This window comes from Fulvimarina pelagi HTCC2506 (assembly GCF_000153705.1).
Taxonomy (GTDB): domain Bacteria; phylum Pseudomonadota; class Alphaproteobacteria; order Rhizobiales; family Rhizobiaceae; genus Fulvimarina; species Fulvimarina pelagi.
Genome location: NZ_DS022272.1, coordinates 2265270 through 2311873 on the forward strand (window position 1 = coordinate 2265270; position 46604 = coordinate 2311873).

General features: G+C 61.3%; 43 protein-coding genes and 1 tRNA gene (1 of these 44 only partly in view). 19 read left to right on the plus strand and 25 right to left on the minus strand.

What is annotated here, in order from left to right; all coding sequences use genetic code 11:
* Together pufC and FP2506_RS10660 are read left to right on the plus strand one after the other, a co-directional pair.
* Positions 1 to 139: the final stretch of a photosynthetic reaction center cytochrome PufC gene (gene pufC, locus FP2506_RS18005; protein WP_007067486.1), read on the plus strand. 1625 nt of this gene lie to the left of the window's left edge; 139 of the gene's 1764 nt are visible here — the last part of the coding sequence; the start codon falls outside the window, past its left edge; it ends in the stop codon at positions 137 to 139.
* Between the two features lie 211 nt (positions 140 to 350).
* Complete coding sequence (locus tag FP2506_RS10660) at positions 351 to 1739, plus strand: TrkH family potassium uptake protein (protein WP_007067487.1); 1389 nt, start codon at positions 351 to 353, stop codon at positions 1737 to 1739.
* Between the two features lie 201 nt (positions 1740 to 1940).
* Here FP2506_RS10660 and puhE read toward each other — a convergent pair whose 3' ends face one another.
* The 13 genes from puhE to bchF are packed head-to-tail and all read right to left on the minus strand — an operon-like array spanning position 1941 to position 17471.
* Positions 1941 to 3809: a putative photosynthetic complex assembly protein PuhE gene (gene puhE, locus FP2506_RS18010; protein ID WP_007067488.1), complete on the minus strand. Its 1869-nt coding sequence runs from the start codon at positions 3807 to 3809 to the stop codon at positions 1941 to 1943.
* A gap of 54 nt (positions 3810 to 3863) precedes the next feature.
* Positions 3864 to 4952: a magnesium-protoporphyrin IX monomethyl ester (oxidative) cyclase gene (gene acsF / locus FP2506_RS10670; RefSeq protein WP_007067489.1), complete on the minus strand. Its 1089-nt coding sequence runs from the start codon at positions 4950 to 4952 to the stop codon at positions 3864 to 3866.
* Entirely contained in the window at positions 4949 to 5251 is a 303-nt protein-coding gene (locus FP2506_RS10675) for a hypothetical protein (RefSeq protein WP_007067490.1), read from the minus strand. The genes acsF and FP2506_RS10675 overlap by 4 nt, the downstream gene beginning before the upstream one ends.
* Entirely contained in the window at positions 5251 to 5748 is a 498-nt protein-coding gene (gene puhC, locus FP2506_RS18015) for a photosynthetic complex assembly protein PuhC (protein ID WP_007067491.1), read from the minus strand. The genes FP2506_RS10675 and puhC overlap by 1 nt, the downstream gene beginning before the upstream one ends.
* Positions 5745 to 6407: a photosynthetic complex putative assembly protein PuhB gene (puhB, locus tag FP2506_RS10685; protein ID WP_007067492.1), complete on the minus strand. Its 663-nt coding sequence runs from the start codon at positions 6405 to 6407 to the stop codon at positions 5745 to 5747. Before puhB ends, puhC begins: the two co-directional genes overlap by 4 nt.
* On the minus strand, positions 6404 to 7177 hold the full coding sequence (gene puhA / locus FP2506_RS10690) for a photosynthetic reaction center subunit H (RefSeq protein WP_007067493.1): 774 nt from the start codon (positions 7175 to 7177) through the stop codon (positions 6404 to 6406). Before puhA ends, puhB begins: the two co-directional genes overlap by 4 nt.
* An 18-nt stretch (positions 7178 to 7195) precedes the next feature.
* The gene (locus tag FP2506_RS10695) at positions 7196 to 8662 is read right to left on the minus strand and encodes a BCD family MFS transporter (protein WP_007067494.1); all 1467 of its coding nucleotides are present in this window, start codon (positions 8660 to 8662) and stop codon (positions 7196 to 7198) included.
* Positions 8659 to 9363: a magnesium protoporphyrin IX methyltransferase gene (gene bchM, locus FP2506_RS10700; protein ID WP_007067495.1), complete on the minus strand. Its 705-nt coding sequence runs from the start codon at positions 9361 to 9363 to the stop codon at positions 8659 to 8661. Before bchM ends, FP2506_RS10695 begins: the two co-directional genes overlap by 4 nt.
* Positions 9364 to 9371: 8 nt before the next feature.
* A complete protein-coding gene (gene bchL / locus FP2506_RS10705; RefSeq protein WP_007067496.1) occupies positions 9372 to 10283 on the minus strand; it encodes a ferredoxin:protochlorophyllide reductase (ATP-dependent) iron-sulfur ATP-binding protein in 912 nt (303 codons plus the stop codon).
* On the minus strand, positions 10283 to 14047 hold the full coding sequence (locus tag FP2506_RS10710; protein WP_007067497.1) for a magnesium chelatase subunit H: 3765 nt from the start codon (positions 14045 to 14047) through the stop codon (positions 10283 to 10285). Before FP2506_RS10710 ends, bchL begins: the two co-directional genes overlap by 1 nt.
* Positions 14019 to 15590 carry a ferredoxin:protochlorophyllide reductase (ATP-dependent) subunit B gene (gene bchB / locus FP2506_RS10715; protein WP_007067498.1) on the minus strand — a complete coding sequence of 524 codons (1572 nt, stop codon included), beginning with the start codon at positions 15588 to 15590 and terminating at the stop codon, positions 14019 to 14021. The genes FP2506_RS10710 and bchB overlap by 29 nt, the downstream gene beginning before the upstream one ends.
* A gap of 19 nt (positions 15591 to 15609) precedes the next feature.
* Positions 15610 to 16911 (minus strand): ferredoxin:protochlorophyllide reductase (ATP-dependent) subunit N, encoded by a 1302-nt coding sequence (locus FP2506_RS10720; RefSeq protein ID WP_007067499.1) that lies wholly within the window; start codon positions 16909 to 16911, stop codon positions 15610 to 15612.
* Positions 16908 to 17471 (minus strand): 2-vinyl bacteriochlorophyllide hydratase, encoded by a 564-nt coding sequence (bchF, locus tag FP2506_RS10725; protein WP_007067500.1) that lies wholly within the window; start codon positions 17469 to 17471, stop codon positions 16908 to 16910. Before bchF ends, FP2506_RS10720 begins: the two co-directional genes overlap by 4 nt.
* Positions 17472 to 18048: 577 nt before the next feature.
* Here bchF and FP2506_RS10730 point away from each other — a divergent pair.
* From FP2506_RS10730 to FP2506_RS10760, 7 genes are all read left to right on the plus strand, one after another.
* On the plus strand, positions 18049 to 18762 hold the full coding sequence (locus tag FP2506_RS10730) for a cobalamin B12-binding domain-containing protein (protein WP_007067501.1): 714 nt from the start codon (positions 18049 to 18051) through the stop codon (positions 18760 to 18762).
* Between the two features lie 42 nt (positions 18763 to 18804).
* Positions 18805 to 20229: a transcriptional regulator PpsR gene (gene ppsR / locus FP2506_RS10735; protein WP_007067502.1), complete on the plus strand. Its 1425-nt coding sequence runs from the start codon at positions 18805 to 18807 to the stop codon at positions 20227 to 20229.
* Between the two features lie 102 nt (positions 20230 to 20331).
* Positions 20332 to 21249 (plus strand): chlorophyll synthase ChlG, encoded by a 918-nt coding sequence (gene chlG / locus FP2506_RS10740; protein ID WP_007067503.1) that lies wholly within the window; start codon positions 20332 to 20334, stop codon positions 21247 to 21249.
* On the plus strand, positions 21249 to 22619 hold the full coding sequence (locus FP2506_RS10745) for a BCD family MFS transporter (protein ID WP_007067504.1): 1371 nt from the start codon (positions 21249 to 21251) through the stop codon (positions 22617 to 22619). The genes chlG and FP2506_RS10745 overlap by 1 nt, the downstream gene beginning before the upstream one ends.
* 26 nt (positions 22620 to 22645) lie before the next feature.
* Positions 22646 to 23857, plus strand: a complete 1212-nt coding sequence (locus tag FP2506_RS10750) for a geranylgeranyl diphosphate reductase (RefSeq protein WP_040489763.1) — start codon at positions 22646 to 22648, stop codon at positions 23855 to 23857.
* Positions 23857 to 25203 (plus strand): 5-aminolevulinate synthase, encoded by a 1347-nt coding sequence (hemA, locus tag FP2506_RS10755; protein ID WP_007067506.1) that lies wholly within the window; start codon positions 23857 to 23859, stop codon positions 25201 to 25203. Before FP2506_RS10750 ends, hemA begins: the two co-directional genes overlap by 1 nt.
* Positions 25204 to 25501: 298 nt before the next feature.
* Positions 25502 to 25810 (plus strand): hypothetical protein, encoded by a 309-nt coding sequence (locus tag FP2506_RS10760; RefSeq protein WP_007067507.1) that lies wholly within the window; start codon positions 25502 to 25504, stop codon positions 25808 to 25810.
* Positions 25811 to 25870: 60 nt separating this feature from the next.
* Here FP2506_RS10760 and FP2506_RS10765 read toward each other — a convergent pair whose 3' ends face one another.
* A complete protein-coding gene (locus tag FP2506_RS10765) occupies positions 25871 to 26827 on the minus strand; it encodes a DMT family transporter (protein WP_050765069.1) in 957 nt (318 codons plus the stop codon).
* A gap of 130 nt (positions 26828 to 26957) precedes the next feature.
* Between FP2506_RS10765 and FP2506_RS10770 the strand changes: the two genes are divergently transcribed.
* Positions 26958 to 27416, plus strand: coding sequence for a YaiI/YqxD family protein (locus tag FP2506_RS10770; protein ID WP_007067509.1), 459 nt, complete (start codon positions 26958 to 26960; stop codon positions 27414 to 27416).
* Between the two features lie 281 nt (positions 27417 to 27697).
* Here the strand turns inward: FP2506_RS10770 and FP2506_RS10775 are convergent, their stop codons facing one another.
* Positions 27698 to 28579, minus strand: coding sequence for an N-formylglutamate amidohydrolase (locus tag FP2506_RS10775; RefSeq protein WP_040489767.1), 882 nt, complete (start codon positions 28577 to 28579; stop codon positions 27698 to 27700).
* A gap of 241 nt (positions 28580 to 28820) precedes the next feature.
* Between FP2506_RS10775 and cpdR the strand changes: the two genes are divergently transcribed.
* Entirely contained in the window at positions 28821 to 29186 is a 366-nt protein-coding gene (cpdR, locus tag FP2506_RS10780) for a cell cycle two-component system response regulator CpdR (RefSeq protein WP_007067511.1), read from the plus strand.
* Positions 29187 to 29297: 111 nt separating this feature from the next.
* Positions 29298 to 29372: transfer RNA gene (locus FP2506_RS10785), tRNA-Val, on the plus strand.
* A 1065-nt stretch (positions 29373 to 30437) separates the two neighbouring features.
* Here the strand turns inward: FP2506_RS10785 and FP2506_RS10795 are convergent.
* The 6 genes from FP2506_RS10795 to FP2506_RS10820 all read right to left on the minus strand — a co-directional run bounded on the left by FP2506_RS10795 (position 30438) and on the right by FP2506_RS10820 (position 36125).
* Complete coding sequence (locus FP2506_RS10795; RefSeq protein WP_007067512.1) at positions 30438 to 31505, minus strand: ABC transporter ATP-binding protein; 1068 nt, start codon at positions 31503 to 31505, stop codon at positions 30438 to 30440.
* Positions 31506 to 31519: 14 nt separating this feature from the next.
* Positions 31520 to 32569, minus strand: coding sequence for an NAD(P)-dependent alcohol dehydrogenase (locus tag FP2506_RS10800; protein WP_007067513.1), 1050 nt, complete (start codon positions 32567 to 32569; stop codon positions 31520 to 31522).
* A 3-nt stretch (positions 32570 to 32572) separates the two neighbouring features.
* Positions 32573 to 32842: a DUF2160 family membrane protein gene (locus FP2506_RS10805; RefSeq protein ID WP_007067514.1), complete on the minus strand. Its 270-nt coding sequence runs from the start codon at positions 32840 to 32842 to the stop codon at positions 32573 to 32575.
* 4 nt (positions 32843 to 32846) lie between these two features.
* Complete coding sequence (locus FP2506_RS10810; protein ID WP_007067515.1) at positions 32847 to 33683, minus strand: carbohydrate ABC transporter permease; 837 nt, start codon at positions 33681 to 33683, stop codon at positions 32847 to 32849.
* A gap of 5 nt (positions 33684 to 33688) precedes the next feature.
* Positions 33689 to 34564: a carbohydrate ABC transporter permease gene (locus FP2506_RS10815; RefSeq protein ID WP_007067516.1), complete on the minus strand. Its 876-nt coding sequence runs from the start codon at positions 34562 to 34564 to the stop codon at positions 33689 to 33691.
* A 157-nt stretch (positions 34565 to 34721) separates the two neighbouring features.
* A complete protein-coding gene (locus tag FP2506_RS10820) occupies positions 34722 to 36125 on the minus strand; it encodes an extracellular solute-binding protein (RefSeq protein ID WP_425277089.1) in 1404 nt (467 codons plus the stop codon).
* A gap of 232 nt (positions 36126 to 36357) precedes the next feature.
* Between FP2506_RS10820 and FP2506_RS10825 the strand changes: the two genes are divergently transcribed.
* The 7 genes from FP2506_RS10825 to FP2506_RS10855 all read left to right on the plus strand — a co-directional run bounded on the left by FP2506_RS10825 (position 36358) and on the right by FP2506_RS10855 (position 42944).
* Positions 36358 to 37356 (plus strand): sugar-binding transcriptional regulator, encoded by a 999-nt coding sequence (locus FP2506_RS10825; RefSeq protein WP_007067518.1) that lies wholly within the window; start codon positions 36358 to 36360, stop codon positions 37354 to 37356.
* A 56-nt stretch (positions 37357 to 37412) separates the two neighbouring features.
* A complete protein-coding gene (locus FP2506_RS10830; RefSeq protein WP_040489769.1) occupies positions 37413 to 38297 on the plus strand; it encodes a sugar phosphate isomerase/epimerase family protein in 885 nt (294 codons plus the stop codon).
* 11 nt (positions 38298 to 38308) lie between these two features.
* On the plus strand, positions 38309 to 39289 hold the full coding sequence (locus FP2506_RS10835) for a tagatose kinase (protein WP_040489095.1): 981 nt from the start codon (positions 38309 to 38311) through the stop codon (positions 39287 to 39289).
* Positions 39286 to 40578 (plus strand): D-tagatose-bisphosphate aldolase, class II, non-catalytic subunit, encoded by a 1293-nt coding sequence (locus FP2506_RS10840; protein ID WP_007067521.1) that lies wholly within the window; start codon positions 39286 to 39288, stop codon positions 40576 to 40578. Before FP2506_RS10835 ends, FP2506_RS10840 begins: the two co-directional genes overlap by 4 nt.
* A 14-nt stretch (positions 40579 to 40592) precedes the next feature.
* Positions 40593 to 41357, plus strand: coding sequence for an SDR family NAD(P)-dependent oxidoreductase (locus tag FP2506_RS10845; protein WP_007067522.1), 765 nt, complete (start codon positions 40593 to 40595; stop codon positions 41355 to 41357).
* A 95-nt stretch (positions 41358 to 41452) separates the two neighbouring features.
* On the plus strand, positions 41453 to 42181 hold the full coding sequence (locus FP2506_RS10850; RefSeq protein ID WP_007067523.1) for an SDR family oxidoreductase: 729 nt from the start codon (positions 41453 to 41455) through the stop codon (positions 42179 to 42181).
* 31 nt (positions 42182 to 42212) lie between these two features.
* Positions 42213 to 42944 (plus strand): SDR family oxidoreductase, encoded by a 732-nt coding sequence (locus FP2506_RS10855; RefSeq protein WP_007067524.1) that lies wholly within the window; start codon positions 42213 to 42215, stop codon positions 42942 to 42944.
* A gap of 97 nt (positions 42945 to 43041) precedes the next feature.
* Here the strand turns inward: FP2506_RS10855 and FP2506_RS10860 are convergent, their stop codons facing one another.
* From FP2506_RS10860 to FP2506_RS10875, 4 genes are all read right to left on the minus strand, one after another.
* The gene (locus FP2506_RS10860) at positions 43042 to 44145 is read right to left on the minus strand and encodes an autoinducer 2 ABC transporter substrate-binding protein (protein WP_007067525.1); all 1104 of its coding nucleotides are present in this window, start codon (positions 44143 to 44145) and stop codon (positions 43042 to 43044) included.
* 50 nt (positions 44146 to 44195) lie between these two features.
* Positions 44196 to 45146 (minus strand): ABC transporter permease, encoded by a 951-nt coding sequence (locus FP2506_RS10865; RefSeq protein ID WP_007067526.1) that lies wholly within the window; start codon positions 45144 to 45146, stop codon positions 44196 to 44198.
* 5 nt (positions 45147 to 45151) lie between these two features.
* Positions 45152 to 46102: an ABC transporter permease gene (locus FP2506_RS10870; protein WP_007067527.1), complete on the minus strand. Its 951-nt coding sequence runs from the start codon at positions 46100 to 46102 to the stop codon at positions 45152 to 45154.
* Positions 46099 to 46604, minus strand: a 506-nt coding sequence (locus FP2506_RS10875; protein ID WP_148227682.1) for an ATP-binding cassette domain-containing protein, incomplete at its 5' end; no start/stop codon positions are given. The genes FP2506_RS10870 and FP2506_RS10875, both read right to left, overlap by 4 nt.

Sequence of the window (46604 nt, forward strand, 5' to 3'; positions counted from 1 at the left end):
CGGCGGTGAGCAGGCTGGTGCATCATCTTCAGGGCAGGCTTCGTCCGACAACGAAGGTGAAACCGAGTCAGACAGACAGTCGGAGGGCAGCAACAGTTCGCGTCCGTCGATTGTCATCGTCCCAAGGTCGCCCAACTGAACGGAAGCAGACCAGCGATCTCGCTAGCGCACATCAACCCCCGAGCCAAACGCTCGGGGGTTTTTCAACGCCCGCTATTAATTCTTGCCGTTCTGTGACGCATTCCCCGCGCTCCTAACTCCAAACCGCGTCAAGTTGATCCGGCAGCTCACTTTTCAGAAAGCCGGCTCCATTTAGCTCCGTGAATTACCGGGATGGGACCAAAAGTGTTATGCGTGTTCCTCTGAATGTCGAGCAGGCGATCGAGTCGCTTCGTCAGATCAAGGAAGGCCGGGAGTCGACAGCAGAGATCTCGCGCAAGCGTGCTGGCCCAGCCAAACTTCTGATGCTCGGCTACCTCTCTTACATTGTGGTCGGCTGGATCCTGCTTTGCCTGCCCTGGGCTCAGGAGGGCGAACCGATCGCGGTGCTCGACAATCTCTTCATTGCCGTCTCGGCCGTTTCAACGACCGGGCTGATCACCGTCGACCCTGGCACGAGCTACACCTTTCTGGGCGAACTCGTCATCCTGCTTCTCATCCAGTTCGGCGGCCTTGGCTACATGACGATGAGTTCATTCGCGTTCCTCGCGATACAAGCACGCCTAAGCAACACCCAGGAAGAGACCGCGCGAACCGCGTTTGCCCTGCCCGCCAACATGACGCCGGCTTTCTTCATCCGCTCCGTCGTTTATTTCACCTTCGCAACCGAGTTTGTCGGCGCCGTCTGCCTCTATCCCATCTTCCTCGCCGAAGACGTCGCCCAACCGCTCTGGAGCGCCGTCTTCCACTCGATTTCGGCATTCTGCACGGCCGGCTTTTCTCTCAACGTCAACAGTTTCGAGGCTTTCTCTGACCACGTCGGGATCAACGTCGTCATCTCTGCCTTAAGCATCTTAGGGGCGATGGGCTTCATCATCGTCGCCGACGCGGCGCGGCGAGTTATCGGTCGAGCCAGCCATTTCGGCTTCACGAGTAAAGTCATCTTTCGCATGACGGGGATCCTGATCGGGTTCGGCACCTTGCTGATCTTCTTGGCCGAACCGACCGTCCGCGCCTTACCGCCGGCCGATCGCTTGCTGGCGGCCTTTTTCCAGGCGATGAGTGCATCGACAACGGTGGGTTTCAATACCCTGCCGATCGGTAGCTTGTCGAACGCCGTCATAATGGTTCTGCTTGTCCTCATGGTCATTGGCGCCTCGCCCTCGGGCACGGGCGGGGGCATGAAGACGACGTCCTTTGCCGCTCTCGTCGCTCTCGTTCGCTCAACCCTCAAGGGCCGCGACAGCGTCCGTTTCTTCAAGCGCCGCGTGCCGGAGACGCAACTCAACCTCGCTGCCACGACCCTCTTCTGCTATCTCGCCTGCCTGTCGATCGCCCTCTTCGTCCTGTTCCTCACAGAAACCGGTGTCGCCTTCAACGTCATGGCCTTCGAGGCAATTTCGGCGCTCGGCACGGTCGGCCTTTCGATGGGCGCGACCGGCGATCTCAGCGAAATCGGAAAACTGACGATCATCGCGCTCATGATCATAGGCCGCCTCGGCGTCCTCACGTTCGGCCTTGCTCTCGCCGTACCGGATGAGACGCTGGAAGAGGAAAGGGACAATGAACTCGTGATGTAGGCGCAGCTCGATGGTGAAGAGAGGACCGGCACCTCCGGCTGGTCGCAAGCTCCAACGCATACGCTTGGCCCATTAAAGGGGCTTGCTTAAAGTTTTTGCTGACAGCTCACGAAGCTAGAGCGGCGCGAGGTGGACCGCTCTTTATGCTCCTATGGAAACTATAGCGGATAGGTCGGCACCCGTTTCCGTCGTAGGCGAAGCCTAAACGGCAAGAGCCGCCTCCGCGTCGAAGCTGCCCTTCGGCTTCGTATGGGTCTCGTCTCTCACCGCTGCGGAGCTGACATCGAACAGACGGTCGAGCGTTGAAGCGTCGAGATTTCTACCGATCGCCAGCGCCCGCGCTGCCTCATTCTTCTGCGGGATATGAACCGACATTGATACGCGGCCACCTGCGATATCGAACCTGATCCATCCATCGCCTGTTTTTGCGATGCCCTTCATGCGTTCGACCCGTCCAGCATCGCCCCGCGCCACTGCGTGAAGCCGCGTCGAAAGCTCATCTGCCCCCATACGACCTGATAGCAAGCGGCTCCAGGACGCGAGACCGAGCCCGGGCTCCGGATGATGGTGCCCGTGCTCGTGATGATGCGCATGGCTATGGCCATGGCTATGCTCGTGCCCGTGTTCACGATGCACGTTTTCGCGGTGTGAGTGGTCATCAGCCTCATGATCGCGTCCAGCGTCTATCGCTTCGGTCGCGTTCGAATGAACATAGATCGCCTGGCTCGGGATCAGTTCCTCCTCCACCGCGCCATATCGCGCCGGCAAAACCCTTGCCTTCGGATTGAGCGCGATCAAGGTTTCTCGCACGGTGGAGAGCTCGCTTTCCGAGACGAGATCGATCTTGTTCAGTATGAATACGGGCGCAATTCGGGCCTGAACATCGAAATAGTCCGGCATACGAGCATAATCGGCGAGGAATGCGCCAGCGTCGATCACCGTGAACAGCTTGGTCGCTTTCACATTTGTCGCGATCTCTGGGGCGGCCAGCACCTGCAGGAGCGAAGCAACGTCGGCGACGCCGGATGGCTCAATCAGCACACGGTCCGGTGCCATGGTGGCGACAACTTCCCGCAACTGGGCCGAGAGATCCTTGCGAAGCGAGCAGCAGATGCATCCGTTCGGCAATTCGACGACATCCGCTCCCTGTCCCGAAAGAAGAGAACCGTCGATCCCGAGTTCACCGAAATCATTGACGAGTACCACCGTCTTCTCCGCCGGATTTGCCTCGGCGAGCATTCTTCTCAGCGTCGTCGTTTTGCCGGCCCCGAGGAAGCCGACCACGATGTCGACCACGAATGGCTTGCGCTCACCGCGCGACTTTAGGCCCATATCCCAAAGGACAGTCCAATTGATCGGTAGCACCAGCATCCAATGCTCTAGGATTGCGAGTGCCATAAGCACGCCGAGGAACGTATAACCCGCCATCTCGAACTGGCTCGCGCTGTCCGAGAAGGCCCAGGCGAAGAGTAGCACGGTGATGACGGTCGAGATCGTCACCGAGAACGGGAAGAGGAGATTCATCGAGCGCTTGTTGAGGAAGCCCTTCAAGAACTCCAGATGCTCCGGCAAGAACTCTTCATTCAAGTTCCGCACGCCGAAGAACACGTTCAGCTTCGCGCTCTGGTGCATCCACCAAAGCACCATGAAGGTCCACATGCCGATTTGGTTCGGCGCACCCCGGGTCAATGAAACGACAGCGACCGCTGCGACGATGATTGCGAGTTCATGCCATAGGCTTGTCTGCACGGCATGGACGAAATGCGGCCAACCACGGCAGCTCTCCGGACACGGCTGCTTCCGCGGGCCTGTCACATAGCCCATATAGAAGCTCATCTCCTGCCAGCCCCAGGCGAGAAGACCGAACGTGAAGGCAAAGTAGGCGCCGGATACACTCGTATCATCTGCTGACCAACTGAGCCCCCACAGCGACAGCGCAAAGACCGCGGTCGCTGCAATCATCGAATACTTAAACGTCTTCTGCGGCAGACCGTCGAGATAGATGATCGCGACCGTCGAGGCCCACCATACGACAAGCGCAAACAGCGCCGGTAAGACATACTCGATCATGAATTGGTCTTTCGCTCGATATGCAAGACTCGTCCGAGCTCCTTGGGAGGCACGTCAGTAGGCCGGAACCAGCGTCCCGTCTTCGGGAATGGCATTTGGGACCGATCGCATCGCGTAAAGGCCGACAAACGTGGAGGCGGCAATCGCTCGGCCACGCAGCATCTTCATCTTACCGGCAACTCCGCCAGCCCTGCGGCCATCGTCGATGATGCGGCTCGCGACGAGCAGGCGGTCGAGCTTCGCCCTGAACTTCGGATTCTCGATGTCGAGGGAAAGTGGGAAGACCTGCTTCGAGATCTCGCTCGTAATGCGAAACACCGTCATCCCGTATTCAGAAGGGTCGATATCGAACGCCTTATGGAATTCGGGTCTTGCGTGGTCGCGGACATACATCGTCGCGAAAACTGCGAGCAGGAAGAACTTGATCCAGAGCTTGTTGTGGCCCTTCAACACGCGGTCGTCGGCCCGCATCAGCAGCGCGAAGGCCTCGCCGTGGCGGAACTCGTCATTGCACCACTTCTCGAACCATTTGAAGATCGGGTGGAAGCGCTTGTCCGGATTGCGTTCCAGATGCCGATAAATGGTGATGTAGCGGGCGTAGCCGATCTTCTCGGAAAGATAGGTCGCATAAAAGATGAACTTCGGCTGGAAGAAGGTGTACTTCTTTTCCTTGGTCAGAAAGCCGAGATTGACGCCGATCCCGAATTCCTTGAGCGCGTCGTTGATGAAACCAGCGTGGCGAGCCTCATCGCGACTCATATAGGAGAAGAGTTCGCAGATATCTGGGTTCGTCCCGCGCCGCTTCATCTCTTTGTAAAGAACGCATCCGGAAAATTCCGCGGTCAGCGAAGAGACGAGAAAATCGACGAACTCCTTGCGCAGGCCCTCGGGCAGATCGTTGAGATCGATCTTGTCCCAGTTCTCGTCTCTCTTGAAGTGCCCCCTGTTGGGGTCGGACTTCATCTCGGCGATCAGCTTATCCCACTGCGGCCTCACGCTGGAGACGTCGACCTTATCCAGCTTGTCAAAATCCGTCGTGTAGAAACGCGGGCTAAGGAGGGTGTCTTCCTGAGCCGTTCTCGTGGTTTCGTTGACGTCGCCTCTGATGGGTCGGGCACCGTCGATCTTCGCCGGAGCGTTCATAGCGTTGCCTTTTCGGAAAATGAGAATTCGCAAAGTTCCATGAATTCAAAGTCGCCGGTCGCCCTGGTCCACTGGCGTTCGAGCCAGCCGGCCCGGCGGATTGTAGCCGTGCGCCTGAATTCAGCTTCGTCGCCGTAGGGAACTGCGATCGGTTTTCCGTGAACGATGACCTCGTCGCCTGGCTCGACCGTCACGCCACCGTCAAACCGCACATGCGCGTGTAGGCTGTCGAACGTGTTCGAAATCTCGACTGTGCAGTCCACAGTCTCTTCGGCTCCACCAAGCAGGGAACGCAGCATCAGTTGATCACTTCCTCCCAATCGAGCAGTCCGGCAAAGACCTCCGTGTTCACCTTGCCGAACGCCCTCAATTCCACCTGCCGGTTCGTTTCCGGATCCTCAACCACAAGACGTCCGTCGGCCTTCAGCGCGAGCAGAAACGCACCTTCCTCCGGCACGCCTCGGATTGTGCGGTAACGCTGCAGATTGCGCAAGGACTCAAGAGCAAACCCGCCGCTTTCGGTGGGCAGGCTGAGCAAGGTCTCCCCCGTTTTCGCATCGGAGATCACCGCTGTCTCGGCCCGCGTATCGTCGAGCGCCAGTGGGCGCGACGCCACCGTCTGGACGTCCGGCGTTCCGAAGGCACCGACGCCGGTTCGGTTGCTTGCGAGCCCTAAGCCGATTGCCGTCACAGCCAGAATCCCTGCAGCGAGAAGGATCGCGAGCGGAATTGGCCGTTCCGGTGTCGGATAGAGCTTTAACGGCTTGCCGTCGGCACTTTGAAACGACTTTGTCATGCCAGTGCAGCTCCCTGACCTATCTCGTCGGCTTGGCGGTCACGAACCGTCTCTTGCAATGCGGTACCGCCGGTTGCTGCCAAAGCTCGGGAAAGGGTCTGCGCGACGCGTTCGGCATCGGGAATCGCCCGCAGCATGGGCTCGGCCGCCCGATATTTGAAGGGACGAGCAAACGGCCAGATCTGGAAGTAGAAAGGCCTGCCCTTCTTCGGCAGCACGAGCGGAATGTCGCCGGTACCGTCTTTGTAGACGCGCAGGCCAGCTGCATCGATTTCCTTCAACGGAATATTTAGCTGCGAAGGCAGCGCCACTCCGTACCGCATGACGACACGGCGGTCGGTGACGAGAAAGCCGGTGCTTCGCGAATAGAGAAGGGAAAGAAGCATCAGGATCGCGCCGACGACAAGGAACGACCCTAGAAGGGGCATCGTCTTGGCAAATGCCATTGCCCATGAAGCGGTATCGTTGTGAACCGAGCCCAGGCGCCAAGCGATCAGCACGAGAAAGTAGGCCGCGACCCATTTCACGCGAAAGGCTTTGACGGCAAGGCGCCACCAGTCGGGCCGTCCCTGCCAAAGAATGCGCTCCCCGGCAGGCAGTTCGTTTTGCGCAACTCGCGTCTTAAGGTCGTCGGTTTCGTCTAGCTCGACATGTCTCATAGCAAGGGTGCCTGTGCGCCGGTTTTGTTGTAAAGTGTGCCGCCCGCGAAATACGCGTTGAGCCGGTCTTCCTCGCGGGCCGTGATATACTCGTCATTGCCGAGCACGGGAGCGGCCAGAAGCTGCTCGCGCGACAGCGTGCCGAAGGTCATCCTTTGTTTGCGCGTGTCGGCAAAGGCGAAGGGCGCCAGCATGGTCCCGGGCCGGCCGTCGATTTCGAGCTCGACGTAACGGACGAAGTACTCGATGGAATTCACCCACAGGTCTTTAACACGGCCTACAGGGTCGCCATCGGCGGCATAAACCGGCATGCCAAGAAGCTCCGGCCCGGATCCCTCCAGATGGTAATCTGGGTTGTTGCGCAATGGCGAGAGCGTCGGATGGCCGTCCATAGTTCGGAACGGCTTGTCCTGCTTCAGCGCGTATGAAGCTGGACCGACCCCGTCGGCCAGTGGATCGCCAAGTGGCATGATCGGCGAGCCAGGAATGCTGTATGCATTCCGGACGTTGAGTTCGCGCTCATTGTCAGGATGTGGCGCGTAATGGACGTTCCCGTCCTGCAGAAGGAATGCCTTCTTCTTCGGCAGTGGCGGAAAACCAACGACCTCCATGCGGTTCGCAGTGCCGCGCGTGCGATCAGAAACCAGTGGATAGCCTTCGCGCTTGTCTTCCGATCGCAAGTAGTAGACGAGCGCAAGGAAGAACAGGAAGAAGGCGATGACGAGAAGCAGCGGCAAATCGAGCTGCTCGGTAAAGGCTCCTGTCGGCATGATATGCTTCTCCTTGGTTCAATTGGGGAGGTCGGGTAGACCGAAACGCCCCGGCTGCACGGGCCGTGGTTCCAGTATCTGCGGGCGTACGAGCGGGCCGAGGACGACAAGACCAACGAAGAGCAGCCCGATTTCGAAATGGTAGACGACGCCATAGGCAGCGGCTGGCCCCTGTAGTGCGGGACCGAGTACGCCGGTCTCTGCTAGCATCGCGACCTGATCCCTCAACGCGCCCCCAATAAAGACGGCGAACCCGAGCGCGATCGCCTGAACCGCACCCCAGATGCCGAGAACGAGACCGCTGCCTAGCTTGGCATGGCCGATCCGTTCCATCACCGCAACGAGCATTGCGACCGAGAACAGCCCTGAGCCAAGACCGATGACGAAGACGCCGGCCGAAAACATCAAGATCGAACCAAGCGCGCCAGCAAGGACGACGAGAGAGAACGCCGGAATGCCGCCCATCAAACCGATCGCGGCGACGACGTTTGGGTTCGCATTCCAACGACTGTGTAGCCGCGCAGCGAAAAAGAAGCCGATCAGGCTTCCGGCGGCGAACAACGCGGTCAATAGCGTGGTCGAGCCAACACCCATACCGAAGACGTCTCCGCCGTAGGGCTCCAACAACACGTCTTGCATCCCGAAGGCGGCTGTTCCAATCGCGAGGACAACGAGTAGCCGCTTGAGATCCGCTTGGCCGGCCAAAAGCGCGCGCACGACCGCCAGGAATCGAGGTGCATGATCCTCTACGTCCTTACAAGGCGCGAGGTCGCGCCGCCTTGGCTCCTGCTGCCAGATCGCAACCGTCGTCATCAGGATCGTCACGACGGCCGATCCTTGGAGCACTTGGACGAGGCCCAGATAGGTGAAGTCCTGTAGCAATTGCCCAATGACGATTGCCCCACCCAGCATCCCGAGGAGCAGCATCGTATAGAGCAGCGCGACGACACGCGGGCGTTTCTCCTCAGTCGCAAGATCGCAGGCCAGAGCCAGTCCAGCGGTCTGCATGATGTGCACGCCAAGGCCGACGAGGAAGAAGGCCAACAGCATGGCAGCCTGACCGATCAGCAACCCATCCGGCTTTCCTTCGGCGACGATAAAGAGCGCAAAAGGCATGATCGCGAGGCCACCGAACTGGGTCATCGCCCCAGTCCAGATATACGGAGTGCGCAGCCAGCCCATGAAGGAGCGGCGATTGTCGGACTTGAACCCGACCAGCGCCCGAGCCGGCGCAAGAAGGAGCGGCAAGGCGAGAGCGACGGCAATCAGCGAGATCGGAATGCCGAGTTCGATGGCCATCACCCGATTGAGCGTCCCGCCGAGAATGACGAGCGTGATGCCGACCGAGACTTGAAACAGGGAAAGGCGTAGCAGACGCGACAGCGGCAGTTCGTTCGTCCCAATGTCGGCGAACGGCATAACCCTGCGCCACGCCGCGATACGCTCGGCCTTCATCTGTTCGTTTCTGGTCGCAGTCTCGCTCATCTGCGCCTCAACTCCAGCGCATGGCTCTTGTAGAAGCCGGTATCGATCCGCCGTCCTCGCCCGATTTCGAACGCCGACAACGCCGGCTCGGCGCGAACCATCGCAGAAAAACGGGCTTCAGCGATCGGCACGATCGCGGGCGATCGGTCGCCGCGCGGAAAGAGCTTGCCGACCTTGTGCATGGCCGCCAGCAGCGGCGTCTTCGGCGCAAAGGTGATCGCCAGTGATCCGTCCGTTCGCTCGGCAAGCTTGCCAAGAGTCATCGCGGCGTCGGCCGGCTCGTAATGGATCAGCGAGTCCATCATCACCACATGGTCGAAGCGCCCGAAACCCTCGTCCAGCATGTCTCCAGCAACGAACCGGATGCGACTGCCCAGGCCTTGCGCATCGGCGAGGTCCTGCGCATGCGTTGTCAACGTCGGCGACAGATCGACCGCCACCACCTCCGCACCCCGCCGCGCCGCTTCCATCGCAAGCGCGCCCGTGCCGCAGCCCGCATCGAGCAGCCGCAGGCCAGTGAGGTCCGAGGGCAGATAGGAGAGCAACGTCGCCCGCATCTCGTCACGGCCCCGGCGCACGCTCGCACGCACCCGACCCACTGGCGCCGTCGACGTTAGCTTCTTCCAGGTCTCGGCGGCGGTGCGATCGAAATAGGTTTCGATCTCGGAGCGCCGGCGCTCATATGTCATGACGTCGCTCATGGGCGATCCTATTCGAAGCCGAGGAAATCGAAGATCTCCCGGTCCTTCATGCTTTTGGCCTCGTTCGGCTCCGTGCCGGCGTAGAGCGCGGCGGCAAGGCGGAGATATTCGTTCTGCACAGCCTCCAACTCGGGCGAAGGCTCCATCTCGAAGAGCGTCGACTTCTTCAGCCGCGAGCGGCGGATGGCGTCGAGATCGGGGAAGTGCGCCAGCCGATTGAGCCCGGTATGGGCCGCGAAGCGATCGATCTCGTCGGTGCCGGCGGAGCGGTTGGCGATGACCCCGCCGAGCCTCACGTCGTAATTCTTCGCCTTCGCCTGGATAGCGGCAACGATGCGGTTCATGGCGAAGATCGAGTCGAAGTCGTTGGCGGTCACCACCAACGCCCGATCGGCATGCTGGAGCGGTGCGGCGAAGCCGCCACAAACCACATCGCCCAGAACGTCGAAGATCACGACATCGGTATCCTCGAGAAGATGATGCTCTTTCAGGAGCTTCACCGTCTGACCGACCACGTATCCGCCGCAACCTGTACCGGCGGGCGGCCCGCCCGCTTCAACGCACATGACGCCGTTGTAGCCTTCAAAGACGAAATCCTCGGGCCTCAGCTCTTCGGCATGGAAATCGACGGTCTCGAGGATGTCGATCACTGTCGGCTGAAGACGCTTGGTCAGCGTGAAGGTCGAGTCGTGCTTCGGGTCGCAACCAATCTGCAGCACCCGATGGCCTAGTTTGGAGAAGGCCACCGACAGGTTCGAAGAGGTCGTGGACTTGCCGATTCCTCCCTTGCCGTAGATCGCGAACACTTTCGCGCCGTCGATCTTCGGCCCGGTGTTCATTTTGACCTGAACACTGCCCTCGCCGTCCTCACGACGATAGACGGTCTTCGGTAGCGGCAGCGTCGTCTTCAGGGAGCTCATTACGCAGCCTCCATCTCGTTCTTGGGTTTGCTTGCCGGCTGGGGCAGGATGCCCTCCAGCCGGTCTTCGAGATCGGCGCTCGCATCAAGCAGCGCCTCGCGCTCTGCGTCCGTCGGACGCCAGTATTGCCGTTCGTCCGCCTCGATCAGGCGTTCGGCCATTCGGGCGGACGCGGTCGGGTTCAGTTCGGCGAGCCGCTCGCGCATCTTCTCATCGAGCACAAAGGTCTCGGCGAAGCGCTTGTAGACCCAGGGGCTCACCTGGCCGGTCGTCGCCGACCAACCGAGCGTGTTCGTCAGATGCGCCTCGATATGGCGCACGCCCTCATAACCATGGGCGAGCATGCCCTCGATCCATTTCGGATTGAGCGCCCGCGTGCGGGTCTCCAGCGCCACCTGCTCTTCGAGCGTGCGCACCGTGCCTTTGCCCCGCGTGTCGTCGCCGATATAGACCGGCACCGACTTGCCCCGCACCTCGGCGACCGCACGGCTGACGCCGCCGAGCGTATCGAAATAATGGTCGATCGTTGTGACGCCGAGTTCGACGGATTCTAGGTTCTGATAGGTAAGATCGACGGTCTTGAAGGCCGAGGTCAGCAGCGCGCGCTGTTCGCTCGAATGACCCTTGCGGTCGATCGCGAAGCATTTGCGGCGGGTATAAGCGTTCGCGAGTTCGCCCTCCTGCTCCCAGGCTCCGCCGTCGATCATCAGGTTGACGTTCGAGCCGTAAGCGCCGTCCGCATTGGCGAAGACGCGCAGCGAAGCCGTCTCCAGATCGCAGCCCTCTTCCGCCGCATGGGCGCGAGCGTGCTTGGCGACGAAGTTCATGTCGTCCGGCTCGTTCGCCGTCGCAGCGAGATAGGCCGCCTCCGCGACGAGCTTTGACTGGAGTGGGAGAAGATCGCGGAAGATGCCCGACAGCGTCACCAGCGCGTCGATGCGCGGGCGCCCGAGTTCTTCGAGCGGCACCAACGCGGCCCCGGCGAGCCTGCCGTATCCGTCGAACCGCGGCACCGCGCCGATCAGCGCCAGCGCCTGGGCGAGCGATACGCCTTCGGTCTTCAGATTGTCCGTACCCCAGAGGACGAGCGCCACCGTCTCAGGCAGCGCACCGCCGCCGGCCGCGTGCCGTTCGAGCAGACGGTCGGCCTGCCGCCGGCCTTCCTGCACCGCAAAGAGGCTCGGAATACGGAACGGATCAAAGCCGTGGAGATTGCGACCCGTCGGCACGATCGCCGGATTGCGCAGGATGTCGCCGCCCGGAACCGGCTCGATATACCGCCCGTCGAGCGCACGCAGGAGCGCCGAGGTTTCATGGTCGACGGAGAGGTCGCGAGCGAGGTTGCTCAGCGTCTCGACCGCCTCTTCAGCCTTCGCGACATCACTTTCCAAGAGACTGCGATAGGCTTCCTCCTTGCGAAGCGCAGTCACCGTTTCGCCATCGGCGATCTGTTCGGCCGTCTCGATGGCGATCGGTGAGCCGAGTTGGGCTTCCGCCACCGCCTTCAGCCAGCCGGCGCGATCGTCTCGCGAAACCTCCCGGCCAATCACATGAAGTCCGCTCGGAATCAGCGTCGCTTCGAGCTCGCAGAGCGCCACGGAAAGGTGGGCAATCCCGGCCTGCTCGCTGGTGAACTCCAGATCGAGCATACCTGCCTGATCACTGATCAGCGCGACCAGATCTTCCCGCTCTGCAACCGCATCGGGCTCCAGCCCGCGCAACCGGTTGAGCGAGGATTTCAGATCGATCAGCCCTTTGTAGAGCCCGGCTTCGGCCAGCGGCGGCGTCAGATGCGAGACGAGAACGGCATTCGCCCGGCGCTTTGCGAGCGCGCCTTCCGACGGATTGTTCGCGGCGTAAAGATTGACGTTCGGCAGATCGCCGATAAGCCGGTCAGGCCAGCAGGTCTCGCCGAGACCCACCTGCTTGCCCGGCATGAATTCAAGCGCGCCGTGGGTTCCGAAATGCAGCACCGCATCGGCCTTCAGATCCTCGCGCAGCCAGCGATAATAGGCCGAGAAGGCGTGAGTCGGCGCGAAGCCGCGCTCGAAGAGCAGCCGCATCGGATCGCCTTCGTAGCCGAAGGCCGGCTGGACGCCGACGAAGACGTTTCCGAACTTCACGCCGTAGACGAAGAGGTGCGATCCGTCCGTCTGATGCTTGCCGGGGGCCGGACCCCACTGCGCCTCGATCTCGGCGAGATGGACCTCACGGCGAATGTGATCGTCGACGGCGATGCGTTCGTGAACGTTGACCGGCGTGCCGCTCCGCTCGGCATTGCCTTTCAGGATCGCGTCGCGAAGCGCATCGACGCTCTCGGGCACCTCGACCGAATAACCGTCCGCCTTCAGGCTCTTCAGCGTGTCGAAGAGAGATTCGAAGACCGAGAGATAAGCCGCCGTCCCGACGCTCCCGGCATTGGGCGGGAAATTGAAGATCGTTACCGCCACCGTCCGCTCGGCCTTCGCCTTGTGGCGAAGCGCGACGAGCTTGGCCGCACGGCTCGCCAGCATCTCAGCGCGGGCGGGATCGGACGACATGGCGCGATGGCCGGACGGCAGGGACAGCGAGGTCCGTCCGCCGAAGACGTTCGCACCGATCGCGCCGTCGATCTCGGGGATCGCGACCATCATGGTCGCCTCGACCGGCGAGAGCCCGGTATCGGAGGCCCGCCATTCCTCGAGCGACTGGAACTCAACCGCCTGTCCTGCGATCAGCGGCACGTCGAGTTCGCTCATCGCGGTCTTCGCCGCATTCGCATCGTTATACGCGGGTCCGCCGACCAACGAAAAACCGGTCAGCGAGACAAGGGCGTCGATGGTCGGCTTGCCTTCGGCGGTCTTGAAGTAGGCGTCGATTGCAGGCCGTGCGTCGAGCCCGCTCGCGAAAGCCGGCACCACCTTCAGGTTTCTTGCTTCAAGCGCTGCGATCACGCCGTCGTAATGGGCGGTGTCGCTGGCGAGCACATAGGAGCGCATGATCAGGATACCGACCGTGCCGTTCCGCCCGGAGGCCCGGTTCGGCAGGCTCTCGAGCCGCGTCGCGATCCGCCCCCGCATGCGCGGATGATAGAGCCCGACATCGGGATATTCGATCGGCTCGGGTGCCGTGAGCGCCCGGTCGTCCTCCTGCTTCAGCCAGTACCGGCTGACGAGGAAGCGCATCAGGTTCGTCAGGTTATCGCTCGAACCTCCGAGCCAGTATTGCAGCACTAGGAAGTAGGCGCGCAGGTCCTGAGCCGTGCCGGGAATGAAGCGCAGGATCTTCGGCAGCCGCCGCAGCATCTTCATCTGCCGCGCGCCCGACGCGGTCTTGTCTTTCTTTCCGGCCCCTTTGAGCTTTTTCAGGAGACCGAGCACGCCGCCGGCTTCCTCGCCCATGTCGAGTTTGCCGGCCCGGGTCAGCTTGACGATTTCGCCTGCCGAAAGAATGCCAAAGATCGCCGAGAACTCCTTACGGCGCTTTTCCAGCGCTGGCAGGATCGGCAGGATGTGCGGCTCCATGAAGAGCATGGACGCGAAGACGATGTCGGCCTTTTCGATATCGCGGATGCAGGCTTCGATCGCCGCCGGATCGCGATCGAAGTCGGTCGCCGCGTGAAAGCCAATGGTAAGGCCCGGGATCTCACCGCGTAGGTTCTCCCGCGCGCTGGCGACCGCCCCGCCCATATGGCCGTCGAGCGTGATGACGGCGATGTGCGGCCCTTTGCGGCCGCCCGCCGAACCCGTTCCGTCGCTAGCGCGCAAAGTGGGCTTTGGCGTCATAGAGCGTCTCCAGGGTGATTTCGCTCAGACCTCGGTCGGAGGCGAATTTCTCGGTGTTTCGCCGCGCCTTTCCACGCACGAAGAAGGGAATTTTCTTGAGTTCGGCTTCCGCATCGGAGGCCCAGACGCCGGCGGCCGGTGCCGCTTCGCCTTCGGCCACCTTGCCGGTGTCCGGCACGCGGATCGCATTGTCGTCCTGCGGCGCGACGCGGTGGCCGGGGCCGAGATGGGAGGGCAGCGCATCGTCAGAGAATTCGAAATCCTCGCGGAACATGCCGAGGAGGTGCTCTTCGAGGCCCATCACCAGTGGATGCACCCATGAGTCCCAGAGAACGTTCGCGCCCTCGAAGCCCATCTGCGGCGAATAGCGCGCCGGATAGTCCTGCACATGAACCGGCGCGGAGATCACCGCGCAGCCGATGCCGAGCCGCTTGGCGATGTGCCGCTCCATCTGCGTGCCGAGAACCAGCTCTGGCTCGGCTTCCGAGATCGCCTGCTCGACATCGAGATAATCGTCGGTGATCAGCGGCTCGACACCGTAGTTCTTCGCCGCCTCGCGGATACCCCTCGCGAACTCGCGGCTGTAGGTGCCGAGCCCGACGACTTCGAACCCGAATTCTTCGGTTGCGACCCGCGCCGCCGCGATGGCATGGGTCGCATCGCCGAAGACGAAGACCCGCTTGCCGGTGAGATAGTTGGAATCGACTGATCGCGAGAACCAGGGCAGCCGGGTCGCACCGGCCTCGCGATCCAGCACATCGAGCCCCGCGAGAGTCCGCACCTCGGCGACGAATTCCCGCGTCGCGTTGACGCCGATGGGTACGACCGTCGTAAAGGGCTGGCCGAAGTTCTTCTTCAGGAGCCGCGCCGCCTGTTCGGCGATCTCGGGATAAAGGACGACGTTGAAGTCGGCGTCCTTCAGCCGGCCGATGTCCTCAGCGCTCGCATCGAGCGGTGCGACGACGTTCACGTCGATCCCGTTCTCGCCGAGCAGCTTCCGGATTTCGGTGACGTCGTCGCGATGCCGGAAGCCAAGCGCCGTCGCCCCGAGGATATTGCAGCGTGGCCGCGCACCGTCCGGCTTCGCGGGCTCGTCCATGGGTTCGCCGGAGAGATGTCGGACGATCTGGTAGAAGGTTTCGGCCGCGCCCCAGTTCTCCTTGCGCTGATAGGAGGGAAGCTCCAGCGGGATCGTTGGACAGGAGAGGTTCGCCGCTTTGGAAAGGCCGGCCGGATCGTCCTGGATCAGCTCGCCGGTGCAGGAGGCTCCGACGAGCATCGCGGCCGGCCGGAAGCGATCGTGCGCGGCGATTAGCGTCGACTTGAAGAGTTCGGCCGTGTCCTTGCCGAGATCGCGCGCCTTGAAGGTCGTGTAGGTCACCGGCGGGCGCTTGTCGCGACGCTCGATCATCGTGAAGAGCAGGTCGGCATAGGTGTCGCCCTGAGGCGCGTGGAGAACGTAGTGCACGTCCTTCATCGCCGTCGCCACACGCATCGCACCCACATGGGGCGGCCCTTCATATGTCCAAACGGTGAGCTGCATGCCTCCCCGAGCCTCCCTCTCAGACCTGAAGCCGCGTGCGGCGATCGAAGGGCCAGGCGAAGAGGTTCGCCAGATCGCTTGCCTGATCGTAGCCCTGGATCGGGGTGAACAGCAGCTCGATCGACCACTTCGTGGTAAGCCCCTCCGCCTCCAGCGGATTGGCGAGACCGAGCCCGCAGACCGTCAGATCGGGCTTTTCCGCATGCACGCGGTCGAGCTGCCGGTCGACATCCTGGCCTTCAGAGAGGACTACTCCCTCAGGCAGAAGTGGTATCTCGCCGGCCAAATGCGCCTTGTGGATAAACGGTGTGCCGATCTCGATCGGCTCCATGCCGAGTTCGCGCGACAGCATCCGGGCCAGCGGAATTTCGAGCTGGGAGTCCGGCATGAAGAAGATGCGCTTGCCCTGAAGCGCATCGCGAAACGGCTCAAGCGCGCGTGTGGCCCGCGCCTCTGCCGCAGCCGTCGCCGAGCGGAACGTCATCGGATCGACGCCGAAGGTATCCGCCGCCGCCTTCAGCCAGGCCGTCGTACCCTCGGCACCCAGCGGGAACGGTGCCGGTATATGCTTCGCGCCGCGTTCAGCCAGCTCGCGCATGGTCTCGGTCAGGAAGGGCTGGGCGAGCAGGACCTTCGTATTCGGTCCCACCGCCGGCAATTCGCCGGATCTGCGCGGCGGCAGGAAGGCCACGTTTTCGATGCCCATCGCCCCAAACAAGCGCGCGAACTGATCTTCGACCACATCGGCAAGCGCCCCGACGACGAGAAGCTCCGGTCCATTGCTTTCGGACACCGGAAGCTCTGGAACCAGCGCGGCGAGGCAGCGATCCTCGCCTTCGGTGAAGGTCGTCTCGATACCGGAGCCGGTGTAATTCAGGATACGGACATCCGGCGCGTAGGTCTTCGAAAGACGCGACGCCGCCTTGGAGAGGTCGAGCTTGATCACCTCCGAGGGGCAGGAACCTACGAGAAAGAGCATTTTGATGTCGGGCCGGCGCACGAGAAGCCGTGCGACAACCTTGTCGAGTTCCTCGTTCGCATCCGCCATGCCAGCGAGGTCGCGCTCCTCCATCACTGCCGTACCGAAGCGCGGCTCAGCGAAGATCATCACGCCCGCTGCAGACTGCATCAGATGGGCGCAGGTGCGCGATCCGACGATCAGGAAGAAAGCGTCCTGGATCTTGCGATGCATCCAGACAATGCCGGTCAGCCCGCAGAACACCTCGTGCTGGCCCCGCTCGCGCAGCACGCTCGGCTCGGAGCACCCGGAGGAGGGCACGGTCGGCGCGCGCTCGGGAAGAAGCGAAACGGAACCGCTCATGCCGGTACTCCGCCCGCTGGCGCGACAGCCTCAGCGCGTTCGGCCTGAAGTCGCGCGGCGCGCAATTTGATCACGAATTGCGCCGCGTTGATCACATAGGCCGCGTAGGCGACGAGCGCGACGCTCAGCTGTTGAAGCGGGGTTCCGATCCCGGCCAGCGCCATCACCACATAGGCGGTGTGCAGCGCTATCACTACCATGGAGACGACGTCTTCCCAGAAGAAGGCCGGCGCGAACAGCCATTTGCCGAACACGACCTTCTCCCAGATCGAGCCCGTAACCATGATGGCGTAGAGAACGAGCGTCTTGACGACGACAGACGCCATGGCGATCCCGTGCCCCTCACCGGTGACGATGGCGCGCAATACCAGCCCCAGCGAAACCAGGAAGACGATGAATTGCAGCGGTGCGAGTAGACCCTGGACCAGGGTCCACCAGGACGAATCCCGCCGCGACCGCTCCTCCGGGGTGTAAAGCCCGTCACGAACAGGCGCTCGCCGCGTCTCCCGGTCCGAGAGGCCGCTGCTTGACCTCAACGCCTTGGTCTTCGAGCTTAACATGGAACCCAATGTGAACCCGTCGCCCGAGCACTGTCAAGCATACTTTACACTTGCCGAGCTGAGCGCTTTCACCCTGCGTCGTGTACACATGTTCGAAATAGGGCGTTGCCCGGTTGCAAGAATTGCAAGAATGAGCAAGGATCGAGATTAGACCGCTTCCAGCGTGAAGACTTGGTCGCTTGGGTCGGACCATCGCCTTCAGCTGGCGCCCCTGCCTGAAATACCGGAGTACGAAAGTGCTTTGGCCATATATTCAGCGTCGGCAAGGCTGGGATTCCGGAGCCGGGATCGAAGAATAAGGTCAACCGTTCGCAGTCTACGATGCGGGAGGAACGCTATGGCCTACTTCGCCGATGGTGCCCAGCTTTCTCGTCTGGAGCGGGAGCAGGGCAAGCCAGCTGCGTCAACCGGTCTGGACACAAGGAACGGTCTAGCATTTTTGCACGATGGACACCTCGTGAGGCCTCCGAATGCTGACGATATCCCCATAATCGAACGCCCTAGTCGCAAAGCCCCTTGCAGCAGTCTCGAAGATGCCGTCAGGCAGGCCGTCATCCCTCGCCTTTACGCCCAGCGTATGAAGGAAAAAGACCTGCCGCGAGCGCCCCTGCGGCTCGAGGACAGCGCCCAGGCGATTATCGCCGCCGGGGCAGTCGATCGCCTCTTACGGCTCGTTCAATCCGGACAGGCAAACCAGCAAGAAGCTTTCCTCCAAGAGCTTTACGACCAAGCCGTGCCAATCCGGAAGCTGCTTGAAGACGTCGTTGTCCCGGTTGCCAACGAAATTGGACGGGCATGGTCAGAAGACCACATGAGTTTCGCCGAGGTCACGCTGAAGATCGGTTTGATGCAGACCGCCGTCTCGAACTTTACCTCGAAGGCTTTGGTCACTCAGCCTCAGCGTCATGCCTCGCGCTTCCTGCTTTCTCCTGTGCCGGGCGAGCATCACGTCTTCGGATCGGTCGTTCTGTCGAGCCTCCTCAATGCATATGGATTCCAGGCGGAAGCGATCCTCGATGCCAATCATCGGAAACTATGCGAGCGCGTCGAAGCCCACCGCTACGCGGCGATCGGGCTATCCTGCAACAGCGATAGAACACTTCCGCTGGTAAAAGGCCTGGTCACCGATCTTCGAGGATGCAGTCGCAATCGTTCGATTGTCGTCATGGTCGGGGGTTGGGCTTTGCATCGAGACAATAAGTCGCTACATACCCTCGGCGCCGATCTAGTCGTGACCAACGATCGCGACGCTATGGAAGCTATTGCAGAGCGTTTCGAGCACGGAAATTAGGGCGTACGCATTCGCTAGACCAAGCAACCGGATCGGTGTGCCATGGGAGTAAATTTCGCCGAGGGCGGCCGGGCTTTTTCCGATCCGGATCGCACCTTCGCCAATTTGGACCCCGGAATCATCGCCTCGCTCGTAACGGCGACGGCGGATTTTGCGCTCCTGATCGACGATGAAGGTAAAGTCGTCGATGTAGCGATGCGCCAAGATGTTTGCCCTCCCGAGGTCTACCACGCTTGGATCGGCCGCGCATTCATCGACACCGTCACAAGTGAGTGTCGGCTCAAGGCAAAGCGCCTCTTGGCAGATGTTGCCGACCGGTCCGAAACCCGGCGCGAGATCAACCATCCGGTTCCTGACTCACCCGATCTCCCGGTGAGCTATGTTATGTTGCCGCTGGCTCGAGCAGGCGGTCGAGTTGCGCTCGGTCGCGATCTCAGAGCTGTGGCCGATCTCCAGCAGCGTCTCATCTCAGCGCAGCTGGCTTACGACCACGAGTTCGAACAGGTTCGGAGCGTCGAGGCGCAGTACCGGGTCCTTTTTGAAACGAGCGCACAGTTCTATCTGATCGTCGATCCCAAGAACCGGACGATCATCGAAGCGAACGCAGTCGCCCGAAAGGGGCTCCTCAAGCACGACGCGGTTGGGTCAAGTCTGGAAAGCCTCTTCGCCGCCGACACACACGCCGAACTCGACCGCTTGATCGCAACCGCCTTTTCCTCTGGGAAGAGCGAGCACGGCACCCTTCGTCATTCCGGCCCGGGAAATGTCCCAGCGACGGTCAGCCTTCGTTTCTTTCGCCATCTTGGCAGCCCCCGCCTGTCCGTTCAGATCGAGCCCGGCGGGACCGGATTTGCTCGGACCTCCGACGATCTGACACAATCCCTGCTCAGCGGTTTGGGCGCTACATCTCCTGACGCTATCGTCATCTTCGACGAGGAGATGAGGGTCGTTCTTACCAATCAAAGCTATCTCGATTTGGTCCAGGTCGCCGAACTTGCCCAGCTCCGAGGGCAGCAGCAGTCCGACCGAATTGGTCAGCGCGGCGTCGAAATGCGCGTTCTGAAAAACGCCATCGACAACCAGGGTATCGTGCGGACGCTAACAACCTATGTCACAACAGCCTATGGCGGAACGGTTCCAGTAGATATCGGCGGCACCGCCTTCAGTGTTGATGGGCGGCGGTTCTATGGGCTCGTTATCCGCAGGAATGAGCGGACTTCCTCCCCAGCAAACCAGAGTGGCCGAGGGGAGATGCGTCCGGCCAATGATATGATTGGTCTCGTCGGTCAAATGCCTCTTCGCGATATCGTGAGGGACACGACAGACATTATCGAGCGTCTGTGTATCGAAGCCGCGCTCGAACTGACGCAAAACAACCGTGCGTCAGCTGCCGAGTTGCTAGGCATCAGCCGCCAGGCACTTTACACCAAACTTCGTCGTTTTGGCATTATTGGTGAAGCTGGGTAGGCCACGAGTGTGGTGTAATCTAAACTTGACGCCGAAGGTCGGTCTTTAGAATTTGTCAAGTTTGGTTGACACCTAAGCCGAATTCGACCTAGCATCATCGGCATGAGCCGAACGGTCGCCCCACTCACTGCCGCACCTCGCATTCAGCCGTCGGCCTTGGTCGCGGTTCTGAAGCCGGTGACATGGTTCGCCCCCGTTTGGGCATTCGCTTGTGGAGGTATCTCGGCCCTAGAAAGCTTGGGTCCGGACACTGATCATCTTATCGTTCTACGCGACGTCCTTCTCGGTCTCGTGCTCGCTGGCCCGATGCTATGCGGCGCGAGCCAAGCGGTGAACGACTGGTTCGATCGCCACGTCGATGCAATCAACGAACCCGACCGCCCCATTCCCTCGGGACGCCTCCCCGGCCGCTCCGGGCTCACGATTGCCATCCTGTGGACAGCCGCATCCCTGCTACTCGCCTCGTTTCTCGGGCCGATCGTTTTCACCGCTGCCGCTGTCGGCTGCGCCTTCTCTTGGGCCTACAGCGCACCGCCACTGCGCCTGAAGAAGAACGGCTGGTACGGTAATGCGAGCGTGGCAATCTCCTATGAAGGCCTCGCTTGGGTGACCGGTGCAGCCCTCGTCGCGCAGGGCATGCCGTCGTTGCAGTCATTGTTTCTCGCGCTTCTCTATTCTCTTGGCGCGCACGGCATCATGACGCTCAACGACTTCAAATCGATCCAAGGTGATCTGCGCTTCGGCATCCGCACGCTACCGGCGCGCTACGGCGTCAAGGCCGCCAGTTGGATTGCTTGCGTCGTCATGGCAGGCGCTCAGATCGCGGTCATGGCTTGCCTCGTCGCGTGGGGGCATACAGTGGCCGCCCTTCTCGTCTCCGCCCTGCTCTTTGGTCAGGTCGGACTCATGAAACGCTTCCTCGCCGATCCGCAGGCAGAGGCGATCCGCTACAATGCGACCGGCACCGGACTTTACGTCCTCGGCATGATGGTCGCCGCCGTCGCACTCGGAGTGTCGTGATGCGAGGCGCGGCTCCCCACTCGATCGCCGGCTTCACCTGGACACAGATCTTTCGCCTGGCGCTCGTCCAGAATGCGATCGGCGCGATGGTCGTGCTGACGACATCGACGATGAATCGCATCATGGTCGTCGAGCTCGGCCTCGCCGCGATGGTTCCCGGCGCCCTCGTCGCCCTCCACTACGCCGTCCAGATGCTGCGGCCCCGCTTTGGTCACGGCGCCGATCGAGGACGCAGCCGCACCCGCTGGATTGTCGGCGGTCTCGCCATTCTCGCACTCGGCACGGTTCTCGCGTCGGTTGCCACCGGCCTTGCGGTATCGGACCGTCTTCTCGGCCTGTCACTCGCGAGCTTCGCCTTCGTCCTCATCGGCATCGGGGTCGGGGCTTCCGGCACCAACCTCCTCGCCCTCGTCGCGGCGGGTGTCGCGCCACATCGCCGCGGCCCGGCGGCCACTTTGATGTGGACGCTGATGATCGCAGGCTTCGCGCTGACGGCAGGGATCGCTGGGAGCTTCCTCGATCCGTTCTCCGCCGGCCGGCTCGTCGCCGTCACCGCAGCGACGGCTGGTCTCGCGCTCGCCGTCGGAACGCTCGCGACGCTTGGGATCGAGCGGTCCATATGTCAGGAGACATCGCCTAAGCGGCATGACGCAGTGAACGGCAATTTCTCCGCCACAATGAGGGACGTCTGGCAGGAAAGCGCGACCCGCCGCTTCACGGTCTTCGTCTTCATCTCGATGCTGGCCTACAGCGCTCAAGATCTTGTTCTCGAACCCTTCGCCGGCCTCATCTTCGCGATGACGCCGGGCGAGACGACGCAGCTTGCCGGCATGCAGCATGGCGGCACCTTCCTCGGAATGATCGTCGTGGCGCTTGCCGGGTTTCTTTTCGCCAGGAGGCATCCTGGCCTTCTCCGCCTTCTTTGCGTCACCGGCTGTCTTGGTTCGGCGCTCGCTTTTGCGGCTTTGTTCGCAGCCTCGCGAACCGGTGGTGAATTCCCGCTCGTGCCGACGGTCGCGACCCTCGGCTTCTTCAACGGCCTCTTCGCTGTCGCAGCCATAGGCTCGATGATGGGTCTGGCTTCGGGCACCGGCGCCGACGAAAGCCCACGCCACGGCATTCGCATGGGCCTGTGGGGCGCCGCGCAGGCAATTGCCTTCGCGCTCGGCGGCTTCGCCGGCACTGCGCTCGTAGACGTCACCCTCCATTTCACCGGCTCCAACGCGAATGCCTATGGTGGTGTCTTCCTCATTGAGGGCGTCGGCTTCGTCGTCTCCGCCCTCCTCGCTTGGCGCTGCATAGAAAACCGGTTCGAATTCGGTGAACGGGCACGACCGATGGCGAACAACCTTTCGGGAGCTGCGGCATGATCCCAAACACCGAAACGCGCGCGACAATGCCTGCGGCGAGTAATGCAGCGCAGGTGAAACGCTTTGATGCTGTCGTCATCGGGGGCGGTCCGGCCGGGTCTACCGCCGCGTTGCGCCTCGCCGAAGCTGGTTACAGCACGGCACTTGTTGAGCGCGGCGGCCGGATCAAACCATGCGGCGGCGCGATTCCGCCGCGGCTGATCCAAGACTTCGCCATTCCCGGTCATCTTCTGAAGGCCACCATTTCCTCGGCCCGCATGATCGCGCCGTCTGGCAAGACAGTCGATATGCCGATCGACGGCGGTTTTGTCGGCATGGTCGACCGTGAGGAATTCGACGAATGGCTGCGCGAACGCGCCGTTTCTCGCGGCGTCACCCGCATCACGGCCATGTTCGATGGCCTTGAGCCGGCATTCGGCGAGGATCGGCAAATTCGGATCAAAACAAAACTGGGAGAGATCCAAACCCTCTCGGCGCGCCTAGTCATCGGCGCCGACGGTGCACGTTCGGCGGTAGCGAGGGCGGCACTCCCGAATCAGAAACAGCCAAAATCGGTCTTCGCATACCACGAGATCGTCGATTCGAAGGGGTGTTCGAGCGAGCCCGCAAGCGCGCGAGCCAACCGCTGCGACGTTTTCTATCAGGGTGCGATTTCTCCAGATTTTTATGGCTGGATCTTCCCCCATGGCGAGACCGTCAGCATCGGCACAGGAACTGCCAAGAAAGGCTACGGCCTCAGAAAGGCGGTGGGCGACTTGCGCTTCGCGTCGGGCTATGGCGGCGCGAAGACGGTTCGCCGCGAAGGGGCGCCCATCCCTCTCAAGCCCATGAAGCGCTGGGACGACGGGCGCAACGTTATCGTTGCCGGGGATGCAGCCGGTGTCGTCGCACCGGCCTCTGGCGAAGGCATCTACTACGCGATGGAAAGCGCCCGCATGGTAGCGGATGCCGGCATCGCCTTCCTGGCCAATGGAGACGCCCGCGAACTCGCCAAAGCGCGCAAACTGTTCATGGGTGACCACGGCAAGATTTTCTTGGTTTTGGAATTGCTCCAAACTGTGTGGTATCGCTCAGATTGGCTGCGCGAACGGTTCGTCTCGATCTGCCGCGATCCCGACGTGCAGCGACTGACATGGGAGTCCTACATGCACAAACGAATGTCGAAAGCGAGCCCGACGGCGCATGCGCGGATCCTCTGGCAGAATCTCGGACACTATCTCGGATGGAGAACGGCATAATGTACGACTGGACGAAAGATACCGCTCTCCACGGTAAGCACTCGAAATCTTCTAAGACGAATTGTCCGCTGGGTTACGAGCGCGTCCCGTTGCCGGTCGATTACGGGCGTCATTTTTCGGAAGCGATCGAGGCTCTGCATGCCGAGAAGCGCTACCGTGTGTTCGCCGATCTGGAGCGGATCGCGGGCCGCTTTCCGCAGGCGATCTGGCGGCCGGGGAGCGAGCATGGGGGCGAAGCGCGCGAGATCACCGTCTGGTGCTCGAACGACTATCTCGGCATGGGCCAGCACGAGACCGTCGTCACCGCCATGAAGAACACCGTCTCGGCCATGGGCTCGGGCGCCGGCGGCACGCGCAACATCTCCGGCACCAATCATCCGCTGGTCGAACTCGAGCGCGAACTCGCCGATCTGCACGGCAAGGAGGCCGCCCTCGTCTTCACCTCGGGCTTCGTCTCCAACGAGGCCTCGATCTCGACCATCGCGAAGCTCCTGCCCGGCTGCCTCATCCTGTCGGACGAGCTCAACCATGCCTCGATGATCGAGGGTGTGCGCAAGGCAGGCACGAAGAAGCAGATCTTCCGGCACAACGATGTCGCCCATCTCGAAGAGCTGCTGAAGGCCGCGCCGATCGACCAGCCCAAGCTGATCGTCTTCGAGAGCGTCTATTCGATGGACGGCGACATCGCGCCGATCGGCGCGATCTGCGATCTGGCCGAAAAGTACAACGCTATGACCTATATCGACGAGGTCCACGCCGTCGGCATGTATGGGACACGCGGCGGCGGCATCTCCGAACGCGACGGCGAGGCCCACCGGATCGACGTCATCGAGGGCACGCTTGCGAAGGCCTTCGGCACGCTCGGCGGCTACATCACCGGCACCAGGGACGTGATCGACGCGGTCCGCTCCTACGCGCCGGGCTTCATCTTCACCACCGCATTGCCCCCTGCCCTCGCCGCGGCGGCCACCGCCTCGATCCGGCACCTGAAGGAGAGCCAGGCCGAACGCGACGGCCAGCAGCGCCAGGCGGCGCGCACCAAGGACGTTCTCGGCGGCGCCGATCTGCCGGTGATGCCGTCGGACACCCACATCGTGCCGGTCCTCGTCGGCGACCCGGACCTCTGCAAGCGTGCCTCGGACCATCTCCTCGCCAGGCACGGCATCTACATCCAGCCGATCAACTATCCGACCGTCCCGCGCGGCACCGAGCGCCTCAGGATCACGCCGACCCCGCTCCACGACGACACCCGCATCGAACACCTCAAGGATGCCCTCGTCGAGACCTGGAACGCCATCGGGATTCCGTTCGCTTCTAAGCATGCTGCATTGGAGGCGGCGGAATAGGCGTCGGGGTTCGGAGACCACAAGTCAAATGGACGTCCGCCAGTGACGTTCTCTAGGCTCGGCTATCTGATTAAAAAGGCCCGCGGCGCATCGTCGGCTCGTTTACCTGTCGCATTTTCGATCCATCAGCGGCGCACGAGCCGCCCCTGAATGTCGCCATCTCGCTAATGCCGTGCTGTGCGTGTCGCCGAGAATTCAGCGTTTATGGGCGATCGAGCGTCCGCTTATCCGGTTGGAACCAAACCTGTTTGCCGCTGTTTACGGCCTACGGTTAATAGGTTCCAACAGGAGACAAGTCATGATTTCGTTCCGCCATCTCATGCTCGCTAGTGTCATTCCGCTTAGCCTCGGATTGGCAGGCTGCGGCGAGTCCGAAGAGGCAAGCGAAGACGCCGCGACCGAGACGACCGAAACCGATGCATCCGCAACAGGTGAAGACGCTGGCGCAGCGACCGAGGGGGGCGACAGCGCGGCTGGCGGGTCTGGCGATACGAACATGGCGACGGATGTCGGCAGCGGCGACGGTGCTACGAGCGGGGAAGGTTCGTCCAACTCGCCTGAGGAAGGCGCCGCAGAATCGAGCGACCCCGAACAGACCAGTCAATAATTCGTCCAACAGGATCAACGACGTCGATATGGCGGTGCGGACTCGTTCCGCGCCGCCGTTTTACTGCGTGCGTGCCACCACCATCCTCGCGAACCGCTTGGCACTGCGCCGCTCCAACAGGTAGACCACGAGACCGGCACCGACCACGACCGCCATCCCGATCCATTTGAGACCGTCCGGCCAGTCGCCGAAGAAGACGTATCCGGCGAAGATCGCAAAGACGAGTTCGGCATAGCTGAACGGCGCGAGAGCGGCGGCCGGAGCTCGCGAATAGGCCTCGACGATGAGGAGGTGGGCGATCGTTCCCACCGCGCCGATGCCCAGGATGAGCCAAAGCGCGGCCGTCTCCTCCGGCCAGGACCAGGCGAGGATCTCCACGTCAAGCGGTAGGGCGGCGATCATGATCGCAGCGACTGTCACGCTTCCCCCGATACCGGCGTAGAGCATCATCGCCAGCGGTTCGTCGCCGCGCGAGGCAAAGCGGCTCAAAATGATATAGAGCGAGACGAGAAACGCCGTCGCCAGCGGGAGAAGCGAGAGCGGCCCGAAGACCGCGTAGCTCGGCCGGATAATGATCAGAGCGCCGCAAAATCCGATCATGATCGCGAGAACCCGCCTCCAGCCAATCGTCTCCCTCAGGATCGGCACCGCGAGCAAGACCTGCAGCATCGGCGCGATCATGAAGACCGCGACCGCGTCGGCAAGCGGCATGAAGCCGAGGGCGGCGAAGAACAGGATGCCGGCGCCCCCGAGCAGAGCACCACGAAAGAGGTTCAGCCCCGGCTGCGACACGCGGAACATCCCTGCGCCCCCTCTCATCGCCATGAACGGGATCATCCAGAGCGACTGCTGGAGCAGGCGCAGAAGCGCCACCTCACCCGCCGAAACACCATAGCTGTTGATCAGGATCTTGCCGCCCGCATCGAGAAGCGGAAAGACGGCGGTCGCGGCGACGAGGATCGCGATCCCGCGAAGGGTCTCGGCGGATGGATTGGCAGAATCGGCGGGAGACTTCATGGCGCTCTCTCGGCGGCGGAGACAGGCATTCCATGCCACCCGGCGCCGCCGAACGCCATGCGCGCCGCAATTCCATTTCGTGATAGGACGTTCGGAAAAACGATCGACAACTAGACGGACCCAAATCGCCATGCCGCTTCAATCTCTCAAGGTCCTGATCGACGCCGACGCCTGCCCCATGAAGGAGGAGGCGATCGAGATCGCCGGGCGCTACGGTGCCGAGGCGATCCTCGTCTCGAACGGCGGCATGCGTCCCTCGCGCTTTCCCGAGGCCCGGATCGTCACTGTCGCGGCAGGGCCGGATGCGGCGGACGACTGGATAGTCGACGCCTCCGACCAGAACAGCCTGATCATCACAACAGACATCCCCCTGGCGGCACGCGTTCTAGAAAAAGGCGCATCCGCTCTGCGCCCGAACGGCCATCCTTTTACGAGAGAGTCGATCGGCGAGGCTCTCGCTATGCGAAGCTTGGCCGAACATCTGCGAGAGACCGGTGTCTCGAAGGGATACAACGCCGCCTTCGCCGCCACCGACCGATCTCGGTTCCAGAACGCGATGGACGCCCTTCTGAGACGGCTTTCGCGTTGACAAGAGTGTAGCAAAGTGGATTGGCCGGCTGTTTCTTATGGCCACGGCTTCAACAACGCGATCTTTGCCGTTGCGGAAGAACAAATTTACCACAGTCGCCCTGCTAACGATTATTGTTGATTGACAGAATGCGCCAAGAGGCATACCCTTTTGGTACAGTCTTACAGCTGTCGCCTCACGGGGCGTTTCCTCCCTAGACTTTGACCGCGTTGGTTTTCCGTCGCGGTTTCTTTTTGCCTTCTATCCGCAAGCTGGCTGGAATACGATGCTGCGGTTTCCTGCTATTCGGCAGCAATAGAGCTGGGATAGGTCTCACGAACCTTCTCCGAGATGCGCGAAAACACCTCCTTCAGATCGTCCTCTACCTTCGAGAAACTGGTGCTCCGGCTGAAATCAGCCTCGTCAGCGTAGAGGGCTCTTGAAATTTCGACCTGCAGGGCATGTTCGCCGATCGCCGGTTTGCCGTAGCGTTCGGTGATGTAGCCACCGGCATAGGGCTTGTTTCGGGCTACATCGTAGCCCGCGCGCGCGAAACCGGACGTTACGAAGGAAACGAGCCGCGCTGCTGCGCTCGTGCCATAGCGGTCGCCTATGACAATCTCCGAGCGCCGCCCCCCGGGCATTGGCCTGACATTTGAAGGCATGGAATGACAGTCGATGAGGATCGCCATACCGAAAAGCGACTTCGTCTCGCTAATTAGCTGCACGACGGCGTCGTGAAAGCTTCGATGATAAGTCTCGATGCGCTCCAGTCCATCGCTCACCGTCATCCGGCTACGATAGATCTCGGTGTTCTCCGCAACTATCTTTGGAATAGTCCCAAGGCCGCCAGCAACCCTGATCGAGCGGGTGTTTACGTAATCCGGCAATTCACCCTCGAACATTGCAGGATCGAGCTCGAACGGCTCACGATTGACATCGAGAAAGGATCGCGGAAACCGCGCTGCGATGAGCGGTGCGCCAAGGTCTTCCACGAAGCGGTAGAGTTCGTCGACGAAAAGGTCTTCCGACCGCCTGATCAAATTCATTGGCAGGCGGGAGTTCTCGAGAAAAGCCACGGGGTAGTCACGACCGCTATGTGGCGAACAGAAGACAAGTGGCGTTCGCAACGTGTTCGGTCTGCGGATCACAAATGCGGAGGTCTCGCCCTCGTGGGTCGTGATGGTGGGAATGCGATTCAACGAGACCTCTTGCACACAGGTTCAATCTCTCCGGTAGTCGCGAAAACGGACGCGGCCGCGATCTCGTCTTGCAACCGCCCTTGGACCTTGCGCGAAAATAGCCTTTTAACTTTAGAGGTCCAATCTCTTTAGGTTTTATGTCAGCGTTCTGTTATATACGCTGCTCAAGGATAAGGCACGTGCGTGCACCCCGTGCCGGAGTTCGGTAACCTGGAATGAAGTAATGACGAAGATCCTTTTGGCGGAAGACGACAACGATATGCGCCGTTTCCTGGCCAAGGCTCTGGAACGCGCCGGCTACAATGTGGTGTCCTTCGACAACGGCGGCAGTGCGTACGAGCGCCTGCGTGAAGAACCTTTCTCCCTTCTTCTCACCGACATCGTCATGCCCGAGATGGACGGTATAGAACTCGCACGCCGGGCGACTGAACTCGATCCAGACCTGAAGGTCATGTTCATTACCGGGTTCGCAGCCGTTGCTCTCAATCCGGATTCGAAAGCACCGAAGGATGCCAAGATCCTTTCAAAGCCGTTCCATCTGCGCGAACTCGTCGACGAAGTCGGCCGAATGTTGGAAGATGCAGCCTGAGCGGGTAAGGCCCGGCATCGAACGACTTTCTCAGGTGCCCGTCGCCTTCAAATTTCCCGGCATATACTATTGACCGGGATCAAGGCCTATGGTCTATCGCCAGCGTCGGATGGGCGTGTAGCTCAGCGGGAGAGCACTTCGTTGACATCGAAGGGGTCACAGGTTCAATCCCTGTCACGCCCACCATCTGACTTTGCGTTTACTGCGATTTCCTATTCGACCAGTCATGTCTCAGTTCTTCCACTGAGTAGCCGTTTCTCTGGCGGAAACTGGCGTTAGCGCTTTGCGATCAGGTGCTGTACCGCCAATTTTGCCGCCTTGTCTCTGACGGACCCTTTGCACTTTCCCGTAAACGCTTGAGGCGATGCTCGTTCGCGCCCGACGGTCCTTGAGTCGTCCCTCACCCACGTTGAACGGAAGTAGCGGTAGGATTGCCGCGTTCAATTCAGCAGCGGGCGCGCGCACCAAGCCTAGTGCGAGACAGTGATCGAACAGCTGGACGATTTCCCCTGCCGCCTCCGGTTCTACGACGAACTCGCGATCTTCGGCTCGGTAGTCGAAGGGCCCGTGCCGTCCATCCACATGCCTTTGGACTTCAAGCGAGTTGAAGGCCTGGTCAAGTCCGTTCTCAGGCGATTTGCGCGTACAGACCGCGCAACGCAACCGCGCCCGACAGACTGGAGCCTGACCATTATCTGGCCTCATGGTTTTCGACCCAGAGAAAGCTTGCCGACTGTTCACCCGCATGGTCATAGGCCAATGTACTGTGGCCACGACCAGTGGGCGCAGGTGATCGTTCGGGCGACGGCGGACCATGAACGGCAGGTCGTCCCATCATAAAGATAGCCGCAGGCCGTAACGTACCTGCTTGGGCTTGACCATTCCAGTACCGGAGCAGATGGACGCCCTGCGAAAGCGACCGTCGCCGGTACTCGTTCGGCATCGATAGCTTCGCCGTGCCGGCGTCCATCGCGCCTTCGAATCGTGGGTTCGTCCAACTTTCCTTCCTAATGCGCGCGGGAAAGGCCGCGCTTGGCATCTTCGGACAGGCCACCCAGGCGCCTAGCTGATGGATGCCGGCGTGCCGAGATGGCGAGAAGGCCGGTGCGAAATCTTCGGTGCGGCAGGCGGCCATTGACTGCCCGCCGCCGGCTTCGCGCCCTGACGACGAAAATGATGCCACTGGCAGGACTTACTCATATCTCGACTACGCCGAAATTTTTGTATGGCCCAGCCAAGTGATACTCGGAATCAGATCCGCTGTTGGGTTTCGGTATCGAAGAGATGCACGTTAGCGGGATCGATCTGGAATCCTATCTCCTCGCCCGGCTTGGCTCGGACGCGCTCCTTGACGATCGCATCGATGAGGTCCTTGCCAGCGCGAGCGAACACCTGGGTCTCCGAACCCGTAGGTTCGACCACGACCACTTTCACCAGAACACCGGTATTGCTGGCACCGATGTCGATGTGCTCCGGCCGGATGCCGTAAGTCACCTTTTGGCCGTCGCTCGCCATGGTTTGCGGCAGGGGCAGTTTCAGGCCTTCGTGCGAAGTAAACTGCTTCATGCCGTTGGTAACCGAGACCTGGCCCTTCACGAAGTTCATGGAGGGCGATCCGATGAAGCCGGCCACGAAGACGTTTTGCGGATTATCATAGAGATCGAGCGGCGCCCCGATCTGCTCGACGCGGCCGTCGCGCATGACGACGATCTTGTCGGCCATGGTCATGGCTTCGATCTGGTCATGCGTGACGTAGACAATTGTCGTCTTTAAACGTTGGTGCAACTCCTTGATTTCGACACGCATGGTGACGCGCAGCTTCGCGTCAAGGTTGGAAAGCGGCTCGTCGAAAAGGAAGACCTGCGGATCACGCACGATCGCACGGCCCATTGCGACGCGCTGGCGCTGGCCACCGGAGAGCGCCTTCGGGTAGCGGTCGAGATACTTGGCAAGGTCAAGTATTTCTGCGGCCTTGCCAACCTTCTCCTCGATCTCCGCCTTCGGACGCTTCGCGACCTTCAGCGGAAAGCCCATATTCTCCGCAACCGTCTTGTGCGGATAAAGAGCGTAGGATTGGAACACCATCGCGATGTCGCGTTCCTTCGGCAAGGCATCATTCACTACCTTGCCGCCGATCGATATCGTGCCTTCGCTGATCTTTTCGAGACCGGCCAGCATGCGCAGAAGCGTCGACTTTCCGCAGCCGGACGGACCGACGAGAACGACGAACTCCCCGTCCTCGATATCGACGCTGACCCCGTGCATCACCTGCACGGCGCCGTAACGCTTGACCACATTGTCGATTTGAACGCCTGCCAATGTCTTCAAGCCCCTTATTGCGGTAGTTCTATTTGCATCTTCACATCGGCCGGCGGCGCAGCTGCCGCGGTCTCGAAGGCGTGGACACTCTCTTCGAAGGAAAATTTGCGGGTGATCAGCGGTTTGACGTCGATCGCACCCGAGGCGAGCATCGCGACGCAGCGCGGAAAGACGTGAGCGTAGCGGAAGATGTTCTCGACCCGAGCCTCGCGGATCATCGCTGCGCCCGCATCGTAGGAGATCGGGTCGGGCTGTCCGCCGATCATGACGACGCAGCCGCCCGGTGCGAGCGGCTCGAACACCTGCGCCGCTGCCTTCGGCGAACCGGTCGCCTCGAAGACGATATCGCAGCCCCAGCCGTCCGTATCGGCCCTCACACGCTGGGCGATGCTCTCCTTGCGGGCATCGACGCCGGTGATCGCCGGACTGAGGCTCTCGGCGATCTGAAGCTTCTTCTCGGCCAGATCCGAGACGTAGACCCGTGCGCAGCCGGCCGCCAGCGCTGCCAGCGCGGTGACGAGACCGATCGGACCTGCCCCCATGATAACCGCGATGTCGCCGGGCTTCACCCGCGCTTTGGTCGCCGCATGGACGCCAACGGCGAGCGGCTCGACCATGGCGGCTTCGTCGAAGCGGACATTCTCTGGAAGCTTGAAGGTGAAGGCTTCCGGATGGACGCAGGTCGGCCGCAGAATGCCGTGGACCGGCGGCGTCGCCCAGAAGCGCACAGCCGGATCGACATTGTACATGCCGAGCCGCGTCGCCTTCGAATTCGGATCGGGAATGCCCGGCTCCATGCAGACCCGGTCGCCGACCGAAAGCGTTGTCACTTCGGAGCCGACTTCCATCACCGTGCCGGAGGCCTCGTGGCCAAGGATCATCGGCGCCTCGACGACGAAGGGACCAATCCGGCCATGGGTGTAGTAATGGACGTCCGAACCGCAGATGCCGACCGTATGAAGCTTGATGCGGACATCACGTGGCCCGAGCACCTCCTCCTCTCTCTCGATCGGAAAATCGCGGAGTGAGAGCTCGTCTTTGCGTTCGAGGACAAGGGACTTCATCGATCAGCCCTTCCAGATAATGGTGATCGCTATTGCGATGGAAATTGCATTGGAGATCATCAACGGGAGTCCCGCCGGTTCGAGAAAGCGGAGCCAGACAAGCGAGAGAGCGACCCAAATCACCACCGAGATGAATAGCCTGTCGAACCAGTTCGTCTCGATCGGCAAGAAACCTGGCTGGCGTCTTGCGTCTTTCGAAGACTGCCGGCTCTCCTCCTCGAATTCTTCCAGATTGACCGGCGTCTGGATATCTTTCGGATCGGTGTACGTCATCGGCTTATCCTTTCACCGCGCCGAAGGTGAGGCCCGCCACGATGTGCTTCTGGACCATCGAGAATATGATCAGCGCCGGGATGAGCGTGAAGACCGAGATCGTAGCCATGATGCCCCATTCGGTGCCGGTGGTCGTGACATATTCCGAAAGGCCTGTGGTCAGCGTACGTGCGTTGAAATTAGTAAGCGTCGCGGCGAGCAGATACTCGTTCCACGCGAATACCCAAGTCAGGATAAGCGTTACCGCCAGGCCTGGCCGGGCCAGTGGGAAGATGATCTCGCTGATCACCGTCCAGGCGCTCGCGCCGTCGACGAACGCCGCCTCGTCGAGCTCCTTCGGTATGCCGTCCACCGTCGGGCGGAGGGTCCAGATTGCGAAGGGCAGGTTGAAAGTGCAGTAGACGAGGATCATGCCGATCTTGGAATCGAGCAGGGTGAAATCACCGAACTTGTAGACCTGGGTCATGAGCAGGAACAGCGGCAGCAGGAACACCGCCGGCGGCGCCATCCGGTTGGTAATTGTCCAGAAGAAGATCGATTCCTTGCCACCGAGATCGAAGCGGGTAAGCGCATAGCAGGCGAGGAAGCCGAGGGACGTCACCAGAACGGCGTTCCCGGTCGAGATGATGAGCGAATTCATCATGTAGCCGCGCAGAGTCGAGTCGTTGAAGACGTCGACGTAGTTTTGCCAGTAGACCGAATCGAGGATGATACTGGGCGTCGAGAAGAGCTCGACCGCCGGCTTCACCGAGATGACGAACAACCAGTAGATTGGGAAGAGCGTCAGAAAGCTGATCGCGATCCAGAAAAGAAGATAGAGCCAAGTCCTCTGCTTTTGCATGATGATCAGCCCTTCTTGTTACGCGGCGCGATGAGGGAGACGTAGAGAAGCCAGCAGGCGACGATCGTCAGATAAAGAACAATGATCGAGATCGCCGACCCGTATCCGTAATTTGTGCGCGGAAAGACTTCCTTGAAAATATGAACGCCGAGATAGCGAGTCGCCGAGCCGGGCCCGCCGCCCGTGAGCATGAGAACCTCGTCGACGGTTCTGAGCGCATCCATCAGGCGGATGAAGACGGTGGCGAGCACCGCCGGCATGATCATCGGTAGGGTGATGTGCCAGAAGATCTGCCGCTTGTTCGCGCCATCGATCTGCGCCTGTTCGAACGGATCGGACGGCAACGAGACGAGGGCGGCGATGAGGGTCAACGTGACCAGGGGCGTCCAATGCCAAATGTCCATGATCACGGTGACTGTGAATGCCGCAACAGCGCTCGTGCCGATATTAAGGTCAAAACCGAACCAGGAATCGAGCAGGGATGGAATGATGCCAATCGAGGGCGTCGTCATCAGCTTCCAGATCGAACCGACGATGATCGGCGCCATGATGAGCGGCAGGGTGTGGATCGTGCGGAATATCGCCTTCCCAGGAAAATCCTTCATGAAGGCCTGCGCCAGAGCGTAGCCGATGATGAGTTCGCTCACCACAGCGAAGAAGACGAAGGCGAGCGTCACCCCAAGCGAAGCCAGAAAGCCGGCATCGAACACAAGGGCACGAAAATTATCGGCCCCGTTGAAGACGATATCGGGATTGGCGGCAAACGGGTTCCACTGGTGAAACGACAGCCAGAGCACATAGAAGAACGGCACGACGCCGAAGAAGAAGAGGATCACGAGCGTCGGCGCCAGCAGTAACCAGCCCAGTCTATTGGAATGCATCGATGGCACCTTCCGCGTCGATCCGAAGGCCAAAAAGGCCTAAAGCTTGCGAGGGTTGGGTGGAGTGAGGCGGTCTCGCCCGCGAGACGAAACCCCGCACATGGACACTCAAGAATGCGGGCCGCCCGAATAGGGGGCGACCCACATGAGAGGACACTTACTGTCGATATCCGAGGGCGGTGAGTTCCTCCTCGGTTTTCTGCGCCATCTGATCGAGGCCTTCGTCCGGACCGATCTCGCCGGTCAGAATGCTGTAAAAGATAGGCGCGGTCGCCTCACGCAGCTGGGCGTGGAATGGGTACGGAGGGGCGCCCTTGAAGAGCTTTCCGTCGTCACGCAGCATCGTGTAGTAGCCGCCGAGTTCATCGTCCAGTTCCTTCACCTTCGCTGCGTCGTAGGTCGAGGTCAGCGTGATGCGCGGCGCCGCGACGGCCCATTCTTCCTGAACTTCTGGGAGCGCCATGAACTGAAGGAAGAGCAGCGAGGCGTCTTTGTTCTTCGACGTGACGGGCAGGCCAAATGCGCCACCGTCATAATAACCGATATAGCCCTCGCCGCTCTCGGCCGCCTGCATCACGCCCTCTTCCATCGGCGGAAGCGCTACGCCGACATTTCCAACGACCTTCGACTTCGACTCGTCGGATGCAATCCAGGCGGCATTCTCACCATAGACGAGACCCTGCGCTGCGCGGCCGGCAGCGAAAGTCGTGGCAACCTCCGTCCATGTCGATTGCACAGACTCCGGCGGCGCGATATCGCGCATGGAGAGCCACCACTTCATGGCAGCCTTGGCTTCATCTGAATTCATCGTACCGCCGCTCTCGACGGTTGCGGCATAGTTGTTATCCGCATCGATGCCCCAGTTGTAGACTCCGTAGGTCGGAGCTACGGACTCGAAGTATTCGTACCAGGAGGCTGGATGACCGGTATGGGCTTGGGCGGTCGTCCCCCACAGGTCCATGTCGTTTTCCGTACCGTATTCTGTGAAGAACTGCGCGATCTCGGCGTAATCTTCATGGTTCGTCGCCGGTTTCAGGTCTTTGCCGGTCTTTTCCTTGAAGGCGGCTTGGATGTCCGCATCTTCGAAAAGGTCAGTCCGGTAGAGATATATTTTGATGAACGCTTCCATCGGGACGCCAAAGAGGTTCCCGCCCTCGCCACGGAAGTTGTCGGCGAAGCTCGTAAAGTTGTCCTCAGAATAGGTCGGAGCCTTGAGATCGCCCTTCTCGTTCAGAGCCGCGGTGATATCGACGAGGAAGTTGCGCGCGAGATAGGCGTAGATGATGTCCTGCTCGATATAGATCATGTCATAGATGCCGGTTCCGGCTTCCATGTCCTTGATGGCCTTATCGTACATTTGGTCCCATGAGGTCGTCTCAACCTGCACGGAAATGCCGGTCAGTTCCTCAAATTTCGGCGCGAGTACATCGGCCACGAAATTCGATGGCGGCGTCGATTCCGTCACACCCTGAAGTGTCACGCCTTCGAACTGCTGACCGGCCTGCTGCCACCATTCCGGATTGTCGATCTGCAGATCCTGCGCAAAGGCTGAGCCGGTCATCAGCGACAAAATGATCGCGGATGCACCGAGTTTGTGCATGAGTTTCATCGATTTCCTCCCGTTGGATTCCCGGCCAAATGGCGATGGTGCTCTCGCCTGTCGCCGTGGCACTACCGGCTAATCATGCAAATGTATCGAGCAGAATGCAAGCGATTTTTTACAGATGTATCTGTTGCCTTCCATTTGTAAATCATGGCAGGATCGTCGCAGTGGTGAGGGAGGTCCGGCACAAATGGTACGGGAGGCAAGCGATGAGACGGAAGCGTTCGCCGCCGACGTTTGCTGGCACTACTACGTCAACGGGATGACTCAGGCGGACATCGCCAAACATCTTGACACAACGCGGCTTCGCGTGAACCAGGCAATCCAGAAGGCGAAATCGCTCGGTATCGTGAAGGTGCAGATCGACTCGCCATTTTCTGCCCGCATCGAGCTTCAGGAGGCCTTGCGCAGAGAGCTCGGTATAAAGCGGGTGCAGATCGGCCCAGCGCGGCGTGACAAATACAACTATCATACGGCCGTAGGCGCAGCGCTTGCCGCCTTCCTCTCCGACAAGATCCGGTCGAGAGCCTGGAAATCGATCGGCGTCTCCTGGGGCATGACGCTGGAAGCCGCCATCCAGAGGCTGCTGCCCCAGACCCTGCCCGATCTCGAGATCGTCTCGATGCTGGGCGGCACAATGCAGGGCGCTTCTTTCAATTCCTTCAGCATCGCCTCCGGCTTCGCGGCCCGCTTCGGCGCAAGCTACTCGCTTCTCGCCGCGCCCATCTTCCTCTCGGAAGGCGTCGATCGCGATCTATTCTTGTCACAGCAGATCTTCGCCGATCATTTCGCGAAATTTGAGACGCTGGACGCTGCGATCCTCACGGCATCGGACGTCTCGCCGCGCTCTTTCCTCGTCGCCAACGGCATGCAGAAATCGCTGGCCGAGGATCTGATGGAGGCCGGGGCGATTGGTGACGTTCTAGGACGCTTCCTCGACGCCGAAGGCCGGTCAATCGGCCATCCAATTGACGAGCGCACGATTGGCGTCGACCTTTCGGTCGTCGAGCGCATACCGGAAAAAATACTCGCCGCCGCCGGTTCCCATAAGATCGAGATTATCCGAGCCGCCTCCCGGCGCGGACTGGTCGATACGCTGGTGACCGACGATGTGACAGCCGAACTCCTCATCGAAGCAGCGACGACCTCTCGCTCTACCAAGCTCGCCGAGGCCTCGGCCAGCACCTAGCCGCGCGCATTCGAAATCGCGTGCCCATGCGAAATCGCATTCAGAAAGGACCGTCCATGAGACGTCTCGGCATTCATTCATTCGTCTGGACAGACGGCCAAACCCAGGAGGGTCTCGAACGGGCGCTCGACAAATCCGCCGAGCACGGATACCGGATGATCGAATTTGCTTATCTCCGTCCCGAGAAATTCGATCTCGACCGGCTCGGAAAGAAGGCGAAGGACCTCGACATCGACGTCGTCGTGACGATGGGCCTGCCGCGCGAGGCCGACGTTTCCAGCGAGGACAAGGCGGTCGTCGCGAAGGGACGCGATATACTCGCCAATGCCGTCAAGGCCGTGCGCGACATCGGCGGTATCCGGCTCGGCGGCATTCTCTTTTCCATGCACGGCAAATACGAGCGGATGCCGACCCGCACCGGCTGGATGAACAGCGCCGAAGCGATTGCGGCCACTGCGGAACTCGCAAAGGAGAACGGCGTCGAGATCGTCCTCGAAATCGTCAACCGCTTCGAGTCGAACCTTCTCAACACGACAGCTCAAGGGCTCAAGTTCATCGAGGACACTGGCCGCGACGACGTCTTCCTCCACCTCGACTCATTTCACATGAACATCGAGGAAGCCGATCCGGCGGCGGCCATCCGGCTCGCCGGCGACAGGATGACCTATTACCATATCGGCGAGAATTATCGCGGTTTCCTCGGCACCGGAACGATCGACTTCGACGCGATCTTCCGAGCGCTCGCGGACATCGGCTACGACCGGGACATCGTCTTCGAGAGCTTTTCGAGCGCCGTCGTAGACGAAGCTCTGTCACTCGCCTGCGGCATCTGGCGCGACACCTGGAGCGACAACGATCCGCTTGCCGCCCACGCCAAACGCTTCATCGAAATGAAGTGGGAAGAAGCGCAGCGCCAGCACGCCATCAACCGGGCGGCCTGAGGCGCAAGACGATGATGGCGACGCTCAGCCCGGACAGTCTCGGCCCGACGATTTGCGTCGGGGAGATCCTCGTCGAGATCATGGCGACGACGATCGGCGACGGCTTCCGCGAGCCGATCGATCTTATCGGTCCATTCCCTAGCGGCGCGCCGGCCATCTTCATTAGCCAGTGCGCGCGCATCGGCGGAATGGCGGCGATGATCGGCGCAGTGGGCGAGGATGATTTCGGCCGGATCAACACCGAGCGCCTCGCGGACGACGGCGCTGACATTTCAGCGATCGCCGTCGATCTGGACTACCCAACGGGCAGTGCCTTCGTGCGCTACCGGTCCGATGGCTCTCGCGACTTCGTCTACAATATCGCCACTTCCGCCGCCGCCCGCTTCGGCTGGATCGGGAATGTAGAGGCGTTGGTGAGCCGCGCCGGTCATTTGCACGTGATGGGTTCGGGGCTTTCGATGCAGAGTGCGGTCGACGTGATCGAGCGTGCACTTCCCATCATCAGAGAGCGCGGCGGCAGTCTCTCGGTCGATCCGAACCTGCGCAAGGAAATTACCTACGATGCGGACACTAAGAAGCGCTTTCGAAATCTGATTGCGACAGCCGATCTGCTTCTGCCATCGGGCGAGGAGCTGGAGCTTGCCGCCGGTATCGAGGGAGAGGACGCTGCCATCGAACGGCTCTTCGAGATGGGCGTGAAGGAGATCGCGCTGAAGCGTGGGTCGGCTGGCGCCACAGTCTTCCGTCCGGGTGCGGAGCCGGTTTCGGCCGCGGCCTTCGAGGTCGAAGAAATCGATCCGACCGGCGCGGGAGACTGCTTCGGCGGTGCCTATGTCGCCTCTCGGCGGCTCGGGCTCAGCGTCGAAGAAGCGCTGACCTATGCGAATGCCGCCGGAGCCCGGAACGTAACGCGCCGTGGGCCCATGGAAGGAGCGGGCACGCGCGAAGAGCTGGACAGGTTCATCGCCGAAACGCCGAGGCTGGGCGGATGATCGCGGTTCTCGACAGCCTCGCCGCGTCTCGACGTTCCGGAACACTGCGCGGCATAACCTCCGTCTGCTCGGCTCATCCGGTCGTGCTTCGAGCGGCGCTGCGTCATGCAAGGCAGCGGAGCGGCAACGTGCTGATCGAGGCGACCTGCAACCAGGTCAATCATCGCGGTGGCTATACCGGCATGACACCGGCAGACTTCTCTGCGTTGGTGATGCGCATCGCCGCGGACGAGGGCTATCCGGCGGACCGCATCATTCTCGGGGGTGATCATCTCGGGCCGAACCCCTGGCGCCACCAGCCGGCCCAAACCGCTATGGCCGAGGCCGAGCGGATGATGTCGGCCTATGCCGAGGCCGGTTTCGCAAAGCTCCATCTCGACTGCTCCATGGGCTGCGAAGGTGAGCCCGTCGCGCTCGACGATGAGACGACCGCCCGCCGCGCGGCAAGGCTTGCCAAGGTCGCGGACGAGACCGCGCAAGTCACCGGCAGAGACCTGCCCCGCTTCGTTTTCGGCACCGAAGTACCGCCGCCCGGCGGCGCCGACCACGCTCTCGACGGCGTGACACCAACCTCGCCTGCGGCCGCCCGCGAGACGATCGCAGTGCATCGCGTGGTGTTCCGGGAGATGGGGATCGAACGGGCATTCGACCGTGCCATCGCCGTGGTGGTCCAGCCCGGCGTCGAGTTCGGCAACCGGAACGTCGTCACCTACAATCCGGCCAAGGCGGCCAGTCTGACCCGTGTTCTGGACGACGAGCCTGACCTCGTCTTCGAAGCTCATTCGACGGATTACCAAGGCCTTGGTCCCTTGAGCGCATTGGTGCGCGACGGCTTCCCGATCCTAAAGGTCGGGCCCGAACTCACCTTCGTCCTGCGCGAGGCGCTCTATGCGCTCGACCTCATCGCCTCGGATCTCGTTCCGGACTATGGCGAGCGGCCGCTGATGCAGGCGATGGAAGCAGCGATGCGCGCCGAACCTGTGAATTGGCAGCGTCACTATCACGGAAGTGAGGCAGAGACGTTCGTCCTGCGGCATTATTCGCTGTCGGACCGCATCCGTTATTATTGGCCTGTGCGCGAAGCAGAGGCCGCCGTCGAACGACTCATGAAAGCGCTCTGTGGTGTACGCATCCCGCTCCCGCTTCTATGGCAACATCTGCCCGGTGCGGCACATTTCGCCGATTGCCCATTCGATCTGCAAGACGCGCTTATCTGGCGCGTGATGCAAAGCCTCGATGCCTATCAGGCAGCCGTAGAGCCCGGCGAAAGCCGAACTGACACCCAATAGTCGGAGGAAACAGCATGTCACTCGAACAATTCCGGATCGACGACAAGGTCGCCCTGATCACCGGCGGCAATCGCGGCATCGGCTTCGCGATCGCCAATCTCTTCGCCGAGGCCGGCGCGAAGTTGATGTTAACGAGCCGCAGCCGCACGCCGCAGCTCGATGAACTGCTTGCGTCGAACCCCGAACGCTGTGCCTGGGTCGAGGCGGACCTGACGGACCCAGCCGCGCCCGACGCGATTGTGAAGGCGACGACCGACAAGTTCGGCAGGCTGGACATTCTCGTCAACAATGCCGGCGTCGCAGCCAACGGCGACTTCCACGAATTCGACGACGACCAGCTCGCCTACATCATGGACACCAACCTGATCGCGCCCTTCCGCGTGGCGCGCTCGGCGATCAAGCCGATGCTCGATCAAGGCGGCGGAACCATCGTCAATATCGGCTCGATCTCGGCCGATGTCGCCAACGACCCCCAGAAGCAAGTCGCGTACAATTCCTCCAAGGCAGCCGTCCACCAGATGACCAAGGTGATGGCCTTCGAATACGGGGGACGGAACATCCGTGTGAACGCGCTCGCGCCGGGCTATGTCGTCTCAGATATGACCGCCGGCGGCATCGCGAACGCCGAATGGAACAAGATCTGGACCGAGAACACACCCATGGGCCGCTTCGCCCAGCCGGAGGAAATGGCGACCTGCGCGCTGTTCCTCGCCTCGCCCGCCTCAAGCTACGTGACCGGATCGATCCTGACCGCCGACGGTGGCTACACAACTCACTGACGAAGGCCGAAGGCGTACCCGCGGGCGGATCGCGAAGTCCGGTCCGTCCGCTACCTACAGCCGTTCGACCGCATCCCTCAATCTGGAGAACACTCATGGCTGAAAAGCTGGCTGGCAAGATCGCCGCGGTCACCGGTGCGGCGTCGGGCATCGGCCTCGCGACGACCGAAGCCCTTCTCGAGGCAGGCGCAATCGTCGTGATGGTTGATCGCGACGAGAAGGCTTTGTCCCAAATCACGGGCCGGCTCGGCGACAAGGCGATCGCCCAAGTGACCGACCTCCTCGACATCGACAGCTGCGCGCGAATGGTGCCGGAAATCCTGGAGAAGGTGGATCATATCGACATTCTCCACTGCAATGCCGGCACCTATATCGGCGGTGACCTGATCGAGACGGACACCGCGACGATCGACCGGATGCTCAATCTCAACATCAACGTCGTGATGAAGAACGTGCGCGATGTCATACCTCACATGATCGAGCGCGGCACGGGCGACATCGTCGTCACGGCCTCCGTCGCCGGCCACATGCCGATCCAGTGGGAGCCTGTCTATTCGGGATCGAAATGGGCGATAACCTGCTTCGTCCAGACCATGCGTCGCCAACTTAACAAACATGGTATTCGCGTCGGACAGGTCTCGCCCGGCCCTGTCATCTCGGCGCTTCTCGCCGACTGGCCGCCGGAGCGCCTGCAAGCAGCCAAGGACTCCGGCAGCCTGATCGAGCCGACCGAGGTTTCCGACGCGATCATCTTCATGCTCACGCGCTCACGCAACGTGACCATCCGCGACATGATCGTGCTGCCGACCAACTTCGACATCTGACGGCGGAGCCGCGACAAAGGGAGGAGACACCATGACCGATCTCAGCGGTCTGACCGCACTCATCACCGGCGCGGCCGGCGGCATTGGGACTGCGATGGCGGAAGCCTTCGCGAAGGCCGGAGCGCGGCTTGTGCTGGTGGATGTTGAGGACACGGCCGAGCTTGCGGCGAAGTACGGTGGCGACAACCGGCACGCGACCATCGATCTTCAGGACCCGGGTGCAATAGCATCCGGTGTCGAAGCAATCGGCAAGGACAGCGGCATCGATATCCTCGTCAACAATGCCGGACTCGGCATGGTCTTCCCAGCCGAGAAGACGGATATCGACGCCTGGGACCGAACCATGCGCATCAATCTGCGCGCGCCTTGGCTTATGGCCGCCGCCGCTCTGCCCTTTCTGAAGGCCTCGGGGCGCGGGCGGATCGTCAATCTCTCCTCGCAGGCCGGCGTCATCGCCATCGAGGAGCACGCCGCATATGGCGCAAGCAAGGCGGGGCTGATCAATCTCACCCAGGTGATGGCAATCGAATGGGCGCAATACGGGATCACCGCGAACGCCATAGCGCCGACCGTCGTTGAGACGCCGATGGCGCTCGTCGGTTGGTCAGGCGAAAAAGGTGACAAGGCGCGGCGCGAGATCCCGGTCGGGCGTTTCGCGAAACCGGCCGAAATCGCTGCCGCCGCGGTCTATCTCGCCTCGGCAGAAGCCGGCATCATCAATGGTGCCACGCTACGCGCGGATGGAGGTTACACGGTGCGCTAAGCCCGGCCCCTCCGGCACGCGAATTTTTCACTGCAACAACCCCGCCCGTCGATTGACCGGGCGAGGTTTTCTGTAAGTGGCTATCCGTTGACGTCAATCAGAAATCGAAGTCGTTGATGTCCTCCTTAGTGAACACCTTTGGTGCTCCGAGCAGCACTTGGCTCTGATTGACGACTTGGAGTTCACCGAGACGTCCAGCATTCACCGTCGTTGCGCCTGGCTCGAGCGTACCATCGGCAACCTGCCGCATCACCTGAGCGGCGGCATATCCGAGATCGACGGTGTTCCAGAGGATCGTAGACTTGATGCAGTCGCCGTTGATGTAAGGCTTCATAGCGTTCGGCAGAGCAAGTCCGACGACTGAGACCTTGCCGCAGAGACCGTTCTGCTGGACTGCCTCCGATGCCGCGGGGGTTGCGACGCTGGTCATACCGAGAATGCCGTTCAGCTCGTCGCCATATTTGTTGATGAGGGTCTGAGCCTGATTGAAGGACAGAATATTGTCCTCCTGGGCTTCTACCGTCTCGAGGAAAGTGAGGTTCGGATAGCACTTCTCGGTATAGGCCTGCATCTCGGAGATCCACCGCGCCTGGTTCGGCGTTGTGAAAGTGGAGGTGACGATGGCGAAGCTGCCCTCCTCGCCAATTTCCGAAGCGAGCTGGTCCATCATCGATTTCGCAACGCCATTTGGCAGCGCCTGGTTCACGAACCACTGGCGGGCGTCGGCCTCGGCGTCAGCATCATAGCCGACGACGTTGATGCCGGCATCGAGCGCCCTCTTAAGAACCGGCGCGATCGCCACCGGATCGTTCGCGGCGAAGAGAATACCGTCGACACCGCTCGTGATGTAGTTGTCGACGAAGGTGATCTGCTCGTCGATATTGGCGCGCGTCGGGCCGTCGGTGTTGATCGTGATATTACCGAGTTCCTCGACCGCTTGCTGCATGCCGGACGCGGTGCTCGCGAAGTAGCCGACCCCGACGAGCTTGGGAATGTCGACGACAGTGATCTCCTGACCGTTGCGGTCCGGCGCATCGGTAGGTGTGCCGCCATTGTATTCGCCTGGCTCGGGTGCCGGGGACTCACCCTCGCAGGCGAGCGGACTGGTCGGCTGGTCGTCGCCACCGGTCCAGGCCGACTGGGCGGAAACCGGGGTCGACAGCAGGCTTGCGCCCAGAAGGGCCGTGATCAGTTTCTTCATCTGTTTCTCCTCCGTGTGTCAGGTGCCGAGTCGGCACCCCTTCCCCAACCTCAGTCGTTCGAGAAACGGCCGAGAATATTGCTGATCAGAACCGCCACTATCAGGATCGCGCCGATGACGACGGTAGTGCCGTCGCCGCGCACTCCCGCGAGAGAAAGGCCGTTCTGAAGAATTTGCATGAGGCAAAGGCCAATCAGCGTTCCGATGACCATGCCGCGCCCGCCGAAGATCGAGGTGCCGCCGAGTACAACGGCGGTGATCACCTCGAGCTCGATCCCGTTGCCCATGTCCGAGCGCGTGGTGGAGACGCGCGAGACGAAGACGATCGCGGCAAGCGCCGAGATAAAGCCGGACGCCGTATAGATGAGAAGCTTTGTGCGCTCGACCGGAAGCCCCGAAAACTCCGCTGCCGCCTCGTTATTGCCGATGGCGTAAGTCGTCCTCCCGAACGTGGTGAAGCGCAGGATGAAGATGCCAGCGATCGCCACCAGCGCGAAGAGCCAGAGCTGGGTCGGAATGCCAAGGATCTGTCCTTGCCCGAGCTGGGCGAACCATTCCGGATAGCCGCGCACCGAGCGCGCCTGGCTGATACCCTCGGCTAGCCCTCGATAGAGAGCGAGGGTCGCGAGGGTCGCGATCAGTGGCGGCACGCGGAAACGCGTGATGATGATGCCGTTTGCAAGACCCGCTGCCGTCCCAGCCACGAGCGAGAGCCCGACAGCAGCCGGCAGTGGCAGTCCGGCATTCTGCCAAAAGACGCCGACCAGAATGGCGCACAGCCCCATGATCGAGCCGACGGAGAGATCGATCCCGCCGGTGACGATGACGAACGTCATTGGGATCGCGATCAACCCGACCTCGGTCATCAGGCGCGCCTGATTGAGGAGGTTTGCGGTCGTCAGGAACCGGTCCGATTGGGCCGCCATCAGGAAGAGCGCGATGACGAAGAGGATGGCGAGGATCGTTTCGTGACGGATGAGAATGCGGGTCATGACAGCCATACTCTTCAGCCCGTCCGCCGGCGCCGGGCCATATCGGCCAAGACGGTCGCAAGAATGAGGACGCCCTGAACGGCGCGCAGCCAGTAGGCCGAAACGTTGAGAAAGATGAGCGAGGAGCCGATCGCGGCGAAGAGGATCGCGGCCAGCGTCGATCCGACTACGGTTCCGACACCGCCTAGTATTGAGACACCGCCGACGACGGAGGCGGTGATGATGACGAGTTCCAGCCCCACCGGCGTCGTCGATTGGATCACCTGAAGCTGCGTGGCGAAAAGGACGGCAGCGACACCTGCAATCGCTCCATGGATGGCAAAGACCTTCACCACCGTCGAGGCATGGCCAATGCCGCTCGCGCGTGCCGCTTCCGGATTACTCCCGACCGCATAGACCGAGCGCCCGAAGGCCGTGTAGCGCATCAGAAGCGCGGCAATGATCGTCATGCCGACCATGAACCAGATCGGCGAAGGAACGCCGAGCAGCCGGAACTGTGCGAGCTGATAGGCACCCGGCAAGCCGCTGATCCATTGGCCGCCGGTGAAGGTGATGAGGCCGCCCGAGAGGATCGAGAGCATCGCTAACGTCGCGATGATCGAAGGCACCCGCGCATAAGCGATGAGGCAGCCGACCAGCGTGTTGATCGCAGCTCCGATGAGCAGAGGTGCAAGCCAAGCGAACCAGACCGGATAGCCATTGGTGACGAGAAGGCCCGAGATCACGGCGAGAACGCCAATCAACGCGCCGATTGAGACATCGATATTGCCGGAAATGATCACCAGTGACATGCCGATAGCGGCCACTGCAATGTATGCGTTGCCGACGAAGATGCTCGTGAGATTATTCTCCGAAACGAAGCGCGGATTGATCCAGCCAACGACCGCAAAGAGCGCGAGGATAACCACGACCAAGAGAATCTCCTGGCCGATCGAGCTCACCCCATGGAACGATCGCGCCTTCATCGACCGGCCTCAGCCAACTCGATTTCGCGGCGGGACCGCATCATCGCGGCGCCAACGCTGTCAGGGGTTGCATCCTTACGGTCGATGACGGCCGAAAGCCGCCCTTCCTTCATCACGAGGATGCGGTCGCTCATGCCGAGCACCTCGGGCAGTTCGCTGGATATCATCAGGATGGCGATCCCCTTGCGGGCAAGCTCGCCCATCAGCCGGTGGATTTCGGTCTTTGCGCCGATGTCGATGCCGCGCGTCGGCTCGTCTAGGATCAGCACCTTCGGGTCCGTGGCGAGCCATTTTGCCAGCACGACCTTCTGCTGATTGCCGCCGGACAGCTGGCCGACCCGCTGTCGGGCATCGCGCGCCCGGATCGCGAACCGATCGATCGCCTGGGCTGCCATGCGCTGCTCGCGGCCGGTATCGACGACGGAGAATTTTGTCAGACGGTCGAGGATCGCCATGGTCACATTCTCGCGCAACGGCTGCGGGCGCACGAGGCCGTGCAGGC

Excerpts from the sequence above, each read along its gene's own strand:
- FP2506_RS10660 (WP_007067487.1), top strand. The coding sequence starts at position 351 with ATGCGTGTTCCTCTGAATGTCGAGCAGGCGATCGAGTCGCTTCGTCAG.
- puhE (WP_007067488.1), bottom strand. The coding sequence starts at position 3,809 with ATGATCGAGTATGTCTTACCGGCGCTGTTTGCGCTTGTCGTATGGTGG.
- acsF (WP_007067489.1), bottom strand. The coding sequence starts at position 4,952 with ATGAACGCTCCGGCGAAGATCGACGGTGCCCGACCCATCAGAGGCGAC.
- FP2506_RS10675 (WP_007067490.1), bottom strand. The coding sequence starts at position 5,251 with ATGCTGCGTTCCCTGCTTGGTGGAGCCGAAGAGACTGTGGACTGCACA.
- puhC (WP_007067491.1), bottom strand. The coding sequence starts at position 5,748 with ATGACAAAGTCGTTTCAAAGTGCCGACGGCAAGCCGTTAAAGCTCTAT.
- puhB (WP_007067492.1), bottom strand. The coding sequence starts at position 6,407 with ATGAGACATGTCGAGCTAGACGAAACCGACGACCTTAAGACGCGAGTT.
- puhA (WP_007067493.1), bottom strand. The coding sequence starts at position 7,177 with ATGCCGACAGGAGCCTTTACCGAGCAGCTCGATTTGCCGCTGCTTCTC.
- FP2506_RS10695 (WP_007067494.1), bottom strand. The coding sequence starts at position 8,662 with ATGAGCGAGACTGCGACCAGAAACGAACAGATGAAGGCCGAGCGTATC.
- bchM (WP_007067495.1), bottom strand. The coding sequence starts at position 9,363 with ATGAGCGACGTCATGACATATGAGCGCCGGCGCTCCGAGATCGAAACC.
- bchL (WP_007067496.1), bottom strand. The coding sequence starts at position 10,283 with ATGAGCTCCCTGAAGACGACGCTGCCGCTACCGAAGACCGTCTATCGT.
- FP2506_RS10710 (WP_007067497.1), bottom strand. The coding sequence starts at position 14,047 with ATGACGCCAAAGCCCACTTTGCGCGCTAGCGACGGAACGGGTTCGGCG.
- bchB (WP_007067498.1), bottom strand. The coding sequence starts at position 15,590 with ATGCAGCTCACCGTTTGGACATATGAAGGGCCGCCCCATGTGGGTGCG.
- FP2506_RS10720 (WP_007067499.1), bottom strand. The coding sequence starts at position 16,911 with ATGAGCGGTTCCGTTTCGCTTCTTCCCGAGCGCGCGCCGACCGTGCCC.
- bchF (WP_007067500.1), bottom strand. The coding sequence starts at position 17,471 with ATGTTAAGCTCGAAGACCAAGGCGTTGAGGTCAAGCAGCGGCCTCTCG.
- FP2506_RS10730 (WP_007067501.1), top strand. The coding sequence starts at position 18,049 with ATGAAGGAAAAAGACCTGCCGCGAGCGCCCCTGCGGCTCGAGGACAGC.
- ppsR (WP_007067502.1), top strand. The coding sequence starts at position 18,805 with ATGGGAGTAAATTTCGCCGAGGGCGGCCGGGCTTTTTCCGATCCGGAT.
- chlG (WP_007067503.1), top strand. The coding sequence starts at position 20,332 with ATGAGCCGAACGGTCGCCCCACTCACTGCCGCACCTCGCATTCAGCCG.
- FP2506_RS10745 (WP_007067504.1), top strand. The coding sequence starts at position 21,249 with ATGCGAGGCGCGGCTCCCCACTCGATCGCCGGCTTCACCTGGACACAG.
- FP2506_RS10750 (WP_040489763.1), top strand. The coding sequence starts at position 22,646 with ATGCCTGCGGCGAGTAATGCAGCGCAGGTGAAACGCTTTGATGCTGTC.
- hemA (WP_007067506.1), top strand. The coding sequence starts at position 23,857 with ATGTACGACTGGACGAAAGATACCGCTCTCCACGGTAAGCACTCGAAA.
- FP2506_RS10760 (WP_007067507.1), top strand. The coding sequence starts at position 25,502 with ATGATTTCGTTCCGCCATCTCATGCTCGCTAGTGTCATTCCGCTTAGC.
- FP2506_RS10765 (WP_050765069.1), bottom strand. The coding sequence starts at position 26,827 with ATGAAGTCTCCCGCCGATTCTGCCAATCCATCCGCCGAGACCCTTCGC.
- FP2506_RS10770 (WP_007067509.1), top strand. The coding sequence starts at position 26,958 with ATGCCGCTTCAATCTCTCAAGGTCCTGATCGACGCCGACGCCTGCCCC.
- cpdR (WP_007067511.1), top strand. The coding sequence starts at position 28,821 with ATGACGAAGATCCTTTTGGCGGAAGACGACAACGATATGCGCCGTTTC.
- FP2506_RS10800 (WP_007067513.1), bottom strand. The coding sequence starts at position 32,569 with ATGAAGTCCCTTGTCCTCGAACGCAAAGACGAGCTCTCACTCCGCGAT.
- FP2506_RS10805 (WP_007067514.1), bottom strand. The coding sequence starts at position 32,842 with ATGACGTACACCGATCCGAAAGATATCCAGACGCCGGTCAATCTGGAA.
- FP2506_RS10810 (WP_007067515.1), bottom strand. The coding sequence starts at position 33,683 with ATGCAAAAGCAGAGGACTTGGCTCTATCTTCTTTTCTGGATCGCGATC.
- FP2506_RS10815 (WP_007067516.1), bottom strand. The coding sequence starts at position 34,564 with ATGCATTCCAATAGACTGGGCTGGTTACTGCTGGCGCCGACGCTCGTG.
- FP2506_RS10820 (WP_425277089.1), bottom strand. The coding sequence starts at position 36,125 with ATGACCGGCTCAGCCTTTGCGCAGGATCTGCAGATCGACAATCCGGAA.
- FP2506_RS10825 (WP_007067518.1), top strand. The coding sequence starts at position 36,358 with ATGGTACGGGAGGCAAGCGATGAGACGGAAGCGTTCGCCGCCGACGTT.
- FP2506_RS10830 (WP_040489769.1), top strand. The coding sequence starts at position 37,413 with ATGAGACGTCTCGGCATTCATTCATTCGTCTGGACAGACGGCCAAACC.
- FP2506_RS10835 (WP_040489095.1), top strand. The coding sequence starts at position 38,309 with ATGATGGCGACGCTCAGCCCGGACAGTCTCGGCCCGACGATTTGCGTC.
- FP2506_RS10840 (WP_007067521.1), top strand. The coding sequence starts at position 39,286 with ATGATCGCGGTTCTCGACAGCCTCGCCGCGTCTCGACGTTCCGGAACA.
- FP2506_RS10845 (WP_007067522.1), top strand. The coding sequence starts at position 40,593 with ATGTCACTCGAACAATTCCGGATCGACGACAAGGTCGCCCTGATCACC.
- FP2506_RS10850 (WP_007067523.1), top strand. The coding sequence starts at position 41,453 with ATGGCTGAAAAGCTGGCTGGCAAGATCGCCGCGGTCACCGGTGCGGCG.
- FP2506_RS10855 (WP_007067524.1), top strand. The coding sequence starts at position 42,213 with ATGACCGATCTCAGCGGTCTGACCGCACTCATCACCGGCGCGGCCGGC.
- FP2506_RS10860 (WP_007067525.1), bottom strand. The coding sequence starts at position 44,145 with ATGAAGAAACTGATCACGGCCCTTCTGGGCGCAAGCCTGCTGTCGACC.
- FP2506_RS10865 (WP_007067526.1), bottom strand. The coding sequence starts at position 45,146 with ATGGCTGTCATGACCCGCATTCTCATCCGTCACGAAACGATCCTCGCC.
- FP2506_RS10870 (WP_007067527.1), bottom strand. The coding sequence starts at position 46,102 with ATGAAGGCGCGATCGTTCCATGGGGTGAGCTCGATCGGCCAGGAGATT.